The sequence below is a fragment of the Aestuariimicrobium ganziense genome, from assembly GCF_015352975.1.
GTDB classification, from domain to species: domain Bacteria; phylum Actinomycetota; class Actinomycetes; order Propionibacteriales; family Propionibacteriaceae; genus Aestuariimicrobium; species Aestuariimicrobium ganziense.
Genome location: NZ_JACYIZ010000001.1, coordinates 624,902 through 681,063, shown reverse-complemented (window position 1 = coordinate 681,063; position 56,162 = coordinate 624,902). Strand labels below are relative to the sequence as shown.

Sequence of the window (56,162 nt, the reverse complement as noted above, 5' to 3'; positions counted from 1 at the left end):
AACGTGATGATCTCGGTGCGCACCGATGACAACCTCGCGCTGATGGTCACCCTGGTCACCAACCCCAACCAGATCGACGAGCAGGTCAGCAAGGACTACAACGCGCTGGTCGAGTCCGGGCTCGAGAGCCAGTTGCGCAGCTGACCTCAGCTGAGCACGGCCGCCAGGTATGTCATCCAGTCCTGGCGGCTGAGGAAGTGCGTGCCAGGGCGCAGGTGGTACTGCACACGGCCGCCGCCGATGTTGCCCAGAGTGGGTGTCGAGGACGAGGTGTCGCCCAGCCCGACCGCCCCGTGGCGCTCCCAAGCCGGTGAGGCGGCGACGCAGGCGAGGTATTCACTGAGCGGGTCTGCCCAGTCGTCCTCGATCGCGCTGCCGACGCACAGTCTGCGCGGAGCGATCGCAGCCAGCAGCCAGTGCTGGTCGAGCGGCAACGTGGACGGATCGTTCGCGCGGTCTGCGTAGCCGGGGAGGAACCAGTGGCCGAACCGTCCGGTGATGTCGCTGACCTGTTCGCCGGTGTTGCCGCGGGTCAGCGCGGCGCCGCTGCATCCGGAGTCGTTCGAGATGGCGCCAGCGAAACGTTCGTCCTGCGCGGCGGCCCAGAGTGCGGTCTTGCCGAGCCGGGAGTGCCCGGCCACCCAGACCTGTGCGGGGTCGAGGTCGTCCCGCCTGGAGAGGTGGTCGAGCACCCGACTGGCCGCCCACGCCCACAGCGCGATCTTGCCCATGGACGAGCGGGCGTGGGGAAAGTGTCCGGCCAAGCCATCGCTGAAGTCGTCGTCATCGCTGGTCACGGCCTGGTAGTCGACCACGCACACGGTCAGCCCGGCATCGACGAGTTCCTCGATCGGGCAGTAGTCATGGGGCAGGGCGCCGAAGTTCACCAGCAGCACGGCCGGGCCGGCCGGTTGGTCGGGCACCGTCAGGGTCACCGGCAGCGTGAAGGGGGTGGTTGGCGTCGGGAGTGACAGCCTGAGCTGGTGGTGGGTGGCCTTGCCGGCGTAGGCACGCTGCTGCGGCTCCGACGTGACCAGCGTCACCTCCCTGGTCACCTGGGGGACGCGTCCGTAGAGGTGGGCGGCCAGGGCGTCGACCATCTCGTCGCGACTGGCGGGCAGGGGCGGCAGGTGCCTGGCGTCGAGGCGCGGTCCGGGATTCACGGGGTCACCGCCGATCGGGCCCAGCCCTGGGCCTCGGCCAACCAGGTCGAGCGCACCTCGGGTGACCCGGACGGCACCAGGCTGAGGATCACCGCAGCCACCCGCGCCCGCAGGGCGACCGGGTCGACCCTCGACTCGAAGTCCTGGGTCGCAGCCGCCAGGTGCTCGGGCACCATCGGGTACGACTCGGGGGCGAGGCTGGGCAGCACCGCCAGGTGCCCGAGCAGGCACGCCAGATCGTCCTCGCGGCGACCGGGACCCACCGAGTCCAGGTCGATCAGGTGGCTGGGGGTGCCGTCGGGGTCGCAGTAGAGGTTGGCCTCGTAGAAGTCGCCGTGGGTGGGCACCACTGGTCCGACCGGGGCGGCATCCAGCAACGGCTGCAGGTCGCGGGCCAGCGCGTGCACCTCGTCGGCTCGTTCGGGTAGGGCGGTGGCTGCGGCATGGGTGTGGAAGTCGAGCCGATCAGACCAGGCGTCGCGCCGCGGCCAGGACATCGCCTCGGCAGGCAGGCGGTCGAGCAGGTCGACCAACTGAGCCGGGGTCGGCACCACCCCGAGACCCTCGCTGGCGGCGGCGACCAGCGCCTGCGCGTAGGAGCGTCCACGGGCCGCTGGGATGATCAGCACGTTCTCGCCCGGACGACCCAGCAGTTCCGGTGCCAGGCCCGAGCCACCCAGCACGGTGTGCCTGGTGGCCAGCGCATCGGCACGCTTGCGGGGGAGCACCTTGAGGTAGAAGACCCGGTCGCCCTGGACGGCCCGCAGCACGGCCCGCCGCAGGGGACGGTAGGCGAGCACCTCGAGGCTGGACGGGGCGTCGCTGCCGGTGATCTCGGTCAGCCAGGCGGCCACCGTCTCGGGCTGGCAGGCATCGGCCAGGCCGGGCAGCCGGGGATCGTCGGGGTGGCGCCACACGCGCAGGGTGAGATCACCCTGGCTGAGTTCGGCGACCTGTCCGGTGACGTCTGCGGTGGTGGCGACCAGGTACTCCTCGACGGGCTGGTCGCCCACGGTGTAGCTGATGACGTAGCCGACGCTGACCTCGGCTCCCGGGCGGTGGTGCACCGCGTCGACCTCGCAGCGGAAGTCGGTCAGCCGGGCGTCCGGGTCGCCGGTGAGCGCGTACTGCAGCAGGTCGGTCATCGAGTCAGAGTTCAGCAGTTGGTACTCACCCTCGAGCGTCTCCATGGCTTCCATCCTGCCTGAGTTCGGGTGCCGCAAGGGGTTTTGGACATGGCTTCGGCGCCGTCCTCGGGGGGAGGGACGGCGCCGAAGCGGTCAGAGGGGGCGATCAGATCGGTGGTCAGTCGCCGGAGTCGGCCGAGGGGGCCGAGTTGGCGCTGTCGGGGGAGTCAGCGCTCACCGGCGAGGGCGGGCTGTACGGCGAGGCCGGGCTCACCGGCGACTTGGGGCTGATCGGAGACTTGGGGCTGATCGGAGACGGGGGGCTGATCGGAGACGGGGGGCTGATCGGAGACGGGGGGCTGATCGGAGACGGGGGGCTGATCGGAGACGGGGGGCTGATCGGAGACGTGGGGCTGATCGGCGCGGGCGCGCTCTGGGGGGAGTTGACCTGCGTGACGCCCGGCTTCTTGGTGGTCTTCGTGGCGGTGGGGGCCTGTGGGGAGTTCGCCGAGGGGGCGACCGAGGTCTTGGTGCTCGAGGGCGAGGCCGGGCTGTTGGCCGAGACGACCTTCACCGGTGAGGTGGTCGAGGTGCTGGGCGAGGCCGGGCTGGCGGCGGACAGGGCAGCCTCGGTGACCTGCACGGGGGCGGTCTGGCCGGGCTGGTTCGGGGCGGGGGATTCAGCCAACGCCGCCACCGTGCCACCGAGCAGTGCGACACCGAGGGCGCCGGAGATGGCCCAGGCGGCGGTCGAGGTGCGGAGGTTCATGATCGAGCCTTTCGTGGTTGGCGTTCTTTCGACATCACTGACTGTGCCAACCGGGGATGAGGAGGCCGGTGAGATGACGATGAGACCTCTCTCATCGTGCTGAGACCGCCCTCACGAGGCCGGACGGCGGCGCCGGTCCGGGGTCGTCCCCCCGGCGGGGAGGGGGTCGTCCTCCGTGGCACATGGAACTGTCAGTGGGGTGATCTAGGGTTGGCGCATGCGTCCTCTGGCAGACCTGCAGCGCCGCGTCGCACCGTTCAAGGTGCACGCCGACTTCGAGCCCTCCGGCGATCAGCCGAAGGCCATCGACGACCTCGAACAACGGGTCCGCGCGGGCGAGGAGCACATGGTGCTGCTGGGTGCGACCGGCACCGGCAAGACCGCCACGGTGGCGTGGCTGGCCGAGCGGGTGCAGCGTCCGATGCTGGTCATGCAGCCCAACAAGACGCTGGCCGCCCAGTTCGCCAACGAGCTGCGCCAGTTCTTCCCCGACAACGCCGTCGAGTACTTCGTCTCGTACTACGACTACTACCAACCCGAGGCCTACGTTCCGCAGACCGACACCTACATCGAGAAGGACTCCTCGCTCAACGAGGAGGTCGAGCGGCTGCGCCACCAGGCCACCCACTCGTTGTTCACCCGGCGCGACGTGATCGTGGTCGCGACAGTCTCAGCGATCTACGGTCTGGGCACGCCCGAGGAGTACTTCAACCGGAGGATCGTCCTGCAAGTTGGTCAGGAACTCGACCGTGACCAATTGCTGCGGCGCTTGGTCGACATCCAGTACGCCCGCAACGACCTGGCCGGCACCCGCGGCACCTTCCGGGTGCGGGGTGACACCCTCGAGGTCTTCCCGATGTGGGAGGAGATGGCTTGGCGGGTCGAGTTCTTCGGTGACGAGATCGAGGGCCTGTCGACGCTGAACCCGTTGACCGGTGAGGTGGTCTCGACCGACGACGAGTTGGCGATCTTCCCCGCCACCCACTACACCGCCGGTGCCGAGCGGATGGAGGCGGCGATCAGTGGGATCGAGGCCGAACTCGAGGTGCGGCTGGCCGAGTTGGAGGCGTCCAACAAGCTGCTCGAGGCGCAGCGGTTGCGGATGCGTACCGGTTACGACATCGAGATGATGCGCCAGATCGGCACCTGCTCGGGCATCGAGAACTACTCGCGCCACCTCGATGGACGAGGCCCGGGCAGCGCCCCGAACTGCCTGCTCGACTACTTTCCCGAGGACTTCCTGCTGGTGGTGGACGAGTCGCACGTCACCGTTCCGCAGATCGGCGGCATGTTCGAGGGCGACATGTCACGCAAGCGCACCTTGGTCGAGCACGGGTTCCGGTTGCCCAGCGCGATGGACAACCGGCCCCTGAAGTTCGAGGAGTTCGTCGACCGGATCGGGCAGACGGTGTATCTGTCCGCCACGCCCGGCAACTACGAGATGGCCCGCAGTGACGGCGTGGTGCAGCAGATCATTCGTCCGACCGGACTGGTCGACCCCGAGGTGGTGGTGAAGCCGACCAAGGGCCAGATCGACGACCTGATGGGTGAGGTGCGCGCACGTGTGGAGCGTCACGAGCGCGTGCTGGTCACCACGCTGACCAAGAAGATGGCCGAAGACCTCACCGACTACCTGATGGAGCACGGGGTGCGCACCCGTTACCTGCACTCCGAGGTCGACACCCTGCGCCGGGTGGAGTTGCTGCGCGAGTTGCGGATGGGTGAGTACGACGTGCTGGTCGGCATCAACCTGCTGCGCGAGGGACTCGACCTTCCCGAGGTCTCGCTGGTGGCGATCCTGGACGCTGACAAGGAGGGCTTCCTGCGCTCGGACCGTTCGCTGATCCAGACGATCGGACGAGCCGCCCGCAACGTCGCCGGACAGGTGCACATGTACGCCGACAAGGTGACGCCGTCGATGGCAGCGGCCATCGACGAGACCAACCGACGTCGTGCCATCCAGGTGGCCTACAACACCGAGCACGGCATCGACCCCCAGCCTCTGCGCAAGAGGATCGCCGACATCACCGAGATGCTGGCCCGTGAGGACGCCGACACTGACGCCCTCGTGGCCAAGGCGAATCCCAGGGGTCGACGCGGCTCGCCGGTGCCCGACGTGGGCGAGCGACGCTCGCTGGACACCTCGTCGATGGCCGCCAGCGAGCTGGCCGACCTGGTCACCGAGTTGACTGACCAGATGCACCAGGCCGCCAAGGATCTGCAGTTCGAGTTGGCCGCGCGACTGCGCGACGAGATCTCCGACCTCAAGCAGGAACTGCGCCAGATGATCGAGGCGAACCGATGAAACAGCTGTCAGCACGGTTCGCGCTGGCGTGGCCTGCGTGAGAAGATGTCCGGCGGAGGGGAGTACTCCCCAATGCTGCTGAGGTCGACATCACGGTCACTCCCATGAGTGCCCGGCCCTGCGGACCCGTGCTCAGCGTGGGTGGAAGAGACCTCCGGCTGACGTAGACCTCGAAAGGTGCTGGATGGACATCCATGCCTATGTCTGGTTGATCACTGTCGTCGTGCTGATCGGCATTCTTGCCGTCGACGTGTTCGTGATCGGCCGCCGCCCCCACGTGCCCTCGATGAAGGAGTGCGGCATCGCCGTCACGATCTTCGTGCTGATGGCCATCCTCTTCGGCATCGGGGTGACCTACTTCTCCGGAGCCAAGTACGGCAAACAGTTCTTCGCCGGCTGGTTGACCGAGTACAGCCTCTCGATCGACAACCTGTTCATCTTCCTGATCATCATGGAGAAGATGAGGGTGCCCAGGCACCTGCAGCAGTTCGCCCTGCTGGTCGGCATCATTCTCGCCCTGGTCTTCAGAGGCGTCTTCATCGCCATGGGCGCTGCGATGATCGCGGCTGCCGCGTGGGTGTTCTTCATCTTCGGCGCCTTCCTGATCTACACCGCGATCGACCTGCTGCGGGACTACCTGCAGAAAGACCACGAGGACGAGGCGACCGACAACTTCTTCATCCGGTTCGTGCGCCGTCGGCTCCCTTCGACCGGTGACTGGCACGGCACCCGGATGACCATCACCGAGGGCGGACGCCGCCTGATCACCCCGATGTTCATGGTGATCGTGGCGCTCGGCTCGACCGACATCCTGTTCGCGCTCGACTCGATCCCGGCGATCTACGGCCTGACCAGCGAGCCGTTCCTGGTGTTCACCGCCAACGTGTTCGCACTGATGGGCCTTCGCCAGCTCTACTTCCTGCTGGGTGGCGCGCTGCGCAAGCTGGTCTACCTGTCGTTGGGCCTGTCGGTCATCCTGGCCTTCATCGGCGTGAAGCTGGTGCTGCACGCCATGCACCACTACCACCTCGACCAGGAGTGGTTCGGCCGCAGCCTCGAGGTCTCGATCGAGGTTTCGCTCGCGGTCATCGTGGGCACCCTGGTGCTCACCACCGTCGCCAGCCTGATCAAGTCCTCGCGCACCAAGCCCGAGGAGGATCCCCACCCGATGGGGCACGTCCCGGCCGACGAGGTCGACCAGGTCACCGACCACTGAGCTGCTCGACAACGTGGAACAGCGGGTGCTCCCTCCCGGGGGCACCTGCTGTTCGCGTTCGTTGGTTGATCAGGCCGAGGGACGAGGCCGACTCTGGACCACGACCTCGTCCCGCTCAGCTCACCAGGCGTAGGCCTCCGGGGCCTGTCCACCCGGGCCGGGCCAGATCTCGTCCAGCTCGTCGAGCGCGGTCTTGTTGAGCTTGATCGACAGCGCCCGCAGGCCGCCCTCGAGCTGCTCCATGGTGCGCGGGCCGATGATCGGGCCGGTCACGCCCTCTTGGTGCAGCAGCCAGGCCAGCGCCACGTCGCCGGGGTCTTCGCCACGGTCGGCGCAGAACTTCTCCCACTTCTGCAGCTGGGGGCGCTTCTGTTCGATCTGCTTCTGCATGCCCTCGTCGGCACGGCGACCTTCCTGGGCCTTCTTGAGCACGCCACCGAGCAGGCCACCACCCAGCGGCGACCAGGGGATCACGCCCAGCCCGTAGTGACGGCAGGCGGGCAGCACCTCGAGCTCGAGGGTGCGAGCACCCAGGTGGTACAGCGACTGCTCGCTGACCAGACCCAGGGTGTGGCGGGCCTTGGCCGCCTCGCAGGCAGCGGCGATGTTCCAGCCGGCGAAGTTGGACGAGCCGACGTAGAGCACCTTGCCCTGGGCGACCAGCGTGTCCATCGCCTGCCACAGCTCCTCCCAGGGGGTGAGCCGGTCGATGTGGTGCATCTGGTACAGGTCGATACGGTCGGTCTTGAGCCGGCGCAGCGAGTCCTCGACGTTCTTGCGGATGCTGTAGGCCGAGACCTTGCCGTGGTTGGGCCACGGGGTCATGTCGCCGTAGACCTTGGTGGCGATGACGACCTTGTCGCGCTGGCCCGACTTCTCGAACCAGTCACCGACGATCTCCTCGGTCCAGCCGCGGCGGTCGGCGCCACCGTAGACATTGGCCGTGTCGAAGAAGTTGATGCCCTCGTCGATGGCCCGATCCATGATCGTGAAGCTGTCGTCGGGAGTGGTGCGCGGGCCGAAGTTCATCGTGCCCAGACAGAGTCGGGAAACCTTGAGGCCGGTGCGGCCGAGTTGGGTGTAGTGCATGGTCATGCACTCGACCCTACGCGCGGGGCACCGGCCTCGTCGGGGGTTGGCGCCGAACCCCCACCAGGGGGTGTTCGGCGTCGACCATCAGGTCTGTGAACGGATCAGTTGGGCGCTCCCAGGCAGTAGGTGCGCTTGGGGTCAGCCGGGAAACCGACCGCTCGTGCGCCGCCCTCGCAGACGCTGGTGTCATCCGAGCCGTCGACTCGCTTGGTCACCTTGAAGGCCGCGCCGCCGCCGTTGCAGTCGACGATGGCGTAGCCCTGCGCGGGGGCAGCGGCCTGCTTGTAGCACTTGCCCTCGACCAGGTTCTCCATCAGACAGTAGACCGTGGTCTCACGGCTGCCACCGAAGCGGCCACGCGAGCTGAAGGTGTACGTGGCGTACTCAGAACTGCACTTCTCGCCGCCATCGAGCTTCTGCACGATCTGGTACGAGGGAGTGTTGGCGTCGCCGCAGTCGACCTTCTTGTTGTCGTAGTCGGACGACGACTTCTTCTCCAGGGTGATGCACTGGCCGACCTTGAGGCCGCCGCCACCGCCGATGCCCAATTGGTTGAGCAGGAGCGGGCCACCAAGCAGGACCGCGAGGGCGATGAGCACCGGCACGAGCCGCTTCAGTGGGCTCTTCTTGGCCGGCTCGGCAGTCTGCGGAGGCTGCCACGGCTGGCCGGGGCCCGGCTGGCCGGGACCCTGGGGCGGCACCGGACCGCCCGGCGGGAAGTTCTGCCCGGGCTGGAAGCCACCCTGGGGCTGGCCGGGCTGGGGGCCGCCTTGCGGAAACTGTGCGCCCTGCGGGTTGCTGGGGCCCTGCGGGTTCTGGGGTCCACCCTGCGGCTGCTGCCCGGGCTGGGGAACACCCTCGGGGTTCTGTCCACCCTGTGGGTTCTGTCCACCCTGTGGGTTCTGGGGATTCTGGGGGTACTGGTCAGTCACGTTCTCTCCCTGCGCTGTCAAGGTGCCTCAGCCTAGCGGTGGCGAAGATCACTTCCCTGACGCTCACACGCCCACAGGGCCAGCATCGTCGATGAGTCCGTCGCCACAGCTGTGTGTGCCCAGGTTCAGGCTGGGCGGCCATCGAGGCTCCCGGCCAACGACGGCCAGAACCGGCACGCCCAGTCGAACCAGCTGCCGTCGCCCTCGGGTGGTGGCGGCACGGCTTCCTCGGCAAGCTCCTCGGCGTCCGGCTCCTCGAAGCCGGCCAGCCACGCGTCGCGCTCGGACTCGTCCATCGGGAAGTTGTGGTCAGGGTCTCGGGCCAAGCGCTCCCTGATTCGCGCCCACTGCAGGTCGCGCTCCGCCGGCAGGTGGACGACCTGCGACTGCGCGCCCACCGACTGCGCGAGCCAGCGCAGTGCACTGCGTTCGTCCCGCGACCACAGCCCGAAGTCGAGGACGACGCTGACCCCCTTGCCCAGCAGGTCGAGGGCCAGCGCCACCAGCCGTCCCTCCAGCATCCAGCGCATGCCGTCAGGTCGCGACTGGTGGCGGTCGCCGTTGCCGAAGATGCTGATCGCCCACTCATCAGGGGTGAGTCGGACCGCGGCGTGTTCGGCCGCCAGTTCGCGTGCTCGGTGGGTCTTGCCCGAGCCGGGGAGCCCGACCATCAGGTACATGGTGGGCATCGGACGATGCTGCGTCGTTGTGCGGGCGTCGTCCATGGGCCCATCGTGCCCGAACGCCCCGGCGGCGTGTTTCACTCGGGGCATGCGTGTGGTGCCAGTGGACGAGCGAGACAGTTCGTGGGAGTCGGCGGAACCCCGGTTCCGCGTCTACCTGCACGGCAGCTCCGATGAGAGTACGGCCGGGTGGACGTCGACCCACGACGTCGAGGGTGGCGACGTGCTGCAGGTGATCGACTGGTCGCAGCGTCAGGCCAGCGGGGGAGTCACCTATGCCGTCGCCCTGGTGGTGGACGACGCCGACATGGGGCGGACCAATCCCGGCCACGGGCGAGGACTCGTCTGGCTGGTGGGCCGCGACGGCAATGACATGCCACGTGATCCTGAACTGGCCGATGCCCAGCGCCGGATGCTCGCGCGCCGTGCCGAGCCGGTGGGGATCCCACTGACCGACCGCGTCCCGGACGACCTGCCCTCTCACGAGTGGGCACGGCGCTGGCGCGCTGATCTGCCGGACGGGAACTAGTCACCCAGCAGGCCCAGTGGGATGACACCGACGCCAGCGGGACGCCGGTAGGCGTGAGGGCCAGTGGTCAGGACGATCGAGTCGAGCAGCCGGTCGCCGATGACGCCCGCGAGCCAGTGCAGGTGCTTGGTGTCGCGGTCGTCGACGGTCCCCGCCAGCTTCACCTCGACTGCCAGGTCACGGGTGAATCAGACAAGTAGCAGGGGCTGAATCAGTCAACCAGCAGCCTGGTCACCAGCCGCGCGAGCGCCACTCGGCCAACTGCGGACGTTCCGCGCCCAGCGTCGTGGAGTCCCCGTGCCCCGGATGCACCACCGTGTCGTCGGGCAGTGCATCGAACAGCAGTGAGGTGACGTCGCCCAGCAGCCGGGTGAAGTCCTCGGGGCTGCCGGTCTTACCCACCCCGCCGGGGAACAGTGAGTGCCTTGTGGCACTGTCACGCCGGCCGAAAATCGGTTGTCAAGAACTACTCCCTGAGGAACTCTTGGCCCCATGACACAAGAGTTGCTGCGGCGTGTCTCTGGAGATCTGAAGCGTCTTGACATGAACTGGGCCTTGGTAGGTGATCTTGCCGTCTGTCTGAGGGCAGTTCCTCGACCTACTGCTGATGTGGCCGCCGGGTCATGGCAGCCGTCGAAGGAGGGCTGGCGACCATCCCCGCACTCGTGGTCACCGACGATGGGGACAAGGCAGAACTATATCTAGGTAGCTGCGTTTCCTCTTGTCGGGACGGCCCCCTAGGATGACCAGCAGCCCAGCCGAAAGAGCGTTCGTGCTGCAGCGTGCCGACCGGCAGCACCAAACCGAATCGACGGCGAGTGGTCGCTCCATCGTTCAACGGGACGCGCGCTCTGTTGCACCGCGCAAGTTGCAGCGACTCTGGTTGACTCGTAGTAGTGATGGGCTCGACAACTAGCTAGACGAGGATGACATGACAACGGCGAACAGAATCTGGTGCGGGTGTTGCCTCGCTGCGCTGGTCATCTGCTGGGCGTATGGAATTGCCGTGATTGCCGGTGCAATGGCTGTCACGATCGTCGGAACACCGCTGGACGTACTGCGAGGCCGAGGTCATTGGAGCAGGGCGGCGACCATTTACGCAGTTCCGCTGGCTCTCCTGACGATGATCCCGGTCGTGTGGGCTGTACGGCGGGGATCACCGTCGAGAGTTGCCCCGTCGAACCCGTGACTACGGCGCAGTGGATCGAGCCAGACGAACTGTGACCGGTAGGACCCACAAAGCTGCGAAGAGGATGCCGGTGAAAGCGAGGCTGACAGCGAGAGCCGTCGGCGCCATCAGGTCGAAACCGATCTGTGCGTAGGCGCGGTAGAAGTCATCAGGGTTTCCTCCCGACGAAATGAGGGCCTGCATGATGGCACTCTCACCCGATGGTGTCCGCCAAGGGTAGGCCTCGAGAACCAGCCACCAGGCGGCTAGCGATGCACTGAGCACCAGGCGCGCTGCAGCCACGATGAGCTGGCGGGGAGAAGATGATGGGCCTGGATACCAAATGGCGCACGAGCACGTCCGCGTTGCTCTAGCGTCTCTATATGAAGTCACGTAAACCCTCTCTCGTTGCGGGTGGACTGATGGTGGCGCTTCTGCCAAGCCACGCTCACGCAGAACTTCCGACACCTCCCCCTCAAGGATCCACCTTCGAGCCCGTAACTCTGAAGGAGGGTCAGCACTCGATGAGTGTCGCGCAGGCCCTCGATCTCGCCTACAGCAAGCCCACACTCGCCGGTGTGGCGCTGGCTTGGGATGATGCGATCATCATGGCACCCGAGAGCCCCACAGCTCGCCTCTCAGCAACAGCCACTCTCAAGGAGGAGATGATCCGCGTCGGCGGTGACGTGGAACCGGTTGTCCTCTGGTTCATGGGTGACCCCGAGGACCCCGACCTAGAGACAATTGCAGATTACCAAAAGCGGACTGGCAAGCTGATCGACGACGTCCCCCTGCCATCAGGGAAGCACACTCTACAGCAGCGGCACGAGGCTGAGAAGCGCGCACGGGCGGAGAAGTTGGCACGGGCTAGCGCAGTCTCGCCTGCGAGCATCAGCCAGACCTGGATGCCAAACGATGTAGTCATCACTGGGCGGTTCGAGGGCGACAAGTTCAAGGTCACGCACGAACTGTGGTGGACCGGTAGCCACAAGCCTGGCGTGAACGACGACTGGGGGTTCGAGTCGAATCTCATTGTTCGTAACGACGGAGTCGACGGGGTGAGGCAGCTAGCAGGTGTCAGCGACTGCTCAGGTGGTAACGAGCACAACGACTTCCCCGGGAGGTACAACGGTGACAGGACCCTCTCGGTTCCCTTCACCAGCGCTGACGAGATCCCAATCGGAACGTTCGAGACCAACACGTCCACTAGTAAATGGGCTGCCATGCAACTTTACGTCGACTGGTGGCAGTACGCTGATCCCTGCGCCCAAAAGAACTACGACTTCGGAATCGGCAAACCAACCGTGATGGAGACCAACGGCTACGGGTACGGGATTGCATACACGCTGACCATGAACAAGGGCACGGCGCCAGCCGGCCCACTGTACGCCTACGGCCAGGCAGTCCATGATGACTGCCCCTCGTACGCCACGACGCTCTGCATGGACCTCGACAAGAACGCAACCTTCCCGCCGGGCACCAAGACGGCGGCCATCTACGGCACGGCGCGTCACGCCTTCATGCCGGGTCAGCTCATTCACAACGACTCGACCATGTCCTACATCAACGGTTCCGCGAGGGGAACCAAGCATGGTGACTCAACGGGCGATGGAGCGGCCGACCTGCTCTACGTTTGGGGAGACTCAGGCACCATCACCGCATACCGCGGGAGCTCTTCCGGCTCTCTGTCATCGCTCGGGAACCGTCAGCGCCCAATCCCTGGAGGCCACCGTGTGAAGTCGTTCGCGAAGGTCCCCGACCTCGACGGGGACAGCTACGCGGACTACTTCTACATCGATGAAAACACGGGTGCCCTCATCCTGATGATTGGTGGTCCTCAAGGCACCATCTTCGACAACGCGCTGACTAACGCCCAGCTCCAAATTGGGCCCCACCAGATTGGGCAGGGCTGGGCGGGGATGAAACTACTGGTGGGCAAGAACTCGCTCTACGCCATCAGAACCGATGGCAAGCTCTCCTACTACCCCTTCAGTGGAACCAACTCAACCACTGACGGAGGACTCCGGGTCACATTCGGGACTCCGACCGTGCTTGGCCAGGGATGGGGGACCGTCCGAACTGCGGCCCGGGTTGACTGGAATCGAGACGGAGTGTGGGACATCCTCGCAGTCGGCGCGGACGGGACCATGCGGCTCTACACCTGCAACGCCACAGGGGGAATCGCGTCCACAACCCAGGTTGGTCACGGCTGGAGCGATTTCCAAGTATCCGTCGGCGGTGATCTGACCGGCGATGGACACCCTGACCTCATCGCGCGCACCAGTAGCGGCACGGTATACGTCTACCCTCTCACCGGATCAGGCTTCGGATCAAGGCGAATAGTCGGTACTGGATTCAGCGGCAGCAGCGCCGAGTTCCTCACCTAGGAGCATCCCGGTCAAATCCGGATACCCCGCCGCCACGTAGCTGGCGGCGGGGTATCCGTGGTCGATGGCCGCGGGAGTTTGGGGGCTCTTCCCAATCGAGGGTGGGTGGGTGACGGCGCGGGCTGAGCGTTGAGGAGCCTTGTCGCCGCGAGGATGTGGGTGTCGAATCCGATCCAGCAACAACAAGGCCCATGTCTGACGCTACCTCAACGACGCCCGCCTGCCCGCCGGTCACCAGCCCGGATCTGACCACCTTCGCTCGGGTTGACGCCCTCGGGCTGCGGGTCGACGCCCAGCAGATCTGGCCGGACAAGGCGATCCTGTTCTGCTCGCTGGCCACGGTCGATGACCGATGTCCCCGCTGCGGCGCTGGGGGCCGGGTGCACGACCAGGTGCTACGCCGGTTCACCCACCTGCCCGTGGGGCCGACGGCCGACGTGGCTGTCGGTCCGGGTGCCCCGGTTCCGCTGCGATGGGTGTGGGCGGGTGTGGCGGCATTCGCTGAAGACGGTGGCCCGACCGCGGTCGAAGCTGACCAGGGCCGCGGACTGGTGGGCCCTGTGCCAAGTCGTGCTCGATCACACCCCGATCAGCGGTGTCGCCGCCGTGCTGGGCATCAGCTGGGACACCGCCCACATGGCCGTGACCGACGTCGGGACCCAGCTCCTCATCGACCACCCGGGACGGCTCGACGGCGTCGAGGTCGTCGGCGTCGACGAGCACGCCTGGCGACACACCCGCAAGGGCGACAAGTACGTGACCGTGATCATCGACCTCACCCCGATCCGGGACGACACCGGCCCCGCCCGGCTGCTGGGCCTGGTCGAGGGTCGCTCGAAGAAGGCGTTCAAGACCTGGCTGGAGGCTCAGACCGACCAGTTCCGGGCCCGGGTCGCCATCGTGGCGATGGACGGCTTCACCGGCTTCAAGACCGCCGCCGCCGAAGCCGTCCCCGACGCCACCGCCGTGATGGACCCCTTCCACGTGGTCGCGTTGGCCGGCGGCAAGCTGAACGCCACCCGACAACGCGTCCAACGTGAACTCACCGGCGGCCGCGGCCGAGCCGAAGATCCGCTCTACAAGGCCCGACGTACCCTGCGCACCGGCCGGGCGCTACTCACCGACAAGCAGAAGGCCCGCCTGTCAGCACTGTGGGCCATCGATGAAGCAGTCCCCCTCGAGGTCGCCTGGCTGACCTACCAAGACATCATCGACGCCTACCGACACCCCGACGCCGACGTCGGGAAGAAGCTGCTCACCTCGGTGATCGACCGGATCAAGACCGCTGTCCCAGCCGGGCTGGCCGAACTCGCCCAACTCGGCAGGACACTCGAAAAGCGACGAGACGACATCCTCGCCTGGTTCGACCACCCCGGCTCCAGCAACGGACCCACCGAAGCCATCTGTGAGTGTCTACCTGGCTGGTCCGGGACCGGCTGGTCAGGATGGTTCCGGTCGCGCTGAACAGCGTGTGACTCTCGAAGCAATTGGCCCGCTTCGGCGGTGCTCTTCCGTTGAATTGTCCACGCTGGGAAGCGCGGCCGGCACCGTCCGGCCCACCTCGGTGACCTGATCAGGAGACTGTCCGACCCCATCTAGATTCACGGGGTCGTGGCCCATCACAGATATGCCCCGACGTGACCTCTACCCGGGCCGGTGCCGGCCGCTTGGCGACCGAGACATCACATCCCCGTCACGAGGAAGGAACGTCGATCACCATGTCGATCGTCGCGCACACCCGCCCATTCGTCATCGGCGTAGACGCCCACGCCCGAACCCATGCACTCGCCGTGCTGGCCTGCCCGACCGGAGAGGTCCTCGATGAGGCACAGTTCCCAGCGACGACTGCCGGCCTTGCCCGTGCCGTCGCCTGGGTCGCACGCCGCACCGGCGCGGACCTCGACGCGCTCTGGGTCATCGAGGGCGTCGGCACCTACGGCGCCCGCCTGGCGCGTGCAGCTGCCGATGCTGGGTACGCCGTGGCCGAGGCACCACGGATGAACGCTCGCGCCAACCGCGGCGTGGGCAAGTCCGACCCCCTGGACGCTCGCCGGATCGCTCAAGCAGCCCTCCCGCTCGACCACACCCAGCTGCGTCTGCCGCGCACCGACGAGGGAGCCCGGGCCGCCCTGCGGATCCTGATCGCCTCCCGCGACCACATCACCAACGAGCGCACCGCCGCGATCAACGCCCTGATCGCGCTGCTGCGGGTCGTCGACCTGGGGATCGATGCCCGAGGCACCCTCAACACCGGCCGGATCAGCGAGATCGCCGCGTGGCGCGCCCGCGCCGAGGAGCTCTCCATCGGCGTCGCCCGCGCCGAGGCCGTCCGCCTCGCCAAGCGTGTCCGCACAGCCGACAGGGAGCTGGGCGACCTCACCCGCCAGATGACCGCCCTGTTGAACGAGAGCCCCGCCGCGGGCCTGCTGGACCAGCCGGGCATCGGACCCGTCACCGCCGCGATCGCCTACGCTGCGTGGTCGCACCCCGGCCGGATCCGCTCCGAAGCCGCCTTCGCCAGCCTGGCCGGCGTCAACCCCATCCCGGCCTCATCCGGCAACACCGTTCGACACCGCATCAACCGCGGCGGCGACCGACGCCTCAACCGCGCCCTGCACATGGCCGTCGTCACCCGCATGCGCATGGACCCCGAGACCCGCGCCTACGTCGACAAGCGCACCGCGCAGGGGCGCACCCCGCGCGAGATCCGCCGCTCGCTCAAGCGCTACCTCGCCCGTCAGATCTACAGGCAACTCATCGCCACGATCACACCTGCGGCGGCTGCTTGACATACATAGGAGATTCAACGGCCGGCTCGAACACCTCCGCGGCATCGCGCTCGGCTTCCGCAACCTCGTCAACTACCGGATCAGATCACTCCTCGAAGCCGGCGGATTCAGACCCCTCATCCACTCTCTTTCGTGAAGAGCCAACAAACGCCCGCCCCGTCACCTGCACAAGGTGGCGGGGCGGTGCACTGTTGTCTCAGAGGTTCCTCTCCCTGTCGGCGTCTTGGGGAGGGTCGTTGCCCAGAGCTTGGAGCACCAGGCTGGCTAGCTCCTCGGCAAAGCCGGGATCGGCTGGTATCTGGTTGAGCACGGGGAACTCGTGCATGAAGAACGAGTCGTGATCGTCTGGCGCCTCAGACCAAGCCAGCGCAACGCCCACATACCCAATGATCGCCATTGCTTCGTAGCCTGTGATCCGCCCTCTGGTGGGTGAGAAATACACATGATCGTCAGGTCGGAACAGCCCCGAATTTGGCCCGAACTGCCGGAACAGCTTGTGCCCACCGTAGTGAGACTCGCTCTTCACGAGATACAGCCCAACGTCCGGCATAGAGGGCTCGCCATCGAGGAACGCGACCATGCTCTGTGGAGGTCGGACGCCGTGGTCTGCCATTTGGCAACCCATGTTCTTGACGTGGTAGCGAGCGAGCTTGAGTGCCTCTGTCCTCCACTCTGGGCCATATATGGCACCGAGATCAACACCGTCCGCCTCCCACCACCCGTCCATCCCGTCGACGAGCGCTGCGCTGAATACCTCGTAGGCTCGGTCGAAGGGCTGGCTCCTCGCGTTGTTGCAGTTCTGGCATAGGACCGCGCCGAATCGCACCGAGCGCGACTTGCTGTTGGGTCCCCTGAGCGTCTCGACGCGGCCACCATCACCTCCCCAAACGGGGGCGCGAGAGCCCTCCCAAAGACGCTCCAGATCGGTGCGCTTGTGGCGATGTTCCAAGGAGTCAGCAACCTTGCCGCACCACCAGCAAGTCCCATGGAGGTCCTCCAGCAGGGCGGCTAGCTCAGGGTTGGTACCGCGTCCAGCCCGGAGGTCACCAGCCACGAGCCCGCCACTCCGGTAGATGTGGACGTTCTGCGCCTAGGGTGGTGCTGTCCCCGTGGCCGGGGTGAACCACCGTGTCGTCAGGGAACGCGCCGAAGATCTTCGCTTCTAGGTCGCTCATCAGCGAGTCGAAGTCCTTAGGGTTATTTACCTGTCCAGGCCCTCCGGGGAAGAGGGAGTCATCTGTGACCATCAGTCCGGCTTCAGCACGCTCGCGAAGAAACCGCCTTCTTCAGTGGGCACTATCGAGGCGAGATCAGGCTCCACGTCCAACTCAAAGCGCGCAGCCAAGTCGCCCACAAGTTGACCGACCTTCGCCCGCAACTCGCCCAAGGCGACCGAGAACGGCTCGTGCCCCATGTGATAACGGCGTCCATGGTCATCGCGGGTCTCCATGAAAGTGCGGAAGTACGACCGCAGCAACTTCAGCTGTTGCGCGAGGCCAGTGCTGATGTCGGGGTTCGTGATCATCTCACTTAGTTTGTCGCGCACGGCACCCGCCGAGACGATGCAATCGCTGGGCGTCTCCCAGTAGAAGTCCACGAAGAGGAGCCGCCTATCCTCCAAGAGGCTGATGACACGGCGGGCGATCACCTCATCGTCGTCTTTGCGTTCCCACTGGAGCGAACCAAATGGTGTTCCCAGCCCGGTCCATCGATATCTCATGTCACCACCTCCTCGCCCACCACTCTGGGAGATGGATCCGCTCAACTCCAAGAGTCGTAGCGTCACCGTGGCCCGGGTGGACGACCGTATCGTCCGGAAGCGTGAAGACCTTCTCCTCCAGATCGCTCATCAGCGAGTCGAAGTCCTCGGGATTATTTACCCTTCCAGGCCCCCCAGGGAACAGCGAATCGCCGGTGAACACGTGCGCGGGGCCCTCGTCCGGCTGCCAGAGCAGCGCGATCGCTCCCGGTGTGTGGCCGACCAGCCCGACCACCTCGAGGTGGTCATCGCCCAGCGCCACCCGGTCGCCGGTCCACAGGCCACGTTGCTCGACGCCAGTGGCCTCGCTGATGGCCTCGGCATCGGGTGCCCCGCTGAAGCAGCGCACCTCCAGCGCGGCACTCACCTCGGCCAGGGCCCCGATGTGGTCGTGATGACGGTGGGTGGTGACGATGCAGCGCACGTCGACCCCCGCGACCAGTTCGAGCAGCCGATCGGCCTCGGCGGCCGCGTCGACCAGCACGGCAGGTCCGCTGGCCGGCACCAGCAGGTAGGCGTTGTTGTCCATCCGGCCCACCGACAACTTGGTGGCGCGCACACCGCCGCCGAGGTCGAAGACCAGTCCCGGCCCTCCGTTCTCGACGTGGTGACCAGCGGGTACCTCAGTGGGCGTGTCGAACTCGACCATCGTTGGCTCCTCCCAGCCGTACCGAACCTCAACCCCACAGGGGCATGACCAGATCGTCGGTTCCCTCCAGGCCGTCGCCGGAACCTCGTCCGGTCAACCACCCGAGCAGCGGACGATCGTCGCCCTCGACCACTACGACCTCGCCGTAGCTGCCGAGGCGCGCCACCAGGCCGGACGACGACCGCAGCTCCAGCAGGGGGATGTCCTCGCGGTCTCCCAGCCGGAACGCCGACCACTCCAGCAGCCGGCGCGCGGTCTCGTGCGCCACGTCGTCCACGGTGAAACCCACACCGAGGTCGACATGGTGCAGCACCACCTCGTCGAGTCGGGCCAACGGCAGCAGGCGCGCTGGCAGCCGGAAGCCCGCTCGCAGCTCCACCGGCATCGCCTGGTCGATCGTCTCCAACGCGTCCAGGGCCTCGTTGAGCAGCCCGGACGACACGTCCAGGTCGATCTGCAGGGCCAGGCCGTTGCGCTCCGAGCCGCGCTCGATGTCGCGCTCCTTGTCCGGCTCGGAGGCGTACATCCGCTGCGGCATGCCCAGCATCATCGTCTCGAACGCCAATCGCAGGCCGTCGGCGTTTCGAGCCAGGTGCGTTGCCACGTGCGCACGAGTCCAGCCCGGCAGCAGGCTGGCCTCCTGCCAGTCGGCGTCACTGATCCTGATCGTGTCGCCCAGCAGGCGCTGGGTCGCCTCGAGCTTGAGGGCACGAACCTCGCTGACCTCACCACCCAGGGTCATCGGGTCGAGCGAAGCGGGAGCCATGGGTTCAACCTAGCCCGCCGACACCTCTCCACTCCAGAGGGTGAGGGCCACCGGTGGCCCCACGAGGCCGATCGGGGAAATGTCACAGGCAGGTCCTACAGTGGCCGGTGTGAATGATCGCCTGCTCGTGCGTGGTGCCCGCGAACACAACCTGAAGAACGTCTCCCTCGACCTGCCGAGGGACGCGCTGATCGTGTTCACGGGCCTGTCAGGGTCGGGCAAGTCGTCGCTGGCCTTCGACACCATCTTCGCCGAGGGGCAGCGCCGCTACGTCGAGAGCCTGTCGGCCTATGCCCGCCAGTTCCTGGGCCAGATGGACAAGCCCGACGTCGACTTCATCGAAGGTCTGTCGCCGGCGGTATCGATCGACCAGAAGTCCACCTCGCGCAACCCTCGATCGACCGTCGGCACGATCACCGAGGTGCACGACTACCTGCGTCTGCTCTACGCCCGCATCGGTCATCCACACTGCCCGGTCTGTGGCGAGCCGATCAGCCGGCAGACCCCGCAGCAGATCGTCGACCGGCTGCTCAACCTCGACGAGGGGACGAGGCTGCAGGTGCTGGCGCCCGTCGTGCGCGGCCGCAAGGGTGAGCACGTGGATCTGTTCCGGCAGTTGTCCACTCAGGGCTTCAGCAGGGTGCGGGTCGACGGCGAGGTGCACCAACTCTCCTCCCCGCCCACGCTCGACAAGCAGAAGAAGCACGACATCGATGTCGTGGTCGACCGGGTGGTGATCAAGTCGACCGCCAAGCAGCGGCTCACAGACTCGGTCGAGACCGCGCTCGGGCTGGCCAACGGCGTGGTCGGCGTCGATCATGTCGACCTGCCCGCCGACGACCCCAACCGTGAGCGGCGTTACTCCGAGAAGCTCGGCTGCCCCAACGAGCACGACATCTCGATCGAGGAACTGGAACCCCGCCAGTTCTCGTTCAACGGTCCGTGGGGTGCCTGCCCCGCCTGTGCTGGTCTGGGCACCAGCATGGAGGTCGACCCCGAACTGGTCGTGCCCAATGACCGGGTGAGCCTGGCCGACGGCGCGATCCAGCCGTGGGCATCGCCCCATGTCGCGGGCCACTTCGTCCACGTCTACGAGTCGATGGGCGAGGAGCACGGCTTCAGCCCGCACACCCCGTGGCGCGACCTCACCGACACCCAGCGCAACCTGCTGTTGCGGGGCAAGGGCGACCCGGTGGTCGTCCGCTACCGCAATCGGTTCGGACGCGTCCGTTCGTTCACGCAGAAGTTCGAGGGTGTGCTGCCCTACGTCAAGCGCCGCCACGGCGAGGCCGAGAGCGACTCGGCGCGTGAGCGCTGGGGCGAGTACATGCGGGAGATCCCATGCTCGACGTGCAACGGCGACCGTCTGAAGCCCACGTCGCTGGCGGTCACCATCGCCGGACGCAACATCGCCCAGGTCTCGCACCTGTCGATCGGTGAGGCCGCCGAGTTCCTCGGTGGGCTCGAACTGACCCCGCGCGAGGCGCAGATCGCCGAGCGTGTGGTCAAGGAGATCAACGAGCGGCTGCGCTTCCTGGTCGACGTCGGCCTGGACTACCTCTCCCTGGCCCGCAGCGCCGGGTCACTGTCGGGCGGCGAGGCCCAGCGGATCCGGTTGGCCACCCAGATCGGGTCGGGCCTGGTTGGCGTGCTGTACGTCCTGGACGAGCCGAGCATCGGCCTGCACCAGCGCGACAACCGCCGCCTGATCGAGACCCTGCAGCGGCTGCGCGACCTGGGCAACACCCTGATCGTGGTCGAGCACGACGAAGACACCATCCGCGTCGCCGACTGGGCGGTCGACATCGGTCCGGGTGCCGGTGAGCACGGTGGCCACGTGGTGGTCTCCGGTCCGGTCAAGGACCTGCTGGCCAGCAAGGACTCCCTGACCGGTGCGTACCTGTCGGGTCGTCGCGAGATCCCGCTGCCCGCCCGCCGTCGTCCCCACACCGGACGCGACCTGGTGGTTGAGGGCGCCCGCGAGAACAACCTGCGCGACATCACCGTCAACGTGCCGCTGGGCCAGTTGGTCGCCGTGACCGGCGTCTCCGGGTCGGGCAAGTCGTCGCTGGTCAACGGCATCCTCTACAAGGCGCTCGCCCGCCGGCTCTACGGGGCCAAGGCCGTGCCCGGACGTCACCGTGGACTGCAGGGCGCCGACCAGATCGACAAGGTGATCCACGTCGACCAGTCGCCGATCGGACGCACCCCGCGCTCGAACCCGGCCACCTACACCGGGGTGTTCGACAAGATCCGGGCCTTGTTCGCGCAGACCCCCGAGGCCAAGATCCGCGGCTACCAGCAGGGTCGGTTCTCGTTCAACATCAAGGGCGGACGCTGCGAGCACTGCCAGGGCGACGGCACCATCAAGATCGAGATGAACTTCCTGCCCGACGTCTACGTGCCCTGCGAGGTCTGCCACGGAGCCCGCTACAACCGCGAGACCCTCGAGGTGCACTACAAGGGCAAGACCATCTCGGAAGTGCTCGACATGCCCATCGAGGAGGCTGCGGAGTTCTTCGCGCCGATCCAGTCGATCGCCCGCCACCTGGTCACGCTCAACGAGGTGGGTCTGGGTTACGTGCGGCTCGGTCAGCCGGCGACCACCCTCTCCGGCGGTGAGGCGCAGCGGGTCAAGCTGGCCAGCGAACTGCAGAAGCGCTCCACCGGCAAGACGTTCTACGTGCTGGACGAACCGACCACCGGCCTGCACTTCGAGGACATCCGCAAGCTGCTGGGCGTGCTCGGGCGACTCGTCGACGCCGGCAACTCGGTACTGGTGATCGAGCACAACCTCGACGTCATCAAGACCGCTGACTGGCTGATCGACATGGGGCCCGAGGGTGGCTCGCGCGGCGGCGTCGTCGTCGCCGAGGGCACCCCCGAGCAGGTCGCCGGGAACCCTGATTCGCACACCGGGGTGTTCCTGCGCGAGGTGCTGCACGGCCGCGAGGTGCCGGTGGGGGAGGACCCCGACCTGTTCAGTGAGGACGAGCCCGACGAGCCCAAGGCCGCGCCGCGCAATGGGCGAGGACGAGCCAGCGCCACCGCGAGGCAGACGAAGGCGACCACGACCAGGGCGACAACGACAACGACCAAGAGCACGGCCGCCAAGGCCACGGCGGCGAAGTCAACCGCTGCCAAGACCAGGGCGGCGAAGACCGCAGGGTCAAGTCCCGCGACGGCCGCGAAGCCTTCATCCGCCAAGTAGTCGACTCCGAGCGGCGGCGGGATCAGGCGATCGGGCGACCTTCAGGAGCTCGCCACGCCCACTGGCGCCTCGCCGGAACGCACTGCCCAGGCCAGGGGTAGGCAGGCCAGGGCCAACACGGACATCGCGAAGGCGGCTCGGCGCAGCCCAAGAGCCGGATCGCCGCGCAGCGCTGCCTCGGAGAAGATCGTGCCCAGTGCTGCGATGCCGAGGGACGCCGTCACCCGCTGGGTGATCGTGAAGGCCGTGTTGACGTCAGCGACCTCGGAGGCTGCGACCCGCCGACTGATGGCCTGCAGCAGGGGGGTGGTGACCAGGCCCGTGGCTGCAGCGCGTCCCGTCATCACCACGGCATCGCCAATGGTGCCAGCGGCGCGCCGGACAGGCCTTGGACGGCGCGGAACCAGATCAGCTGCGTCAGGTCGTTGCTCGCTGCGCACGCGGCCGAGGCCAGCGTGAAGGCCAACAGCGATGCTGCGTACAACCGCCTCAGGCCGACGCACTTCGTCAGGTACGGGGTCATGCAGAGCCCCAGGCCCAGTGCCAGTAGGTAGCCGCTGATGATCCACTGGACTGCGCTCACCGGCTCGCCGGTGCCGTGGGCGATGTCTGCGGCGGCGACGTTGACCACGCTCGAGTCGAGCATTGACATCATCGGTCCGGCCAGCAGGCCGAAGGATGCCCATCTCGGCAGGGGGGCGGGGTGCGATGACTCACCAGCACTCCATTCATAAGAATACAGTCACAAGAATGCATTCTGGGGAATGTAGAGTCGAGGGCATGCGCACGGCAGACATGTTCCGGCTTGGAGGCATCCTCAGGGACGCTGCCAAGGCGGCCAGCGTCCAGGGCACCGACGCCCATGCCACTCCTGCCGAGATCACCGTCGCCAGTGACGTGGCCATGTTCCCCGACAGCACCATCGGCGAGATCGTTGCCCGCACTGGTCTCAGCCAAGGGGCGGTGTCGCGCATCGTGGCGAGGGTCGTGGCAGCGGGGTACCTCGAGGTGGCCAAGGACCCGGCCGATGCCCGGCGCACCCGGGTTCGCGTGGCCACGCGCGCCGTCGACAACCAGGTCGCCTCCGCGGGAAACCGGGATGCGTCGCACGCGCTCGCCGACCTTGGACGGCTCGACGATGCTCAGCAGCAGCGGGCCAGTGAACTGTTGGCCGAACTGTGGAGCTTGCTCGGTCCGGCCGACCACGGCCAGCGCTGATCAGCCGGTGACGACCACCTGGTCGCCCTCGACGCTGACCTGCTTGGCGGTCAGGCCCTGGGTGGCTGGCCCTTCCTGCACCGATCCGTCGACGGCCGAGAACCGCGAGCCGTGGCACTCGCAGGTGATCACGTTCGACTCGACTCGGGTGACGTCGCAGCCCTGGTGAGGGCACACGCTCGTCCACGCCTTGAACTCGCCGTCCTCGGGCTGCACCACCACGACCCTGGCGCTGGTGTCGATCCGGCCGCCTCCGACCGGCACGTCGGACTTGGCCACAGTCAGCCCACCCTGCCCACTCGCCGAGGTGTCGCCGCTGGGAAGGGACTGCCCCGGTTCGTCCCGGCTGCAGCCGGCGAGGCCGCAGCAGGCGACTGCAGCCGCCCCGGCGTTGGTGAGGAACTGGCGTCGGTCAGTGGGTGTCATCAGGCGCCTCCTGGGTCGTGGGCGGGGTGTCGGGTGGGGGGCTGGTCGCCGGGATGGCCGGCGGGACCGGGTGGTGCGTGCGGCTGGGAAGGTGATCCACCGTGGTCAGGTGATCGACCCGGTTGACCCAGTCCACCCAGACGCGGCGGCGCCCGTGCTCGAGTTCGAGAAGCGTGACCGAAGTGTTGTCGAGCCGGTACCAGACGCTCAGGTCGTCCGCCCCGGGGTTGTCCAGCGCCAGCGCGGCCTCGACGGAGGCCGGCTGCAGCAGTGCCGACAACAGCATCGACCCGATCGCCCCGTGGATGACCAGGGCGACGCAGTCGTCCTCGAGGGTCCACAACCAGTCGGCCACCCGGGCCGCCCGCCGCAGGCTGTCGGCGGCCGCCTCGGTGGGCCCGGTCCACCAGCCGGCCTCGGTGGCCTGCTCGGGCAGAACCACCCGGGTGCTCAACGCCTGCAACTCCCCACGAGGCGAACCCGGGTGCGGAGTCTGGTCGTGGTACTCACCGCTGTAGCAGCCACCGTTCTCGTGCAACTCGACCCGCGCCTCCACCGGCAGGTCGAGCCCCTCGGCCCACGGGTGCGCGGTGAGGATCGTCCGCCGCATCAGTGAGCAGAAGATCCTGCTCGGTCGAGGCCCCTGCTCGACCATCCAGTCGGCCAGTGCTTGCGCCTGTGCATGACCCAGCTCGGTCAGGCCCGGGTCGGTGGTGCGGGCGTAGGTGCCGATCTGCTCCCAGGCAGCGTTGTTGGTCGACTGGCCATGGCGGACGATCAGCAGCTTCATGGGTCCACCCTAGTGAGAGCCGGGAATCGGCGCCGGGGGCCACGGGGTCGTGTGCCGGGAAGCACGTGGGGCTCTTCACCCCCCGGTCCGCCGATTTCGGGCAGGGAGTTCGCGATGGAAGGCCGAAGACCACATCTGCGCGACTTCGGTGCCCGGATTCGGCGCACCGACCCGCCAGCTGTCTGAATCCCGTCTCGTCTCAGGTGGGATCCTCGGGGCTCACCCATGGCGTCGTGTGAGCAGGCGCCCGGCCCCGGCGGCAACCCCCGTGCGTCGATGTGCTGTCGGTGCCTCGTCCTAGACTCGACGCCATGGCTGACCCCTCCAGTTATCGCCCCGCCCCCGGGACGATTCCGACTGACCCCGGGGTCTATCGCTTCATCGACGCTCACGGCACGGTGATCTACGTCGGCAAGGCCCGCAACCTGCGCCAGCGGCTCAACTCCTACTTCGCCGACCCGGCCGGGCTGCACCACCGCACCTTCACCATGGTGCGCACCGCCGCCCGGGTGGAGTGGACCGTGGTCGCCAACGAACTCGAGTCGCTGCAGCTCGAGTACACCTGGATCCAGCAGTACGACCCGCGGTTCAACGTCAAGTACCGCGACGACAAGTCCTACCCCTGGCTGTGCATCACCTGGAGCGAGGAGTTCCCGCGGGTCTACGTCGGCCGGGGCAGCAAGCGCAAGGGCTACCGCTACTTCGGCCCCTTCGGCCAGGCCTGGGCGATCCGCGAGACGGTCGACTCGTTGCTGCGGGTCTTCCCGATGCGGTCGTGCTCCAGCGGCACGTTCAACTCCGCGCAGCGCAGCGGTCGTCCCTGCCTGCTCGGCTACATCGGCAAGTGCTCCGCCCCGTGCGTCGGCCGGATCACCCCCGACGACCACCGCCTGATCGTCAACGACTTCATCTCGTTCATGTCGGGCCAGACCGCCCCCCTGGTCCGGCGGCTCAAGCGCGAGATGCAGCAGGCGTCCGACAACCTCGAGTTCGAGGCGGCCGCCGTGCTGCGCGACTCACTCGAGGCCCTCGAACTGGCCACCGCCAAGAACGCCGTGGTGCTGGCCGACGGCACCGACGCCGACGTGATCTCGATGGCCGAGGACCCCCTCGAGGTGGCCATCCAGGTCTTCCACGTGCGCCAGGGACGCATCCGCGGCGAACGCGGGTGGGTGGCCGACCGCGCCGACGACTCCGGTACCGCCGAACTGATCGAGTCGTTCCTGCTGCAGCTCTACGCCGGCGTCGACGACAGCGAACCGAACTCCGGCATCCCGCGCGAGATTCTGGTGCCCACTCAACCCGCCTCGGGCAGCGCGATGGCCGAACTGCTCAGCGAGGTCCGCGGCAGCAAGGTGGCGATCAGGGTGCCACAACGCGGCGACAAGCTCACCCTGCTCGAGACCGTCAGCCGCAACGCCGCCGAGGTGCTCGCCCAGCACAAGATGAAGCGCGCCAGCGACCTCTCCACCCGCAACCGGGCCCTCGAAGAGGTGCAGAAGGCACTCGGGCTCGAAACCGCTCCACTGCGCATCGAGTGCTACGACATCTCCCACACCCAGGGGTCTGAGGTGGTCGGCTCGATGGTGGTCTTCGAGGACGGACTGCCCCGCAAGAGCGAGTACCGACGCTTCATCATCCGCACCGTCGAGGGATCGGACGACGTCGGCTCGATCCGCGAGGTGCTCACCCGACGGCTGCGTCGCCTGCTGGACGACCGCGCCAGCATCGCCGCCGAACCCAGCGGCGAGGCGCCGCTGCTGGTCGACCCGACCACAGGCGCCCCGCGCAAGTTCGCCTACGCGCCGCAACTGATCGTCGTCGACGGCGGCGCCCCGCAGGTGAACGCCGCCCAGGCAGTGCTCGACGAACTCGGCATCACCGACATCCCGGTCGTCGGCCTGGCCAAGCGCCTCGAGGAACTGTGGTTGCCCGACGACGACCAGCCACTGATCCTGCCGCGCACCAGCGAGGGCCTCTACCTGCTGCAGCGGCTGCGTGACGAGGCCCACCGGTTCGCCATCGGCCACCACCGCGGACGACGTAGCCAGGCCATGGTCGAGTCGGTGCTCGACGGTGTCCCCGGGCTGGGGGAGGTGCGCCGCAAGGCCCTGCTGGCCTACTTCGGCAGCCTGCGCAAGCTGCGGGCCGCCGAACAGTCCGAGATTGCGCAGGTGCCTGGCTTCGGCCCCACTCTGGCGCAGGCGGTCAAGCAGGCGCTCGACGCCGATCGTCCAGAACCGGCGGTCAACATGACCACCGGCGAGGTGCTCGACTGAGCGGCCCGCGCCAGCTCGCGCCAAAGCCAGCGATGCTGGCCATAATGGGACGGTGACTGACCCGACCCCTGCCGGTGCCCAACCTCGTGTGGTGATCATCACCGGCCTGTCAGGGGCCGGGCGACGCACCGCTGCCCACGCCATGGAGGACCTCGGCTGGTACGTGGTCGACAACCTGCCCCCGGCCATGGTGCTCGCCTTGGTGCGCACCGCGCGCGAGAACGGCATCAAGCGGGTCGCGGTCGTCCTCGACGTGCGCTCGCCGCAACTGGTGGACGAACTGTCGCCGCTGTTCGCCGAGCTCACCGACCACCAGGTGCCGCACGAGGTGCTGTTCCTCGAGGCCACCGACGAGACCATCGTCCGCCGGCAGGAGTCGTCGAGGCGCCCGCTGCCGCTGCAGGGTGACGGGCGACTGTTGGACGCGATCGGCCGCGAACGCCACATGCTGTCGTCGCTGCGCGCCCAGGCCGACCTGGTCATCGACACCTCACGCCTGACCGTGCACCAACTCGCCTCGCGGGTCGCCCACGCTTACAGCGGAGACCTGTCGGGCATGGTGCGGATCGCGGTGATGAGCTTCGGCTTCAAGAACGGCCTGCCGATCGACGCCGACCTGGTCTTCGACGTGCGCTTCCTGCCCAACCCGCACTGGGTGCCCGAACTGCGTCCCCAGACCGGCCTGTCGACGGCAGTCAGCAGCTATGTGTTGTCGCAGCCCGGCGCGCAGGACTTCCTCGACACCCTGGTCGACATGCTCACCGTGATGACGCCGGGCTACGTGCGCGAGGGCAAGCGCCAGCTCACCATCGCCATCGGCTGCACCGGCGGCAAGCACCGCTCGACGGCGATGAGCGTCGAACTCGGACGAAGGCTGCAGCAGTGCGGGTACCGCGCCAACGTCTCGCACCGCGACCTGGGGCTGGAATGACCGAGCCGCTGCGTCCCTTCCGCAAGCTGCCCAACGTGGTCGCGTTGGGCGGGGGACATGGCCTGGCCGCGTCGCTGTCGGCGCTGCGCCGGCTCACCGACCGGCTGACCGCGGTGGTCACCGTCGCCGACGACGGCGGCTCGTCCGGGCGGCTGCGTGACGAGTTCGACTGCCTGCCCCCGGGCGACCTGCGGATGGCGCTGGCGGCCCTGTGTGGTGACAACCACGACGGACGAGCCTGGGCCGACGTGCTGCAGTACCGCTTCGGTGGCGAGGGCGACCTGTCGGGCCACTCGATGGGCAACCTGCTGATCGCCGGCCTGTGGCAACAACTCGGCGACCCGGTGGCCGGCCTGGCGATGGTGGGGGAGTTGCTCGGCATCCGCGGACGCGTGCTGCCGATGTCGCTGAGCCCGCTGACCATCGAGGCCGACGTCGTCGGGCTCGATCCCCAGCGCCCCGACGAACTGGCCACCCTGGTCGGCCAGGCCACCGTGGCCAAGACCCGTGGCGGCGTCCAGCAGGTGCGGCTCGTGCCGGGACGACCCACCGCCTGCCTCGACGCCGTGGGCGCGGTGCGTGAGGCCGACCACGTCGTGCTGGGCCCCGGATCGTGGTTCACCTCGGTGATCCCGCACCTGTTGGTGCCCGAACTGGCCGAGGCGATCATCGAGTCCAGCGCGCAGCGCATCCTCGTCCTCAACATCGCCCCAGCCGACGAGACCGCAGGCTTCTCACCCGCCCGCCACCTCGAGGCGCTGGCCGACCACGCCCCACGGCTACGGCTCGATGTCGTCCTGGCCGATGAGCAGTTCGCCGACAGCGACCCCCACCTGAGCGCCTACGCCACCTCACTCGGTGCCCGACTGGTGGTGGCCGACGTGGCCATGCGTGACGGTTCGCCCCGCCACGACCCCCTGCGACTGGCCTCGGCCTTCGCCGACGTGATCGGGTTGTGACCCGTGAGAGGATGCACGCCATGGCGATGACAGCACAGGCCAAGTCGGAGTTGGCGACCGTGGTGGTCGACAAGCCCTGCTGCCGACGCTCCGAGGTGGCGTCGATGCTGCGCTTCGGCGGCGGCATCCACATCGTCGGTGGCCGGATCGTCATCGAGTGCGAACTCGACACCGGCATCGCCGCCCGCCGGCTGCGCACCGCCATCACCGAGGTGTTCGGCAACGAGTCCGAACTGCTGGTGATCAACTCCTCCGGCATCCGCCGAGGCACCCGCTACACCGTGCGCCTGGTGCGCGACGGCGAGGTGCTCGCCCGCCAGACCGGTCTGATCGACCAGCGCGGACGACCTGTGCGCGGCCTGCCCGCGACCCTGGTCGGGGCCGGCACCTGCTGCCAGGTGGCGATCTGGCGCGGAGCCTTCCTGGCCCGGGGCTCGCTCACCGAACCGGGCCGGTCGATGGCCCTGGAGGTCACCTGCCCCGGCTCGGAGGCGGCACTGGCCCTGGTCGGGTCGGCGCGCAGGCTGTCGGTGCAGGCCAAGATGCGTGAGGTGCGCGGCGTCGACCGCGTCGTGATCCGCGACGGCGACGCCATCTCGGCGATGCTCGCCCGGATGGGGGCCCACGACACCCTGCTCGCCTGGGAGGAACGCCGTCTGCGCCGCGAGGTGCGCGCCTCGGCCAACCGGCTGGCCAACTTCGACGACGCCAACCTGCGCCGTTCGGCTCTGGCTGCGGTGGCCGCCAGTGCGCGGGTCGAGCGGGCGCTGGAGATCCTCGGCGACCAGGTGCCCGAGCACCTGCTGGTGGCCGGCAAGCTGCGTCTGGAGCACCGCAACGCCAGCCTCGAGGAACTCGGCCAGGCCCACGAGCCGCCGCTGACCAAGGACGCCATCGCCGGCCGGATCCGACGCCTGCTCGCCACCGCCGACAAGGTGGCTGAGGAGCGCGGCATCCCCGGAACCGAGGCCAGCCTCACCCCCGATCTGCTCGAGGACGCCTGAGTTCGTCCTCGTCGGCGAGACACCAGGCAGGCGGCAGGCTCGGCCAAGTGGGTTTTCGTCGAGGTCGGTGTGCCGTGGCGCTGACCGTTCGTTAGGCTGGAAGACGTCACACAAGTTCGACACCTGTGCCGTGACGTGCTGCAGACAGTGGTGGCGTCGGCACACCGAGATCTTCGAAGGAGATCAGATTTCATGACCGTCAAGGTTGGCATCAACGGCTTCGGCCGCATCGGCCGCAACTTCTACCGTGCACTGGTCGCCTCCGGGGCCGACCTCGAGGTCGTCGCGGTCAATGACCTGACCGACAACAAGACCCTCGCCCACCTGCTGAAGTACGACTCGATCCTGGGCCGTTTCCCCGGCGAGATCAGCTACGACGATGACGCCATCACCGTCGACGGCAAGGAGATCAAGGCCTTCGCCGAGAAGGATCCCGCCGCGCTGCCGTGGAAGGACCTCGGCGTTGACATCGTCATCGAGTCGACCGGCTTCTTCACCGACGCCACCAAGGCCAAGGCGCACATCGACGCCGGCGCCAAGAAGGTGCTCATCTCGGCTCCGGCCAAGAACGAGGACATCACCATCGTCATGGGCGTCAACGACGACCAGTACGACGCAGCCGCGCACAACATCATCTCCAACGCGTCCTGCACCACGAACTGCCTGGCTCCGATGGCCAAGGCGCTCAACGACGGCATCGGCATCGTCAAGGGCCTGATGACCACCATCCACGCCTACACCCAGGACCAGAACCTGCAGGACGGCCCGCACAAGGACCTGCGTCGTTCGCGCGCCGCGGCCCTCAACATGGTGCCCACCACCACCGGTGCCGCCAAGGCTGTCTCGCTCGTGCTGCCTGAGCTCAAGGGCAAGCTCGACGGCTACGCCATGCGCGTGCCCACCCCGACCGGTTCCGCCACCGACCTCACCTTCGAGGCCGCGCGCGAGACCACCGTCGAGGAGATCAACGAGATCGTCAAGAAGGCTGCCGACGGCAAGGTGCTCGTCTACACCGAGGACGAGATCGTCAGCAAGGACATCGAGACCGACCCGGCCTCCTGCATCTTCGACGCCAAGCTCACCAAGGTGATCGGCAACCAGGTGAAGGTGCTCGGCTGGTACGACAACGAGTGGGGCTACTCCAACCGCCTGGTCGACCTGACCGTGCTGGTCGGCAGCAAGCTCTGAGCACGTTGACGACATGACCCGAGGGGGTGGGGCCTGCCCCGCCCCCTCGTGTCGTCCACTCTCGAACTCCAGAGCACGAACCCAGCAGAACCATGGCCTCGGCGCTGTGCCGACGCCGTCCAGACCACCAGTGAGGAAGTGACGTGAAGTCAGTCCAGGATCTCGGCGACCTGCGCGGCAAGCGCGTGGTCATCCGCTGCGATTTCAACGTGCCGCTCGACGGCGACACCATCACCGACGACGGCCGCATCAAGGCCGCCCTGCCCACCCTGAACGACCTGCGCGAGGCTGGTGCCCGCGTGGTCGTGCTGGCCCACCTCGGACGCCCCAAGGGTGAGGTCAACCCCAAGTACTCCTTGGCGCCGGTCGCCAAGCGCCTCGGCGAACTGCTCGGTGCCGAGGTCAAGCTCGCCACCGACGTGGTCGGCGAGTCGGCCCAGTCGATCGCGGCCGGCCTGGCCGACGGCGAGGTCGCCCTGGTCGAGAACGTGCGCTACGAGCCGGCCGAGGAGAGCAAGGACGAGGCTGCCCGCGTCGAGCTGGCGACCAAGTACGCCGCCCTCGGTGACGTGTTCGTCTCCGACGGCTTCGGTGTGGTGCACCGCAAGCAGGCGTCGGTCTACGACGTCGCCCGGCTGCTGCCCAACGCCGCCGGCCACCTGGTCAAGAAGGAGGTCGACGTCCTCGCCCGCCTGACCAAGGATCCCGAGCGTCCGTTCGTGGTCGTGCTCGGTGGCGCCAAGGTCGCCGACAAGCTGGCCGTGATCGACAACCTGCTCAAGGTTGCCGACACCCTGGTCATCGGTGGCGGCATGGCCTACACGTTCCTCAAGGCCCAGGGCCACGAGGTCGGCTCGTCCATCCTCGACGCCGACAACGTCGAGACCTGCAAGGGCTACCTCGAGCAGGCCAAGGCTGCCGGCAAGACCATCCTGCTGCCCACCGACGTGCGTGTGGCCGACGGCATGGACTTCGCCGCCCGCACTGTCGACGGCCCTGTCGAGGTGGTCGCGGTCGACGCGATCCCCGCAGGCAAGATGGGCCTCGACATCGGCCCCGAGAGCGAGAAGGCGTTCGCCGAGACGATCAAGGGTGCCAAGACCGTGTTCTGGAACGGCCCGATGGGCGTGTTCGAGATCAGCGAACTCGCGAACGGCACCAAGGCGGTCGCCCAGGCGCTCACCGAGGTCGACGGCCTGTCGGTCGTCGGCGGTGGTGACTCCGCCGCGGCGGTCCGTGAACTCGGCCACGCCGACGAGGCGTTCGGCCACATCTCCACCGGTGGCGGTGCCTCGCTGGAGTACCTGGAGGGCAAGGAACTGCCCGGACTGACCGTTCTGGAGGAGGACAAGTGACCCGCAAGCCGATCATGGCCGGCAACTGGAAGATGAACCTGAACCACGTCGAGGCGGTCGGGCTCGTCCAGAAGCTGGCGTGGACCCTGGCCGACAAGAAGTGGGACGCCGAGCAGTCCGAGTGCGTCGTGCTGCCCCCGTTCACCGACATCCGCACCGTGCAGACCCTCGTCGAGGGCGACCGGCTGCCGATCGTCTTCGGGGCCCAGGACGTCTCCGAGCACGACAAGGGTGCCTACACCGGTGAGGTGTCGGCCTCGATGCTGGCCAAGCTCAACGTCAGCTACGTGGTCGTCGGCCACTCCGAGCGCCGGCAGTACCACGCCGAGACCGACGCGGTCGTCAACGCCAAGGCCAAGAAGGTGCTCGAGAACGGGATGACCCCGATCATCTGCGTCGGTGAGGCCCTCGACATCCGCAAGGCCGGCAACCAGGTCGAGTACACCCTCGACCAGGTCAAGGGTTCGCTCGACAGCATCAGCGGCGACGAGGTCGCCTCGCTGGTGATCGCCTACGAGCCGGTCTGGGCCATCGGCACCGGCGAGGTCGCCACCCCCGAGGACGCCCAGGAGGTCTGCGGCGCGATCCGTGGCTGCGTGGCCGAGCTGTACGGCCAGGCGGTCGCCGACGCCGTCCGCATCCAGTACGGCGGCTCGGTCAAGGCCAACAACATCGTCGACATCATGGCCCAGCCCGATGTCGACGGTGCCCTGGTCGGTGGCGCCAGCCTGGACGCCGACGAGTTCGCCGGCATCGTGCGGTTCTACGCCCTGCAGGGCTGACCGACACCCCGTCAGGCCCCGGGCCCTGCCACCTGCGCGGTGGCGGGGCCCGGTGTCATTTCCTGCCCGCGAGCCGGGGTCGGTCGCCTCGGGCGGTACCCGCGACGGCCCCTGTTCGTCCCGTCGGGGGCGAATAGGGAAACACCTGCCCCGTGGGTTAGTCTGGACGACGTGTTCGTGGCACCAATGATGAGCTGGCCGATCATGACGTTGTCGATCGTGCTGATCCTGACGAGCCTGCTCCTGTCGCTGTCGGTCCTGCTCCACAAGGGGCGTGGCGGCGGCATGTCCGACCTCTTCGGTGGTGGCATGTCGACCTCGATGGGCGGCACCTCGGTGGCCGAACGCAACCTCGACCGATTGACCATCATCATCGGTCTGATCTGGCTGGCCACCATCATCGGTCTGCTGGTGCTCTACCGCCTCGGCGTCTAGGGGTCGAGAAGGCACCAGCCAAAGGGGTACTGCACCCCAACCTGTCGCGTCGGAACCTCGGCGCGCCAACACACAGCAACAAGGAGTGGACCGTGGTCGGTGGCAGCGCCATCAGGGGAAGTCGTGTCGGCGCAGGGCCGATGGGTGAGGCCGAGCGTGGCGACGCCGCCCCGCGGCTGAGGGTCTCGTACTTCTGCTCGAACCAGCACGAGACCCGTCCCGCCTTCGCCGCCGATGCGCAGGTGCCCGAGACCTGGGACTGCCCGCGCTGCGGCCTGCCGGCGAACATGGACGCCGAGAACCCGCCGCCCCCGCCGCGGATCCTGCCCTACAAGACACACCTGGCCTACGTGAAGGAGCGTCGCAGCGACGCCGAGGCCGCTGCGATCCTGGCCGAGGCCCTGCAGGGCCTGCGTGAGCGCCGGGCCCGCGGCGAGGTCATCTACTGATCGAGGCCGCTGTGGCCAGCCAGGCATCGACCCGGCAGTCACCCTCACAGCAGGCAGTTGAACCGCGGCAGCAGGCTCGCCGCTGCCGCGTCCAGGAACCAGAGCGTCTCGACGGTGCCCTTGACCCGTGCTGCGGGAAGGAACCAGTCGCCGCCCAGCGCCCGTGCCACGCTCTCGGCCTTCGCCTCACCGGTGACCAGCAGCCAGACCGAGCGTGACCGGTTGATCGCGTTGAGCGTCAGCGAGATGCGGTCAGACGGCGGCTTGGGTGCATCGCTCACCCCGATCACGGTGGCCGTGGTGGGGTCCATGCTCGGGTGCTCGGGGAAGATCGAGGCGACGTGTCCGTCCTCACCCATGCCGAGCAGGCAGACGTCGAACAAGGTGTCACCCAACTCGCGGGCGTAGGAGAAGGCTGCCTCGTCGGCATCGGCGTGGGCATCGCTGCCCGGCATCGGGTGGGTCTGGGCACGGGACAGGTGCAGCGTCCGGGCCAGGATCGACAGGCTCTGGATGGCGTTGCGGTCAGGGTCGGTCAGTCCGACGTAGTGGTCGTCGCCCCACCACAGGTGCAGTTGGCTGGGGTCGAGCTCGGAGCCCTCGACCTGCCCGGCGAAGCTCTGGTAGATCGAGTTCGCCACACGCCCGCCGGTCAGGCAGAGGTTGGCCTCACCCCGCGAGCGCTGCACCTCGACCAAGCGCGCCAGCAGTTGGCGTGCCGCCCCCTCGGCCAGTTCCTCGGGGGAGTGGAAGCGCAGCACCCTGGCTGACATCAGCCGTCCTTGGTCTTGGACGAGGTCCGGCGGGGCGTGCTGCGAGGCTTGGCCTTGGGGTCCTGGCTGGCACGTGCCTTCGCGGCCGGCTTCTTCGCAGACGTGGCGCGCTTGCGCCGCACCCCCTTCGCTGCCCGCTCGAGCAGGGTCGCGGTGGCTGCCTCGAAGATGTCGTCGGCATCCATCCGACGCAGTTCCTCACTGATCAGCGCCGGCAGTTCGCGTCGCTTCAGCGCCACCAGTCGGCGGGGCTGCCCCGGCACCTCGTAGCTGGCGAGCTTTCCGTCCGAGCGCAGCACGGCGATGTCACCGGCGGGGGTGTGCAACCTGATGCCGGTGATGCCGGGGCCAGCACTGTTCTGCACGACCACCTCGACGTCGAGCCGACTCTGCAGCCAGGAGGCCATCAGTTCGGCCGCGGCGTTGCCCCGTGCCGCCTCGACGCTGGCCCCGACCACCCGGGCCGGGTACTGGTCCAGGGCGGCGGCCAGCAGTGCACGCCACGGCGTGATCCTGGTCCACGACAGGTCGGTGTCACCGGGGGCGTGGTGCTTGGCCCGCACCCGCATCGCCTCCAGGGCGTTGGGCACCCCGCCGGCATCGGTGATCCGCCGGTGGGCGAGCAGACCGATCGGGTCGGCGCCCGGCTCGACGGGTGACTCGTTGGGCCACCAGGCCACCACCGGGGTGTCAGGCAGCACCAACGGACGCACCACCGAGTCGGCGTGGTCGGCAACCTCACCCGACAGCCACAGCGTGACCACGTCGCCGGGCACGGACTCCGAGATCCGCACCTCGGCGTCCAACTTCGACCGCTTGCCGGCCTTGCGGACGATCAGCAGGATCCGGGAGGGGTGCTCGCGGCCCGCCTGCAGCGCGGCCTCGAGCGCCTCGTCGTAGTGCCGGGCAGTGCAGATCACCAGCAGCGTGTAGACCAGGCCGGTGGCCATGCCCTGATTGCGGCGGGCTGAGCGGATCGTCCGGGCGATCTCGGCCGAGGTGGTGTTGGTGAGTGCGATCATCGTGTGCTCTCCTCAGGCCGATTCACGGACGTCGCCAGACGAAGCCGTCGCGGGCCAACATCTCGACACCGCACTTGGGGCCCCAGGTGCCCGAGGCGTACTGCTCGGGTTGGGTGCCGGACTCCTCCCAGTGGTTCAGCACCGGGTCGAGGATCTGCCACGACAACTCGACCTCCTCGTGCTGGGGGAACAGGGGTGGGTCACCCAGCAACACGTCGAGGATCAGCCGCTCGTAGGCCTCGGGGGACGACTCGGTGAACGAGCCGCCGTAGTTGAAGTTCATGCTGACCTCGCGGATCTCCATCTGGGTGCTGGGCACCTTGGCGCCGAAGCGCATGGTGATGCCCTCGTCCGGCTGGATGCGCATGACCAGCGCGTTGGTGCCCATGCCCTCGGTGTCGGCGTGGGTGAACGGCAGGTGCAGGGCCCGCTTGAAGTTGAGCGCGATCTCGGTCACCCGGCGCGGCATCCGTTTGGCGGTGCGCAGGTAGAACGGGACGCCCGCCCAGCGACGGTTGTCGACGTCGACCCTGATCGCGGCATAGGTCTCGGTGGTCGACGACGGCGAGATGCCCTCCTCGTCCAGGTAGCCCCTGACCTGCTCGCCACCCTGCCAGCCGGCGGCGTACTGACCGCGGGCGGTGTGGACGTCGATGTCGGCCGGCGGCTTGGCCGCGGCCAACACCTTCTGCTTCTCGGTGCGCAGTTGCGCCGCGTCGAAGCTGGTCGGCTCCTCCATGGCGGTGAGTGCCATCAACTGCAGCAGGTGGTTCTGGATGACGTCACGCGCGGCACCGATGCCGTCGTAGTAGCCGGCCCGGCCCTCGATGCCGATGTCCTCGGCCATCGTGATCTGCACGTCGCTGACGTAGTGGTTGTTCCAGACCGGCTCGTAGAGGGCGTTGGCGAAGCGGAAGGCGATCAGGTTCTGCACCGTCTCCTTGCCCAGGTAGTGGTCGATCCGGAACACCGACTCGGGCGCGAACACCGTCGAGACGATCTGGTTGAGCTCGCGGGCGGACTCCAGGTCGTGGCCGAACGGCTTCTCGATCACCACCCGGCTCCACTGGCGCCCGTTCGACTCGGCCATGCCGTGGCGGCGCAACTGACCCACGACGTCGTCGAAGAAGCCAGGCGGGATCGACAGGTAGAAGGCGTGGTTGCCGCCGGTGCCGCGCGACTCGTCCAACTCCTGGATGGTGCGCTTCAGGGTGCGGAAGGCGTTGTCGTCGTTGAACTCGCCGGGCACGAACCGGATGCCCTCGAGCAACTGCTGCCAGACCTCTTCGCGGAAGGGAGTGCGGGCGTTCTCCTTGACCGAGTCGTGCACCTGCTTGGCGAAGTCCTGGTCGGCCCAGTCGCGACGGGCGAACCCGACCAGACCGAAGCCGGGGGGCAGCAGCCCCCGGTTGGCCAAGTCGTAGATCGCCGGCATCAGCTTCTTGCGCGACAGGTCTCCGGTGACGCCGAAGATCACCAGGACGCACGGTCCCGCGATCCGTGGCAGGCGGCGGTCCTGGGGATCGCGCAGCGGGTTGGTGGTCGTGGTCTCGGTCACACGTGCTCCAAGGAGATGTCGTTGAGGGCCAGGTGCGCGAAGCGGACTGGCCTGGGTCGATTCTGCATGGACTTCAGGACAACTTCTCCAGTTCTCGCGTGACGGTCTGCAGCAGTTCGGCCCAGGACGCCTCGAACTTCGCCACCGCCTCGTCCTCGAGGCTGGCGAAGACGTCGTCGAGGTCGATGCCGACCTCGCGCAGTTGGCCGGTCACCCCGACCGCGTCGTCGACATTGGCCTCGATCGTGTCACCGCGCACCTCGCCGTGGTCGGCGAAGGCGAGCAGGGTCTTCTCGGGCATGGTGTTGACCACCCCGCTGCTGACCAACTCGGTGACGTAGCGGGTGTCGGGGTAGGCGGGGTCCTTGACCCCGGTCGAGGCCCACAGCGCTCGCTGTGGGTGGGCACCCTGGGCGGCCAGCGCCCGGAACCGTTCGCTGGTGAAGACCTCGTGGGCGGCCTGCCGGGCCAGTCGGGTGTTGGCGATCGCCGCTTGGCCCTTGAGCGCCAGAGCCTGTTCGGTGCCGATTGCATCGAGCCGCTTGTCGACCTCGGTGTCGATGCGCGACACGAACACCGAGGCGACCGAGTGGATGGTCGACAGGTCCCGTCCGGCCGCCAGGGCATCCTCCAGCCCGGACAGGTAGGCGTCAGCGACGGCCCGGTAGCGCTCCACCGAGAAGATCAGCGTGACGTTGACGCTGATCCCGGCGGCGATGGTGCGTCGGATCGCCTCGAGGCCGGGCAGGGTGGCCGGGATCTTGACCAGCACGTTGGGACGATCGACCAGCTCGGCCAGCGATGCGGCCTCGGTGACGGTCTCGTCGGTCTTCATGGCCAGACCGGGGTCGACCTCGATCGAGACCCGACCGTCGAAGCCGTCGGTGGCCTCGTACACCGGCGCGAACAGCTCGCAGGCGTCACGGACGTCGGTGCTGGTCAACTGGTGGGCGACGGTGACCGGGTCCTGCCCGGCCAGGCCGGCAAGCTGTTCGGTGTAGGCCTCGCCGTCGGCCAGCGCGGCGGCGAAGATCGTTGGGTTGGTGGTCACGCCGACCACGTTGAGGGTCTGGATCAGCTCGGCCAGGTTGCCGGAGTCGAGCCGCTCACGCGACAGGTCGTCCAGCCAGATCGAGACGCCGGCTGCGCTCAGCGCAGCCGTGCGCGGGTTGGGGGTGGGGGTGTCGGTCATGCGTGGGTCCTCTCATCGGTCACGGGCAGAACGCGACGTCATCGCCACTGTAGCCAGCAGCCCGCCACGCCGAGGGGTGATCGACCCAGCGCCTACCCGGCTGGGTCGAGATTCCCGGCGGCGAGCCGTAGACTCGCGCAATCGTGACCACCACACCTGTTCCCACCACCGACAGCTCCCGCGACGACCTGTCACGCCTGCCCGATTCGGACGCCCCGTCGGCGAGCTTCGGCGACCGGGTTCGCGCCTACGTGGCGCTGACCAAGCCCCGGATCATCGAGTTGCTGCTGGTGACCACCCTGCCGGCGATGTTCCTGGCCGCCGGCGGGCTCCCGCCGTGGTGGCTGATGCTGGTCACCCTGCTGGGTGGCACCCTCGCCGCCGGGTCGGCCAATGTCTTCAACTGCGTGATCGACCGCGACATCGACGAGACGATGCGCCGCACCCGGCGTCGTCCGATGCCGCGCCACCAGGTGCCCACGGCCAATGCCTGGGCGTTCGGTGCGGTGCTGGGCGTCGCCTCGACCCTCGTGCTCGGCTTCGGAGCGAACTGGCTGTCGGCGGTGCTCGCCCTCGCGGCGAACGCCTTCTACGTGTTCGTCTACACGCTGTGGCTCAAGCGGCGCACCTCGCAGAACATCGTCTGGGGTGGCATCGCCGGCTGCTTCCCGCCGTTGATCGGCTGGACCTCGGTGACCGGACAGGTTGGGTGGGCCCCGCTGGTGATGTTCGCCATCGTCTTCTTCTGGACGCCACCTCACACCTGGGCGCTGGCCTTCCGCTACCGCGACGACTACGCCGCCGCCGGGGTGCCGATGCTGCCGGTGGTCATGGGCAACGTGGGCGTCGCCTGGCGGATCCTGGCCTACACCGTGGCGACCGTGGCCACCTCACTGGTGCTGTGGCCGGTGGGTGGTACCGGCTGGCTCTACCCGCTCGTCGCCGCCGTGGTCGGCGCCGTGATCATCGTCGAGGCCGTCGCGCTGCTGCGCCGGGCACGTGCCGGGGCCGACGCGGTCGCCCTCAAGCCCATGCGGCTGTTCCACTTCTCGAACAGCTACCTGGCGCTGCTGTTCTGTGCCATCGCGATCGACCCGCTGCTGTCCTGAACACCGCTCGGGTCGTCCACGACGGGTGAGGCGTAGCCGGCGGGCAGGGCGCGCACTCCGAACAGCACGGCGGCCGCGGCGGCGGTGGCCAGCGCAGCGCCCAGCAGGTGGATCAGTACCAGCACGATCGGCAGCCCGGTGAAGTACTGGACGTAGCCGATCGCTCCCTGCACCAGCGAGATCACCAGCAGCACCAGCGGCCAGCGGGCAGCCACCCGGTGCCCGCGGCGCACCAGCAGCGCGAGGGTGAGCACGGTGAACACCACCGCCACGTAGACCGAGGCGGCGTGCACCCGGGCAACGAACTCGATGTCGAAGCCGGTTCGGGCGGCGCCTCCGTCGCCCGAGTGCGGCCCCGAACCGGTGACCACGGTGCCCAGCCAGCAGACCAGCACCATCGCGACGAAGGTGGCCGTGGCCAGGTGCCGGGGGGCTCCGGTGACGTCCTCGGTTCGTGCGGGCCAGACCATCATCACCAACTTCGTGAGGATGACCACCAGGGCCAGTGACAGCAGCAGGTGCAGGGCCACCACGAACGGGTTGAGGTCGGTGAGCACCGTGATCCCGCCGATGACGCCCTGGAACGGTACGCCCAGGGCGGCCACCAGTGCGAGCGTGCGGGCATGCCTGCTGCCGTGGCGCACGGCTGCCCAGAACACCATCACGGCAAGGAAGATCAGCAGGAAGGTGATCGTCCGGTTGCCGAACTCGATGAACTCGTGGTGCCCGAGTTCGCCACGGGGCACGTAGGAGGCGTCGGTGCACTTGGGCCAGGTCGGGCAGCCGAGCCCTGACCCGGTGAGACGGACGACCGCGCCGGTGACGATGATGGCGATGTTGGCGACCCACGAGGCCAGCGCCCAGCGGGGAAGGCTCCTGGGGCTGCCGACCAGGGCGTCGCCGATCCGCTGCCCGGTGGTGGGCCTGGGGGTCATCGGGCTGGGGGTCATGACGTCCATCGGAAGGCCTTTCTGGCGAGCAACACGCCACCCAGCGCCCAGATGAGGGCGACCGGCAGCGACAACAGGGTGACATGGTGGGCCGAGGTGGCGCGAAGTGCCTCGCCGAGGGCGGCACTCGGGGTGAAGGCGACGATCGTCCCCCACGGTTCGGGGTGTCGCTCCACCCCGATCAGCAGCGCACCGCCGGCAGCCACCACCAGGTGCAGCAGGTTGGCCAGGGCCAAGGTCAGCTCGGCCCGCAGCGTGCCGGCCAGTGCGAGGGCGAGTGCGACGAAGGCCACCGTGCAGGCAACCGCGGTGACCAGCACCACCGCCCACTGCGAGGCGCCCGCCACCGGCCGCCACCCGAGCACCAGGGCGAGGGCGACCAGCAGCACCAGTTGCCCGGCCATCACCAGCAGCACCGAGATCGCCTTGCCCATCACCAGGCCAGAGCGACGCAGTGGGGTGGCCGCGAGCCTCTCGAGCACGCCGTAGCGGCGCTCGAAGCCGGTGGCGATCGCGGTGGAGGTGAAGGCGGACGAGAAGATCGCCAGCCCCAGCACCGACGGAGCGACCTGGTCGAACTCGAATCCGTACCGCGCTCCCAGGAACCGGCCGCCGAGCAGCACCGCCACCGGGATGACCAGGGCGAGCAGCAACTGCTCACCGTTGCGCAGCAGCAGCATGGCCTCGGTGCGGGCATGGGCCCACACCGCTTGGCTGCGTGGCGCCGCGCCCGGTCGGGGAGTGAGGTCGATCATGTGTCCCCCGAGGTGTGGGCCAGGAACAGTTCCTCGAGGCTGTGCTCGTCGGTCAACTCCGCGACCGACCCGCTGAGCACCACACGACCCCGGTCGACGATGTGCACCGTGTCGGCGAGTGCCTGGGCCTCGTCCATGGCGTGGGTGGTCAACAGCACCGCCAGGCCCGCCTCGCGCAGCCGCTCGACCAGTCGCCAGGTGCGCCGACGGGCGTGCGGGTCCATGCCCGAGGTCGGCTCGTCGAGCACGACCATCTCGGGTCGTCCGACCAGGGCGCCGGCCAGGTTGACCGCCTGCTGCTGGCCACCCGACAGCCGACGGTAGGGGGTCCTGGCGTAGGTGGTGACCTGCAACTCGTCCATGAGTGCGGCGACGTCGAGCGGGTGGGAGTACAGCTTGGACAGGTGGCTGAGCAGCTCGGCGGCAGTGATCCCGCTCCAGGCGCCGGTCGACTGGGGCATCAGGCCGACCCTGGGGAGCACGTCCGGGTGCCCCGGCGGCAGCCCGAACAGGCTGATCCGGCCCCGGTCCAGATCGAGCAGGCCGGTGCATGCCCGGATCAGGGTGGTCTTGCCAGCTCCGTTGGGTCCGAGCAGGGCCGTCACCTGGCCGCGCTCGGCGCGCAGGTCGAGCCCGTCGAGGGCGACGGTCGTCCCGAAGCTGACCGCGGCGTCCTCGACCAGGAGGGCAGGGTGGTCAGGCACGTCGGCCAGTCTAGGGAGTCGTGCCCGAGGTGGCCTGCCGGGGTCGTTCAGTCGAGGGCAGGCAGGTTCTCGGGGTCGACCACACCCAACTGGATCGCCCGCACCAGCACCTGCGTGCGCGAGCGCGCCTCGAGCTTGCCGGCCACGTTCGCCATGTGTTGCTTGACCGTTCCCTCGGCGACGTTGAGCCGCGCCCCGATCTCGGCATTGCTCAGCCCGTGGGCCAGCCACTGCAGCACCTCGACCTCGCGGGGCGTGATGCCGTGGACGCGACCCTGACCCGCCGGAGCCCCGTGCAGTGAAGCCACCAGTCGCTGCCGGACGGCGGGGGACAGTGGCATCTCACCGGCCAGGGCCTGGTGCATGCCCTCGACCAGGCCATGGGCACCCACGTCCTTGAGCAGGTACCCGGCGGCACCCCCGCGCAGCGCCCGGACGACGTGGTCGTGAGTGGCGAAGGTGGTGAACGCCACCACCACGGCGTCCGGCCAGCGACGGCAGATGCGTTCGATCGCCTCGATGCCCGAGGTTGCGGGCATCTGCAGGTCCATCAGCACCAAGTCGGGCAACACCGATCCGTACACCTCGACGGCCTGGGCGCCGTCGGACGCCTCGCCCACCAACTCGAGGTCGGCGCGAGCCTCCAGGAAGCGCGACAGGGCTGCGCGGACCTGTGGGCTGTCGTCGGCCACCATGACCCGGATCGACGCTGACATGGTGAGCAGCCTAGTAGGAGTGGTTCGCACGGCCCTAGGCTGCGCTCATGGGGGTCGTCAGCAGATGAGGGAGGCGTGGGCCGCGCTCCCTCGTGATCTGGGGCGGATCACCAGGTGGATGCTGACACTGGTCGGTGTCGCGCTGCTGCTCGACTCCACCACCCGAATGGTGGTTGACCTCGTCCGTGGAGTCACCGACTCGTGGCTCGCTCACGTGGTGCGGGTGACCTCGATCCTGGTCATGGTCGGCGCGGTCTGGCGGCCCATGCTCGCCCTGGCCATGTGGCTGCTGATGGCACCGTTCTCGGGCTACCAGAGCATGTCGGTCTTGGCCTGGCTGGTGCTGGCCGCACGCATCACGGCCACCGGCAGGATCTGGCAGGTCGTCGTGGTGGTGGTGAGCGGATTCGTCTACGAGGTCTGGTTCAGGGTCACCGAGTACGACTACAGCGTGACCAGTGCCGCGATCACCACGACGGTGATGATCGCCATGGTGGTGGTGTTCGGCGCGACGGCTCGCTACTTCATCAGGCAGCGACTGGCCAACACCGAGCTGGCCGTCGCGCTTGAGGTCGAGTCCGCCAGGCTGCGCGAGGCCGAGCACCACCAGCTCGCCCGTGAACTGCACGACGGACTGGCCCACGAACTGTCGATCATCACGCTGCAGGCGATGGCCGCCCAGAGCGGCGCACCGGGCGCCCAACGCCAGGCTCTGGCCGAGGTGGTGGCCGCGTCCGCGAACGCCATGGCCGAACTGCGCGGCCTGGTCACCCTGCTGCGCGACGACGGGGCGAGCCCCTGGCTCGACACCTCGGCCCCGACCGAGCTGGCGCAGCGGATGGCCTCGACCCTGGCGGGTCGTGACCTCGACCTGCAGGTCGCCGTCGACCCGATCGCCGACACCACCACCGGTCACGTACGCCAGACCCTGTTGCGGGTGCTCAAGGAGACCGCCACCAACGTGTTGCGCCACGCGCCGGCGGGGTCGACCGCGACCATGACGGTGGACGACGACGGGCACCAGGTGCGCGTCGTCGTCGAGAACCAGACCACTCCCGGGGGCAGCCGGAGCCCGCTGTCGACCGGATGGGGCCTGCTCGGGCTGCGCGAACGGATCCTGCTGATTGGCGGCGATTTCGGTGCCGGTGAGGTCGACGGACGCTGGCGGGTCGAGGTCACCATCCCGCTCGAGACGCCGAGCGCGCCGTTGGCCCAGGATGCCCCCGACGAGGGCAGGAACCTCTGATGGCCCACGGACGAAGCGCCGACTACCCACGGTGGCTCGTGCCCCAGCCCCTGGTTGCCGTGCTGTGCCTGATACCAGTGGTCGCTGCGGTGTACACCCTGCTGGACGACGGCGCGTTCGTGCTCAGCCACCACATGATGATGCCGCTGCTGCTGGTGGCGATCGTTCTGGCGGCCCGCTGGCCCCGATACGCCCTGATGCTGGTGGTGCCGCTGCTGCTGTCACCGCTGTGGGGCGACCAGAGCGGGTCGAACTACCTCGCCCTGCTGGTGCTGATCCCGGTCGCCATGACCGCGGGCAACCAGTTGGTCACCGTGTTCGCGTTCGTGATCTATTTGGGGTGGACGATCATCCGGGCGGCGGTGACGTCGTTGCGTGACGACCTCGCGGTGTCGGCCAGCGCCTCGTTCGCGGCCGTGGGCATGGCGCTGGGGCTGGCCGGACGCCACCTCGCGTCGTCCTGGCACCGCAGCGAGCGCGAGGTGGTCGACCTCGCTGCCCGGACGGCCAGGGCCAGGGCCGAGCAGCGCACCGAACTCGCCCGTGAGATGCACGACGGCGTGGCCCACCAGATCAAGATGATCGCCCACGCCGCCCAGACCGGGCTCGATGGCGCCGACGACGACCTCCCGGCGGTGCTGAGCATCGTCGAGGGCCGGTCTCGCTCAGCCCTCAACGAGTTGCGGGTGCTGCTGGGGGTGCTGCGCGACGGGGACGCCGCTCGCGTCCGGGAACTCGTCACCGAGGAACTCAGCGAGCGCCACCTGCCCTCGGTGGTCGCGTCGAACTCTGCCGGCGTGCTGCGCGAGGCTGGGCATCCGCTGACCATCAGCGTCGACCCGGGGGTGGACGAGCTGCCGCCCGACCTTCGCCAGACGGTGTGTCGGCTGCTGCAGGAGGGGGTGGCCAATGTGCTCACCCATGGCGTTCCGGGTGCCGCGTGTGAACTGTCGGTGGCGGTCGATGCCGAGAGGGTCCATGTGTTGGTCACCAACGAACACCCGGGCCCGGTGGCGCCTCGACGTGACGGGTGGGGTCTGACCGGGTTGCGAGAGTGCGTGCAGCTCAGTGGCGGGAGCCTGCGTGCCGGTCTGGTGGACCAGAGCTGGCAACTGGTCGCTGACATGCCGCTGCGTGTGGATGGGGAGGCGGCCAGCGACGCGCGGGCCGAACGCAGCCAGTGATCGCAATCGCCGCGGGTTCGCCCGGTCGGCGCCCGGACTTGATCGTCGGGCCGATATTGGCAAGACTGGCGTAGTGAAAAACCCTCGAGTGACGCCACCAGCCACCCCGGCTGTGCCCGTGCTCGACGAGGCCACCACCCGCGACCGGGTCGCGCACTCGATCCTCGAGCACGGCCCTTCGACGGCCGCCGAACTGGCCCAGCGCCTTGGGCTGACCACCGCCGCCGTGCGGCGCCACCTCACGGCGCTGGTCGAGCGCGGCGAGATCAGTTCCCGTGAGCAGCGGGTCTACGGCCAGCGCGGGCGAGGTCGTCCCTCGAAGGTCTTCTACCTGACCGACCAGGGCCACGGAGAGTTCTACCAGGCCTACGACGACCTCGCGATCGCGGCGATGACCCAACTCGCCAATACCGCGGGTTCCACCGCGGTGCACAGCCTGGCCGAGCAGCGCGTGGAGACCCTCGAGGCGGCCTACCGCGAGCTGGCTGAGCAGTACCCGGACCGTCCGGCGGTCGAACTGCTGGCCGAGGCCCTCAGTGCCGACGGTTACGCAGCCTCGATCCGCCCGGCGATGGCCGGCGACCAGCTCTGCCAGCACCACTGCCCGGTCGCTGCGGTGGCCGCGGAGTTCCCGCAACTGTGCGAGGCCGAGACCCAGCTGTTCAGCCGCCTGCTCGACTCGCACGTGCAGCGGCTGGCCACCATTGCCCACGGCGACGGTGTCTGCACCACCCACGTGCCCAGGATGATTGTTGCGGGGGAGAACCCCCTGCACCCCCCAGCGGCCGACCCCAAGACCCCCCTCCCCAGTTCCCCCACCGAAAGGTCACAACCATGACCCAGCTCGAGCAGCCTCGTCCGGCCGCGCCAGGCCTTGGCGCCACCCAGGACGAACACCTCGAGGCCCTGTCGAAGTACCAGTGGGGTTGGCACGACGCCGACGCTGCCGGCGCCAGCGCGCAGCGTGGCCTGAACGAGGCCGTGGTCACCAACATCTCGGGGCTGAAGGACGAGCCCCAGTGGATGCTCGACCTGCGCCTGCGTGGCCTCAAGCTGTTCGGTCGCAAGCCCATGCCCACGTGGGGTGCCGACCTGTCCGACATCGACTTCGACAACATCAAGTACTTCGTGCGCTCCTCCGAACGCCAGGCCAAGAGCTGGGAGGACCTGCCCGAGGACATCAAGAACACCTACGACCGCCTGGGCATCCCCGAGGCCGAGAAGCAGCGTCTGGTCGCCGGAGTCGCCGCGCAGTACGAGTCCGAGGTGGTCTACCACTCCATCCGTGAGGACCTCGAGGCCAAGGGCGTCATCTTCGTCGACACCGACACCGGCCTGAAGGAGCACGAGGAGCTCTTCAAGGAGTACTTCGGCACTGTCATCCCGGTCGGCGACAACAAGTTCGCCGCGCTCAACACCGCCGTCTGGTCGGGTGGTTCGTTCATCTACGTGCCCAAGGGCGTGCAGGTCGACATCCCGCTGCAGGCCTACTTCCGGATCAACACCGAGAACATGGGCCAGTTCGAGCGCACGCTGATCATCGCCGACGAGGGCTCCTACGTGCACTACGTCGAGGGCTGCACCGCACCGATCTACAGCTCCGACTCGCTGCACTCGGCCGTGGTCGAGATCATCGTCAAGAAGAACGCCCGGGTGCGCTACACGACCATCCAGAACTGGTCGAACAACGTGTACAACCTGGTCACCAAGCGGGCCACCTGCGCCGAGGGCGCCACCATGGAATGGATCGACGGCAACATCGGCTCGAAGATCACCATGAAGTACCCGGCCGTCTACCTGATGGGTGAGCACGCCAAGGGCGAGACCCTGTCGATCGCCTTTGCCGGCGAGGGCCAGCACCAGGACGCTGGATCGAAGATGGTGCACTGCGCCCCGCACACGTCGAGCTCGATCATCTCCAAGTCGGTCGCCCGCAACGGCGGACGCTCGTCCTACCGCGGTCTGGTCGAGGTGCAGGAGGGTGCCCACCACTCCGCGTCCTCGGTCAAGTGCGACGCCCTGCTGGTCGACCAGATCAGCCGGTCGGACACCTATCCCTACGTCGACGTGCGTGAGGACGACGTGTCGATGGCCCACGAGGCCACGGTCTCGAAGGTGTCGGACGACCAGCTGTTCTACCTGATGAGCCGCGGCATGGAGGAGGACGAGGCGATGGCGATGATCGTGCGCGGTTTCGTCGAGCCGATCGCCCGCGAGCTGCCGATGGAGTATGCCCTCGAGCTCAACCGCCTGATCGAACTGCAGATGGAAGGCGCGGTGGGCTGACGGGGTCGACGACCCCCACCCACCCAGCACGCCTCGACACCAGAAAGAAGAACATCCCTTGTCAGTAGATACTGCAGTCGGCACTGCGGCGCCCGCCGATGCCGTTCCCAACGTCGCCACTGCCCTCGAGCGCCTCGAGTCGCACCTGCACCCGACCCCGTCGTGGAACTTGGACGACCACCCGCAGCCGACCGGCCGCGAGGAGATCTGGCGGTTCACCCCGATCAAGCGCTTCGCGGCGCTGCTCGGTGACCCCGCCGACCTGGGCACCCTCGACTGGCAGGCCGACCTGCCCGAGGGCGTGACGGTCACCGACCTCGACGACGAGCAGGCCAAGGGTCTGGCCGTCGAGGCCCCGGTCGACCGGGTCGCCGCCCAGGCCGCTCTGCACACCGTCCACCGCACCCACATCCAGGTGCCGGCCGAGGCCGAGCTCGATCGTCCGGTGGTCTTCACCGCCAACGGCCAGGGCGGCCAGGCCCGCGACCACTACGTACTGTCGGTCGGCGCCCACGCCAAGGCCACCGTGGTGATCCGGTTCACCGGCACCGCCAGCTACGGCGAGAAGTTCGACGTGCTCGTCGGCGACGGCGCCCAGCTGAACCTGGTCACCGTGCAGGACTGGGCCGAGGGCGCGGTGCACGGCGGACAGCGCTCGATCCGGGTCGGTCGCGACGCCCAGGTCAAGGCGATCACCGCTTCGATCGGTGGCGACATCCGCCTGCAGGAGGATGCCCGCTTCGACGGGCCGGGCGGCTCGCTGGAGCAGTTCGGGCTCTACCTGGTCGATGCCGGCCAGCACATCGAGCACCGGCTGTTCGTCGACCACAACGCACCGCACACCTCGTCCAACGTCGACTACCGCGGCGCCCTGCAGGGCAAGGGGGCGCACTCGGTGTGGATCGGTGACGTGCTGATCCGCAAGGTGGCCGAGGGCATCGAGACCTACGAGGCCAACAAGAACCTGGTGCTCACCGACGGCTGCCAGGCCGACTCGGTGCCCAACCTCGAGATCGAGACCGGCGAGATCGCCGGGGCAGGTCACTCGTCGACCACCGGCCGTTTCGACGACGAGCAGCTGTTCTACCTGCGCAGCCGCGGCGTGCCGGAGTCCGAGGCCCGGCGCTTGGTCGTCCACGGCTTCTTCAACGACATCATCCGCAGGATCGGCGTCACCGACGTCGAGGACCACCTGCGGGCGATCGTCGAGCACGAACTCGAGATCCTGGGAGCACAGCAGTGACCTTCCAGGCCGTGGCCACCATCGACGAGATCGTCGACGACCTCCCGCTGGGGGTCGAGGCCACCGCACCCGACGGCACCGAGTGGCAGATCGTCCTGGTGCGCTTCGATGGTGAGCTGTACGCGCTGCACGACGAGTGCAGCCACGGCCACGTCCGGCTCTCCGAGGGAGACCTGACCGCCGAGGGCATCGAGTGCCACCTGCACGGGTCGCTGTTCGACCCGCGCACCGGCGCCGCGCTGAACCTGCCCGCCACCCAGCCGGTGGCGACCTACCCGGTCAAGGTCGACGGCACGAACGTGCTGGTCGACGTCGACCACCCCCTGAACAACGTCACGTACGAGAACTGAGAGATTGCAGATGTCGAAGCTGGAGATTGTCGACCTTCACGTGTCGGTCGAGACCGAGTCGGGCGCCAAGGAGATCCTCAAGGGCGTCAACCTCACCGTGAACTCGGGTGAGGTGCACGCCATCATGGGGCCCAACGGTTCGGGCAAGTCCACCCTGGCCTACTCGATCGCCGGGCACCCCAAGTACGAGATCACCTCGGGCTCGGTCAAGCTCGACGGGGTCGAGCTCACCGAGCTGACCGTCGACGAGCGTGCCCGCGCCGGGCTGTTCCTGGCCATGCAGTACCCGGTCGAGGTGCCGGGGGTGTCGGTGTCGAACTTCCTGCGCACCGCCAAGACTGCCCTCGACGGTCAGGCGCCCAAGCTGCGCACCTGGGTCAAGGACGTCAACGGCGCCCTGGCCGGCATGAAGCTCGACTCCAGCTTCGCCGGCCGCTCGGTCAACGAGGGCTTCTCCGGTGGTGAGAAGAAGCGCCACGAGATCGCCCAGCTCGAGCTGCTCAACCCGCGCTTCGCCGTGCTGGACGAGACCGACTCCGGCCTCGACATCGACGCGCTGCGCGTGGTCGCCGACGGCGTCAACCGCTACACCGGCCAGGGCGACCGCGGCCTGCTGCTGATCACCCACTACACCCGCATCCTGCGCTACATCGAGCCCGACTTCGTGCACGTCTTCGTCGACGGCAAGATCGCCGAGGAGGGTGGCCGCGAGCTGGCCGACCGCCTCGAGGCCGAGGGCTACGACCGTTACGTCAGCGCCGCCGGCGCGGGTGCCTGAGGACGATCCACCTCGCATGAGTCGCTACGACGTCGAGGCCATCCGGGCTGACTTCCCGATCCTGCAGCGCAGGGTCGGGCAGTACCCGTTGGCGTACCTCGACTCGGCCAACACCTCGCAGAAGCCGCAGCAGGTGGTCGACGCGATCGCCCAGCACTACTTGCAGCACAACGCCAACGTGGCCCGTGCCATGCACGTGCTGGGTGCTGAGGCCACCGAGTCGTTCGAGGGGGCCCGGTCGCGGGTGGCCCGGTTCATCGGCGCGGCCAGCCCCGACGAGGTGGTGTTCACCAAGAACGCCTCCGAGGCGCTCAACCTCGCCGCCAACACCCTCGGCAGCAGGCTTCGTCCCGGCGACGAGGTGGTGGTCTCGGTGATGGAGCACCACTCCAACATCGTGCCGTGGCAGCTGGTCTGCGAGCGCACCGGCGCCACTCTGCGCTGGTTCGACGTCACCGACGACGGGCAGCTCGACCTCGAGGCGGCCGAGTCGTCCGGACTGGTCAACGAGCGCACCAAGGTGGTCAGCCTGGCCTGGGTGAGCAACGTGCTGGGCACGGTCAACCCGATCCGCACGGTCGCCGACTGGGCCCACGTGGTCGGCGCGGTGATGGTCGTGGACGGCGCCCAGGGCGTGCCGCAACGCCCCACCGACGTCACCGCCCTGGGGGCCGACATGCTGGCCTTCACCGGGCACAAGGTGTGCGGCCCGACCGGCATCGGGGTGCTGTGGGGACGACTCGACCTGCTCAGCGACCTGCCGCCCTTCCTGGGTGGTGGCGAGATGATCGAGGTCGTCCGGATGGAGGGTTCGACCTGGGCCCCGCCACCGCACCGCTTCGAGGCCGGCACCCCGCCGATCGCCCAGGCCGTCGGCCTGGCCGCCGCGCTGGACTACCTCGACGGCATCGGCATGGACGCGATCGCGGCCCACGAGACCGACATCACCCAGTACGCACTTGAGCAGTTGGCACGGGTCGAGGGCGTGCGGGTGCTCGGGCCAGGCGCCGACGCCGACCGTGGCGGGGCCATCGCCTTCACCCTCGAGGGCGTGCACCCCCACGACATCATGCAGCTGCTCGACTCGCGCGGGGTCGCGGTGCGCGGTGGCCACCACTGTGCCCGTCCGCTGCACGACCGGTTCGGCGTGCAGAGCTCGACCCGGGCCAGCGGCTACCTCTACACCACCCGGGCGGAGGTCGACGCCCTGGCCGAGGCACTCGACCACACCCGCCAGTTCTTCGCCAGGGGGCGCGGCAGCGCTCGTCGGAGTCGCCGTCGGCACAGCGACGCCGCCGTGGGAGGTGGGGCATGAACGTCGAAGACCTCTACCAGGAGATCATTCTCGACCACTACCGCGAGCGGCACCACAGCGGCCTGCGCGAGCCGTTCGGGGCCGAGGTGCACCACGTCAACCCCAGCTGCGGTGACGAGATCACCCTGCGGGTGGCACTGGCGGGCGACGAGATCGCCGACATCAGCTACGACGCGGTCGGCTGCTCGATCTCGCAGGCCTCGACCTCGGTGATGGCCGACCTGCTGATCGGGCGCGACATCGACGACGCCATGGCGCTCTACGACGAGTTCCTCGAGATGATGAACTCCCGTGGCCAGGCCACCCCCGACGAGGACCGCTTCGAGGACGCGATCGCCTTCGTCGGCGTCTCGCAGTTCCCGGCTCGGGTCAAGTGCGCACTGCTGGGCTGGGCCGCCACCCGCGATGCCGTCGCCCGCGCCCAGACCGCTGAGACGCAGTCCTCTGAGACGCAGACCGTTGACACCCAGACCGGCGAGACACGGGCCGCCACCACCGACCTTCCCACCCCGCCCCAGGAGGCATCATGACCGAACAGCGTCCCTCAGACCTGGTCAAGGACGACTTGCCTGACGTCGACGTCACCGCCGGCTCGACCGGCGCTCGTCCCAGCGAGGATGACGTGCTCGAGGCCATGCGCGACGTCATCGACCCCGAACTGATGGTCAACGTCGTCGACCTCGGCCTGGTCTACGGAGTGCACATCGACGAGGGCAACAACGCTACCATCGACATGACCCTGACCAGCCCGACCTGTCCGCTGACCGACCGGATCGAGTACGACACCCAGCTGGTGCTCGACGGTCTGGTGACCTCGGCCACCATCAACTGGGTGTGGCTGCCGCCGTGGGGTCTGGACAAGATCACCGAGGACGGACGCGAGCAGCTGCGCTCCATCGGCTACAACGTGTGACCCGCTGATCGACCAGAATTGGCCGCGTGACCCGCCCCCGCACACATCGTCCTGACGTGCCCTTGGACGCCCGAGGGTTGATGAGCTACGTCCAGGAGCAGTACCAGAGGGCCATGCGTGAGGCGAAGGCCCAGCGTGAGGCGCTCGCAGCCACCGCCGTGGTCGCCTCCGACGAGTTCATCGAACTCGAGGTCAATCCCGACGGCACCGTGGCTCGCTGCCTGTTCACCGAGTCGGCGCGCGACATCGCACCCGGGCGGCTCGCCGCCTCGTTCATGCGGGTGCAGCGCACTGCCCAGCTGCAGTCCCGCGAGGCGATGGTGGCCACCCTGCAGCGCACCCGCCCCGATATCGCCGCCGCCGTGCAGGAACACGAGCCGCAGACCGCCGGCGAGGACGAGTCGCGCTCACAGGTCACCACCCGCCCGGTGGCCGCCGCCGGCACCGACAGGGCGGACGACCAGACCCCAGAGGAGTTCCCGCCGCCCCCGAAGACCGGTGTGGAGGCCCGCTGGGCTCAGATCCGTGCCGAGGCCCGCAACCCGATCGCCGCGATCAACGCCGCCGCCCGCGACCCGGAACTGACCGCAGCCCGCCCCAAGGGTGACCCGAAGCTGTGGAACCAGCAGGCGCGCGAACGGATCACCGCCATCGTCGAGCGAGGCCGTGCCCTGATGCCACAGCTGCAGACCCTCACCGGCCATGCCGCGTCCGACCTGGTCGAGGTCACGGTCAACCTGGGCGGTGCCCCGACCGGGATCGAGTTCCGTCGCCAGTTGGGTGACCGCGACCTGGGTGAGGTGGCCGACGAGGTCGTCCAGGTGCTGGGTCAGGCCCACGCCGACGTCAAGGGCCAGGCCGATCGCCTGCTCGAGGGCGTCGATCCCGGAAGCTCGTGGACCACCGACGCCCCCACCGGGAAGGACAGCTGATGAGCGACTGCTCGTTCGAGGTCAGCGACGCCGAGCTCACCGACCAGCTGACCAGGCTGGAGTCCGCGAAGACCACCATCAACGACGGCATCAGCCTCGTGCAGAATCCGCCGCCGGCGGTGGCCATCACCGAATGGGCTGCCTCCATGATCAGTGGCGTCTTCGGTGGCGCCGCGGTCGGTGCCGAGGCCAGCACCCGCAAGGCCATGGAGATGGTCGAGCAGGTACGTCTGCAGTTGGTCGAGGTGCAGAAGTGCTACGCCGAGCAGGAGACCATCTACATCGAGGGAATCCAGACCATCACCAGCGATCTCGAGGCGGTCTGACATGCCCTTCTTCGCGGTGGTCGAGACCGGGTTTGCGTGGGCCGACGGTCAGTTCCGGCTCGACGACGTGCTGTCGCCGATCGGCATCGGCTTGGACTATCTCGCCGTGGTAGCCGACCCCCTCGGGGCGCTCATCGGGCAGGCTCTGGACTTCCTGCTGGGGCTGCTGATCGACTACGCGGCCTCGTTGTGCCCTCCGCTGGACGCGCTGTGGGGTGCCCCCGACCAGATCGTCGGCTACTCCGAGAAGGTCCACCAGAGCAGCGCCAAGCTGGCCGACGCCGCCAACCTCCTGGCCGACGCCGCCGCTGCCCTGACGATCTGGGCCGGACAGGGCGCCCAGGCCTACCTCGACGTGCTCAAGGGCGCCTACACCTCGGTGAGCGCCCAGTCGGCCCTGAACGCCAACATGGCTGACCTGTGGAACGCGGTGGGCTGCGTCGCCGCCATGGTCAAGGAGTTCCTCTGGGGCCTGATCATCGACCGCCTCGCCGCCTGGATCAAGGAGGGTCTGGTCGCGTTGGCCGCCTCGGTCCCCAGCCTCGGCACGTCGATCGGCATCTACACCGGGTGGGTCGCAGCCTCCTACGCGTGGACTTTCGGCAAGGTGATGAACTTCCTGTCCGAAGCAGCCGATGAGATCGACGACATCGCGGAGATGCTCAAGATCAACAACAAGTGGCTCGACAGCTTGGAGGACGTGTTCGGGTCTGCCGCGTCCAGCCCGATCGTCCCCAACATCCCCAACTGGGTCGCTCCGATTCCCGAAGGAGCCGGGAACGCCGGCGGCACCTTCGGCGACCCCAGCGACTCGATCAACCCGTTCCCCTCGTGAGCCGCCGCGTTCTGGTCGCGACGATCCTGGTCGTCCTGCTGGGCCTGGCCATCGGCTTCGCCGTGCTGAGGCAGGGGTGGGGGCTCGACCTCACCAGCCGCGCCGAGCGCACCGGCACGGCCATGGTCACCTCGTGCGAGGGTGCCCTGGCCCACCAGCGCTGCACCGGCACCGTCCGCTGGGACGACGGCAGCACCGAACAGGTCGACCAGATCTGGGCCAAGCAGTCGCTCAACGGCGAGGTCGCGGTGGAACAGCACCGCAGGCTGGGCGCTCGTCCCGGCCGACGCACCGTGGTCACCGAGGCCGGCTACCCCACGAGGGGAGATGGGCTGGCCGTCGGGGCCGGTGTGGTGGTGCTCGCCCTGGTCGGAGCGGCCGCGCTGGGGCTGCGCGCGGCCAAGCGTCGCTGACTCGTCTCGCGACGTTCCGCATCGTCCCCGCGCGTTCCGCCGGCAGCGGGACCATCAAGCTGGCCGCGGAAGTGGATTCGGCCGTCTCGAATCGCTGGCCACCCAGCCCGGCGCGAACGCCGACGGCTCCTTCGCGACCCCGGCGACTTGGGGCACCCTGCTCGCGCCACCTAGACTCGTGCGACGTGCTGCAGGCCAAGGACGTGGAGGTGAGGGCCGGGGCCAGGCTGTTGCTGACGCCGGTCTCGTTCCAGGTGCTGCCCGGCGACAAGGTCGGGCTGGTTGGCCGCAACGGTGCCGGCAAGACCACCCTCACCAAGATCCTCGCTGGTGAGGCATTGCCGGCCGCCGGGCGGGTGGTGCGTACCGGCCACCTCGGCTACCTGCCGCAGGACCCCCGCGACGGTGACCTCGAGGTCCTGGCGCTCAACCGGATCCTGTCGGCGCGCGGCCTCGACCAGGTGTTGCTGCGGCTTCGTCGCTACGAGCAGGAGATGTCAGAGGCGACCGGCGCCCGCCGCGAGGCCGCGATGAACTCCTACGCCCGGGCCGAGGCCGAGCACGTCGCCGCCGGTGGTTACGCCGCCGAGGCCGAGGCGGCCCGGATCGCAGCCAACCTCGGCCTGCCCGAGCGCGTTCTCACTCAACCTCTTGCGCACCTCTCGGGAGGTCAGCGGCGCCGGGTCGAGCTCGCCCGCATCCTGTTCTCGGGCGCCGACACCCTGCTGCTGGACGAACCCACCAACCACCTCGATGCCGACTCGGTGGCGTGGCTGCGCACCTTCCTGCAGGGCTACGCCGGGGGAGTGGTGATGATCTCGCACGACACCGGGCTGCTCGACGCCGTCGTCACCAAGGTGTTCCACCTCGACGCCAACCGCACCGAACTCGACCAGTACGCAATGAACTGGAAGCTCTACCTGCAGCAGCGCGAGACCGACGAGAAGCGCCGCAAGCGCGAACGGGCCAACGCCGAGAAGAAGGCCGAGGCGCTGAACGCCCAGGCCGAGAAGATGCGCGCGAAGGCGACCAAGGCCACCGCTGCCCAGAACATGATGAAGCGGGCCGAACGGCTGCTCGCGGGGGTCGAGGCCGAGCGCCAGGCCGACCGGGTGGCCCACATCACCTTCCCGACGCCCACCCCTTGCGGTCGCACACCGTTGACAGCCGAGGGGCTCTCGAAGAGCTACGGGTCGCTCGA

Annotated in this window: 58 protein-coding genes and 1 pseudogene (2 of these 59 running past the window's edge); 35 read left to right on the top strand and 24 right to left on the bottom strand. The window is 68.3% G+C overall.

Translation table 11 applies throughout. The annotated features are described in order from the left end of the window. Positions 1-144, top strand: the 3' end of a protein-coding gene (locus IE660_RS03370; RefSeq protein WP_203566865.1) for a hypothetical protein. 891 nt of this gene lie to the left of the window's left edge; the window shows 144 of its 1,035 coding nt (coding positions 892-1,035); its start codon lies beyond the left edge, outside the window; its stop codon occupies positions 142-144. A 2-nt stretch (positions 145-146) separates the two neighbouring features. Here IE660_RS03370 and IE660_RS03365 read toward each other — a convergent pair whose 3' ends face one another. Then, a complete protein-coding gene (locus tag IE660_RS03365; protein WP_203566864.1) occupies positions 147-1,163 on the bottom strand; it encodes a glucuronyl esterase domain-containing protein in 1,017 nt (338 codons plus the stop codon). Continuing rightward, a complete protein-coding gene (locus tag IE660_RS03360) occupies positions 1,160-2,353 on the bottom strand; it encodes a phosphotransferase (protein ID WP_203566863.1) in 1,194 nt (397 codons plus the stop codon). Before IE660_RS03360 ends, IE660_RS03365 begins: the two co-directional genes overlap by 4 nt. Positions 2,354-2,499: 146 nt before the next feature. Here IE660_RS03360 and IE660_RS03355 point away from each other — a divergent pair, with 146 nt between their 5' ends. From IE660_RS03355 to IE660_RS03345, 3 genes are all read left to right on the top strand, one after another. Further along, positions 2,500-3,162, top strand: coding sequence for a hypothetical protein (locus tag IE660_RS03355; RefSeq protein WP_203566862.1), 663 nt, complete (start codon positions 2,500-2,502; stop codon positions 3,160-3,162). Positions 3,163-3,276: 114 nt separating this feature from the next. Continuing rightward, positions 3,277-5,364, top strand: a complete 2,088-nt coding sequence (gene uvrB / locus IE660_RS03350; protein WP_203566861.1) for an excinuclease ABC subunit UvrB — start codon at positions 3,277-3,279, stop codon at positions 5,362-5,364. Positions 5,365-5,548: 184 nt separating this feature from the next. Further along, a complete protein-coding gene (locus IE660_RS03345) occupies positions 5,549-6,580 on the top strand; it encodes a TerC family protein (protein WP_203566860.1) in 1,032 nt (343 codons plus the stop codon). 120 nt (positions 6,581-6,700) lie between these two features. On the opposite strand, the gene IE660_RS03340 is transcribed toward IE660_RS03345, so the two are convergent. The 3 genes from IE660_RS03340 to IE660_RS03330 form a co-directional block, all read right to left on the bottom strand. After that, entirely contained in the window at positions 6,701-7,675 is a 975-nt protein-coding gene (locus tag IE660_RS03340) for an aldo/keto reductase (protein ID WP_235996726.1), read from the bottom strand. Between the two features lie 98 nt (positions 7,676-7,773). Further along, entirely contained in the window at positions 7,774-8,604 is an 831-nt protein-coding gene (locus IE660_RS03335) for an LppU/SCO3897 family protein (protein ID WP_203566859.1), read from the bottom strand. Positions 8,605-8,729: 125 nt separating this feature from the next. Then, a complete protein-coding gene (locus tag IE660_RS03330) occupies positions 8,730-9,329 on the bottom strand; it encodes an AAA family ATPase (protein ID WP_203566858.1) in 600 nt (199 codons plus the stop codon). A gap of 46 nt (positions 9,330-9,375) precedes the next feature. Here IE660_RS03330 and IE660_RS03325 point away from each other — a divergent pair, with 46 nt between their 5' ends. Beyond that, a complete protein-coding gene (locus tag IE660_RS03325; RefSeq protein ID WP_203566857.1) occupies positions 9,376-9,816 on the top strand; it encodes a hypothetical protein in 441 nt (146 codons plus the stop codon). Here the strand turns inward: IE660_RS03325 and IE660_RS03320 are convergent. Together IE660_RS03320 and IE660_RS03315 are read right to left on the bottom strand one after the other, a co-directional pair. Next, positions 9,813-9,980, bottom strand: a complete 168-nt coding sequence (locus IE660_RS03320) for a hypothetical protein (RefSeq protein WP_203566856.1) — start codon at positions 9,978-9,980, stop codon at positions 9,813-9,815. The two genes, IE660_RS03325 and IE660_RS03320, sit on opposite strands and share 4 nt — an antisense overlap. 67 nt (positions 9,981-10,047) lie before the next feature. After that, positions 10,048-10,218, bottom strand: coding sequence for a hypothetical protein (locus IE660_RS03315; protein WP_407928978.1), 171 nt, complete (start codon positions 10,216-10,218; stop codon positions 10,048-10,050). A 1,290-nt stretch (positions 10,219-11,508) separates the two neighbouring features. Here IE660_RS03315 and IE660_RS03310 point away from each other — a divergent pair. The 3 genes from IE660_RS03310 (at position 11,509) to IE660_RS03300 (ending at position 16,160) form a co-directional block, all read left to right on the top strand. Continuing rightward, positions 11,509-13,371, top strand: a complete 1,863-nt coding sequence (locus IE660_RS03310) for an FG-GAP repeat domain-containing protein (protein ID WP_203566855.1) — start codon at positions 11,509-11,511, stop codon at positions 13,369-13,371. Positions 13,372-13,716: 345 nt separating this feature from the next. Beyond that, positions 13,717-14,835, top strand: coding sequence for an ISL3 family transposase (locus IE660_RS03305; RefSeq protein ID WP_203566854.1), 1,119 nt, complete (start codon positions 13,717-13,719; stop codon positions 14,833-14,835). Positions 14,836-15,089: 254 nt separating this feature from the next. Beyond that, positions 15,090-16,160, top strand: coding sequence for an IS110 family RNA-guided transposase (locus tag IE660_RS03300; protein WP_203566853.1), 1,071 nt, complete (start codon positions 15,090-15,092; stop codon positions 16,158-16,160). 196 nt (positions 16,161-16,356) lie between these two features. Here the strand turns inward: IE660_RS03300 and IE660_RS03295 are convergent, their stop codons facing one another. The 5 genes and pseudogenes from IE660_RS03295 to IE660_RS03280 form a co-directional block, all read right to left on the bottom strand. Then, positions 16,357-17,214 (bottom strand): hypothetical protein, encoded by an 858-nt coding sequence (locus IE660_RS03295; protein WP_203566852.1) that lies wholly within the window; start codon positions 17,212-17,214, stop codon positions 16,357-16,359. Further along, a pseudogene (locus IE660_RS16515) lies at positions 17,204-17,407 on the bottom strand (MBL fold metallo-hydrolase); the annotation flags it as partial. The pseudogene IE660_RS16515 and the gene IE660_RS03295, both read right to left, overlap by 11 nt. After that, positions 17,407-17,880 carry a DUF6650 family protein gene (locus IE660_RS03290; RefSeq protein WP_203566851.1) on the bottom strand — a complete coding sequence of 158 codons (474 nt, stop codon included), beginning with the start codon at positions 17,878-17,880 and terminating at the stop codon, positions 17,407-17,409. The gene IE660_RS03290 and the pseudogene IE660_RS16515, both read right to left, overlap by 1 nt. 1 nt (position 17,881) lies before the next feature. Then, positions 17,882-18,568, bottom strand: a complete 687-nt coding sequence (locus IE660_RS03285) for an MBL fold metallo-hydrolase (RefSeq protein WP_203566850.1) — start codon at positions 18,566-18,568, stop codon at positions 17,882-17,884. Between the two features lie 28 nt (positions 18,569-18,596). Beyond that, entirely contained in the window at positions 18,597-19,334 is a 738-nt protein-coding gene (locus IE660_RS03280) for a maleylpyruvate isomerase family mycothiol-dependent enzyme (protein WP_203566849.1), read from the bottom strand. A gap of 79 nt (positions 19,335-19,413) precedes the next feature. On the opposite strand from IE660_RS03280, the gene uvrA reads away from it, so the two are divergent. Then, entirely contained in the window at positions 19,414-22,545 is a 3,132-nt protein-coding gene (gene uvrA, locus IE660_RS03275) for an excinuclease ABC subunit UvrA (RefSeq protein ID WP_207730869.1), read from the top strand. A 41-nt stretch (positions 22,546-22,586) separates the two neighbouring features. Here the strand turns inward: uvrA and IE660_RS03270 are convergent, their stop codons facing one another. Then, positions 22,587-22,889 carry a hypothetical protein gene (locus IE660_RS03270; RefSeq protein WP_203566847.1) on the bottom strand — a complete coding sequence of 101 codons (303 nt, stop codon included), beginning with the start codon at positions 22,887-22,889 and terminating at the stop codon, positions 22,587-22,589. Then, entirely contained in the window at positions 22,889-23,197 is a 309-nt protein-coding gene (locus tag IE660_RS03265) for an MFS transporter (RefSeq protein ID WP_328701818.1), read from the bottom strand. The genes IE660_RS03270 and IE660_RS03265 overlap by 1 nt, the downstream gene beginning before the upstream one ends. Positions 23,198-23,325: 128 nt before the next feature. Here IE660_RS03265 and IE660_RS03260 point away from each other — a divergent pair, with 128 nt between their 5' ends. Beyond that, positions 23,326-23,763 carry a MarR family transcriptional regulator gene (locus IE660_RS03260; RefSeq protein ID WP_203566845.1) on the top strand — a complete coding sequence of 146 codons (438 nt, stop codon included), beginning with the start codon at positions 23,326-23,328 and terminating at the stop codon, positions 23,761-23,763. Here the strand turns inward: IE660_RS03260 and IE660_RS03255 are convergent, their stop codons facing one another. Both IE660_RS03255 and IE660_RS03250 read right to left on the bottom strand, forming a co-directional pair. Then, a complete protein-coding gene (locus IE660_RS03255) occupies positions 23,764-24,189 on the bottom strand; it encodes a Rieske (2Fe-2S) protein (protein ID WP_203566844.1) in 426 nt (141 codons plus the stop codon). Then, positions 24,176-24,979: a histidine phosphatase family protein gene (locus IE660_RS03250; RefSeq protein WP_203566843.1), complete on the bottom strand. Its 804-nt coding sequence runs from the start codon at positions 24,977-24,979 to the stop codon at positions 24,176-24,178. The genes IE660_RS03255 and IE660_RS03250 overlap by 14 nt, the downstream gene beginning before the upstream one ends. Positions 24,980-25,290: 311 nt before the next feature. Between IE660_RS03250 and uvrC the strand changes: the two genes are divergently transcribed. From uvrC to IE660_RS03205, 9 genes are all read left to right on the top strand, one after another. Next, positions 25,291-27,258, top strand: a complete 1,968-nt coding sequence (gene uvrC / locus IE660_RS03245) for an excinuclease ABC subunit UvrC (RefSeq protein ID WP_203566842.1) — start codon at positions 25,291-25,293, stop codon at positions 27,256-27,258. Between the two features lie 52 nt (positions 27,259-27,310). Further along, positions 27,311-28,189 (top strand): RNase adapter RapZ, encoded by an 879-nt coding sequence (gene rapZ, locus IE660_RS03240; RefSeq protein ID WP_328701817.1) that lies wholly within the window; start codon positions 27,311-27,313, stop codon positions 28,187-28,189. After that, positions 28,186-29,148, top strand: a complete 963-nt coding sequence (locus IE660_RS03235; RefSeq protein ID WP_203566841.1) for a gluconeogenesis factor YvcK family protein — start codon at positions 28,186-28,188, stop codon at positions 29,146-29,148. The genes rapZ and IE660_RS03235 overlap by 4 nt, the downstream gene beginning before the upstream one ends. A 20-nt stretch (positions 29,149-29,168) precedes the next feature. Beyond that, complete coding sequence (gene whiA, locus IE660_RS03230) at positions 29,169-30,152, top strand: DNA-binding protein WhiA (protein WP_203566840.1); 984 nt, start codon at positions 29,169-29,171, stop codon at positions 30,150-30,152. 192 nt (positions 30,153-30,344) lie between these two features. Then, complete coding sequence (gap, locus tag IE660_RS03225) at positions 30,345-31,340, top strand: type I glyceraldehyde-3-phosphate dehydrogenase (protein WP_203566839.1); 996 nt, start codon at positions 30,345-30,347, stop codon at positions 31,338-31,340. Positions 31,341-31,483: 143 nt separating this feature from the next. Next, the gene (locus tag IE660_RS03220; RefSeq protein ID WP_203566838.1) at positions 31,484-32,695 is read left to right on the top strand and encodes a phosphoglycerate kinase; all 1,212 of its coding nucleotides are present in this window, start codon (positions 31,484-31,486) and stop codon (positions 32,693-32,695) included. After that, positions 32,692-33,477, top strand: a complete 786-nt coding sequence (gene tpiA, locus IE660_RS03215; protein WP_328701816.1) for a triose-phosphate isomerase — start codon at positions 32,692-32,694, stop codon at positions 33,475-33,477. Before IE660_RS03220 ends, tpiA begins: the two co-directional genes overlap by 4 nt. A gap of 189 nt (positions 33,478-33,666) precedes the next feature. Continuing rightward, positions 33,667-33,912, top strand: coding sequence for a preprotein translocase subunit SecG (gene secG / locus IE660_RS03210; protein ID WP_203566994.1), 246 nt, complete (start codon positions 33,667-33,669; stop codon positions 33,910-33,912). A gap of 92 nt (positions 33,913-34,004) precedes the next feature. Next, positions 34,005-34,361 (top strand): RNA polymerase-binding protein RbpA, encoded by a 357-nt coding sequence (locus tag IE660_RS03205; protein ID WP_203566837.1) that lies wholly within the window; start codon positions 34,005-34,007, stop codon positions 34,359-34,361. 44 nt (positions 34,362-34,405) lie between these two features. On the opposite strand, the gene pgl is transcribed toward IE660_RS03205, so the two are convergent. From pgl to tal, 4 genes are all read right to left on the bottom strand, one after another. Further along, the gene (gene pgl, locus IE660_RS03200; protein WP_203566993.1) at positions 34,406-35,137 is read right to left on the bottom strand and encodes a 6-phosphogluconolactonase; all 732 of its coding nucleotides are present in this window, start codon (positions 35,135-35,137) and stop codon (positions 34,406-34,408) included. Further along, a complete protein-coding gene (locus IE660_RS03195) occupies positions 35,134-36,156 on the bottom strand; it encodes a glucose-6-phosphate dehydrogenase assembly protein OpcA (protein WP_203566836.1) in 1,023 nt (340 codons plus the stop codon). Before IE660_RS03195 ends, pgl begins: the two co-directional genes overlap by 4 nt. A gap of 22 nt (positions 36,157-36,178) precedes the next feature. Further along, complete coding sequence (zwf, locus tag IE660_RS03190; protein WP_407928985.1) at positions 36,179-37,654, bottom strand: glucose-6-phosphate dehydrogenase; 1,476 nt, start codon at positions 37,652-37,654, stop codon at positions 36,179-36,181. Positions 37,655-37,787: 133 nt separating this feature from the next. Beyond that, positions 37,788-38,906 carry a transaldolase gene (gene tal, locus IE660_RS03185; protein WP_203566834.1) on the bottom strand — a complete coding sequence of 373 codons (1,119 nt, stop codon included), beginning with the start codon at positions 38,904-38,906 and terminating at the stop codon, positions 37,788-37,790. 188 nt (positions 38,907-39,094) lie between these two features. On the opposite strand from tal, the gene IE660_RS03180 reads away from it, so the two are divergent. Beyond that, positions 39,095-40,015, top strand: coding sequence for a heme o synthase (locus tag IE660_RS03180; protein ID WP_207730940.1), 921 nt, complete (start codon positions 39,095-39,097; stop codon positions 40,013-40,015). Here the strand turns inward: IE660_RS03180 and IE660_RS03175 are convergent. From IE660_RS03175 to IE660_RS03160, 4 genes are read right to left on the bottom strand one after another with little or no spacing between them, the layout of a single operon-like run. After that, positions 39,964-40,974, bottom strand: coding sequence for a COX15/CtaA family protein (locus IE660_RS03175; RefSeq protein WP_235996724.1), 1,011 nt, complete (start codon positions 40,972-40,974; stop codon positions 39,964-39,966). The genes IE660_RS03180 and IE660_RS03175 overlap by 52 nt on opposite strands. After that, entirely contained in the window at positions 40,962-41,720 is a 759-nt protein-coding gene (locus IE660_RS03170; RefSeq protein ID WP_203566833.1) for an ABC transporter permease, read from the bottom strand. Before IE660_RS03170 ends, IE660_RS03175 begins: the two co-directional genes overlap by 13 nt. Next, positions 41,717-42,424, bottom strand: coding sequence for an ABC transporter ATP-binding protein (locus IE660_RS03165; protein WP_203566832.1), 708 nt, complete (start codon positions 42,422-42,424; stop codon positions 41,717-41,719). The genes IE660_RS03170 and IE660_RS03165 overlap by 4 nt, the downstream gene beginning before the upstream one ends. Before the next feature lie 47 nt (positions 42,425-42,471). After that, positions 42,472-43,140: a response regulator gene (locus IE660_RS03160; RefSeq protein WP_203566831.1), complete on the bottom strand. Its 669-nt coding sequence runs from the start codon at positions 43,138-43,140 to the stop codon at positions 42,472-42,474. 118 nt (positions 43,141-43,258) lie between these two features. Here IE660_RS03160 and IE660_RS03155 point away from each other — a divergent pair, with 118 nt between their 5' ends. The 15 genes from IE660_RS03155 to IE660_RS03085 form a co-directional block, all read left to right on the top strand. After that, entirely contained in the window at positions 43,259-44,386 is a 1,128-nt protein-coding gene (locus IE660_RS03155; protein ID WP_203566830.1) for a sensor histidine kinase, read from the top strand. Continuing rightward, positions 44,386-45,570, top strand: a complete 1,185-nt coding sequence (locus IE660_RS03150) for a sensor histidine kinase (protein ID WP_203566829.1) — start codon at positions 44,386-44,388, stop codon at positions 45,568-45,570. Before IE660_RS03155 ends, IE660_RS03150 begins: the two co-directional genes overlap by 1 nt. 73 nt (positions 45,571-45,643) lie before the next feature. Beyond that, the gene (locus tag IE660_RS03145) at positions 45,644-46,408 is read left to right on the top strand and encodes a helix-turn-helix transcriptional regulator (RefSeq protein WP_407928977.1); all 765 of its coding nucleotides are present in this window, start codon (positions 45,644-45,646) and stop codon (positions 46,406-46,408) included. After that, positions 46,405-47,856, top strand: coding sequence for a Fe-S cluster assembly protein SufB (sufB, locus tag IE660_RS03140; RefSeq protein WP_203566827.1), 1,452 nt, complete (start codon positions 46,405-46,407; stop codon positions 47,854-47,856). The genes IE660_RS03145 and sufB overlap by 4 nt, the downstream gene beginning before the upstream one ends. 58 nt (positions 47,857-47,914) lie before the next feature. Next, entirely contained in the window at positions 47,915-49,099 is a 1,185-nt protein-coding gene (locus tag IE660_RS03135) for a SufB/SufD family protein (RefSeq protein ID WP_203566826.1), read from the top strand. After that, a complete protein-coding gene (locus tag IE660_RS03130) occupies positions 49,096-49,449 on the top strand; it encodes a Rieske (2Fe-2S) protein (protein ID WP_203566825.1) in 354 nt (117 codons plus the stop codon). The genes IE660_RS03135 and IE660_RS03130 overlap by 4 nt, the downstream gene beginning before the upstream one ends. Before the next feature lie 10 nt (positions 49,450-49,459). Beyond that, positions 49,460-50,227, top strand: coding sequence for a Fe-S cluster assembly ATPase SufC (gene sufC / locus IE660_RS03125; protein ID WP_203566824.1), 768 nt, complete (start codon positions 49,460-49,462; stop codon positions 50,225-50,227). 16 nt (positions 50,228-50,243) lie between these two features. Then, positions 50,244-51,542, top strand: a complete 1,299-nt coding sequence (locus IE660_RS03120; RefSeq protein WP_203566823.1) for a cysteine desulfurase — start codon at positions 50,244-50,246, stop codon at positions 51,540-51,542. Continuing rightward, entirely contained in the window at positions 51,539-52,072 is a 534-nt protein-coding gene (sufU, locus tag IE660_RS03115) for a Fe-S cluster assembly sulfur transfer protein SufU (RefSeq protein ID WP_203566822.1), read from the top strand. The genes IE660_RS03120 and sufU overlap by 4 nt, the downstream gene beginning before the upstream one ends. Continuing rightward, positions 52,069-52,455 carry a metal-sulfur cluster assembly factor gene (locus tag IE660_RS03110; protein WP_203566821.1) on the top strand — a complete coding sequence of 129 codons (387 nt, stop codon included), beginning with the start codon at positions 52,069-52,071 and terminating at the stop codon, positions 52,453-52,455. Before sufU ends, IE660_RS03110 begins: the two co-directional genes overlap by 4 nt. A 26-nt stretch (positions 52,456-52,481) precedes the next feature. Further along, positions 52,482-53,387: a hypothetical protein gene (locus IE660_RS03105; RefSeq protein WP_203566820.1), complete on the top strand. Its 906-nt coding sequence runs from the start codon at positions 52,482-52,484 to the stop codon at positions 53,385-53,387. Further along, a complete protein-coding gene (locus IE660_RS03100) occupies positions 53,387-53,713 on the top strand; it encodes a hypothetical protein (protein WP_203566819.1) in 327 nt (108 codons plus the stop codon). Before IE660_RS03105 ends, IE660_RS03100 begins: the two co-directional genes overlap by 1 nt. Before the next feature lies 1 nt (position 53,714). Beyond that, the gene (locus IE660_RS15625) at positions 53,715-54,548 is read left to right on the top strand and encodes a hypothetical protein (RefSeq protein WP_203566818.1); all 834 of its coding nucleotides are present in this window, start codon (positions 53,715-53,717) and stop codon (positions 54,546-54,548) included. Beyond that, positions 54,545-54,961 carry a hypothetical protein gene (locus IE660_RS15620; protein ID WP_203566817.1) on the top strand — a complete coding sequence of 139 codons (417 nt, stop codon included), beginning with the start codon at positions 54,545-54,547 and terminating at the stop codon, positions 54,959-54,961. The genes IE660_RS15625 and IE660_RS15620 overlap by 4 nt, the downstream gene beginning before the upstream one ends. 185 nt (positions 54,962-55,146) lie before the next feature. After that, positions 55,147-56,162, top strand: the 5' portion of a protein-coding gene (locus tag IE660_RS03085) for an ABC-F family ATP-binding cassette domain-containing protein (RefSeq protein ID WP_203566816.1). The gene runs 583 nt beyond the window's last position; only the first 1,016 of its 1,599 coding nucleotides appear in the window; it begins with the start codon at positions 55,147-55,149; its stop codon lies off the right edge, out of view.

Excerpts from the sequence above, each read along its gene's own strand:
- IE660_RS03330 (WP_203566858.1), bottom strand. The coding sequence starts at position 9,329 with ATGGACGACGCCCGCACAACGACGCAGCATCGTCCGATGCCCACCATG.
- IE660_RS03360 (WP_203566863.1), bottom strand. The coding sequence starts at position 2,353 with ATGGAGACGCTCGAGGGTGAGTACCAACTGCTGAACTCTGACTCGATG.
- IE660_RS03120 (WP_203566823.1), top strand. The coding sequence starts at position 50,244 with ATGAGTCGCTACGACGTCGAGGCCATCCGGGCTGACTTCCCGATCCTG.
- IE660_RS03100 (WP_203566819.1), top strand. The coding sequence starts at position 53,387 with ATGAGCGACTGCTCGTTCGAGGTCAGCGACGCCGAGCTCACCGACCAG.
- IE660_RS03170 (WP_203566833.1), bottom strand. The coding sequence starts at position 41,720 with ATGATCGACCTCACTCCCCGACCGGGCGCGGCGCCACGCAGCCAAGCG.
- IE660_RS03110 (WP_203566821.1), top strand. The coding sequence starts at position 52,069 with ATGACCGAACAGCGTCCCTCAGACCTGGTCAAGGACGACTTGCCTGAC.
- IE660_RS03325 (WP_203566857.1), top strand. The coding sequence starts at position 9,376 with ATGCGTGTGGTGCCAGTGGACGAGCGAGACAGTTCGTGGGAGTCGGCG.
- sufC (WP_203566824.1), top strand. The coding sequence starts at position 49,460 with ATGTCGAAGCTGGAGATTGTCGACCTTCACGTGTCGGTCGAGACCGAG.
- uvrC (WP_203566842.1), top strand. The coding sequence starts at position 25,291 with ATGGCTGACCCCTCCAGTTATCGCCCCGCCCCCGGGACGATTCCGACT.
- IE660_RS03250 (WP_203566843.1), bottom strand. The coding sequence starts at position 24,979 with ATGAAGCTGCTGATCGTCCGCCATGGCCAGTCGACCAACAACGCTGCC.
- IE660_RS03285 (WP_203566850.1), bottom strand. The coding sequence starts at position 18,568 with ATGGTCGAGTTCGACACGCCCACTGAGGTACCCGCTGGTCACCACGTC.
- uvrA (WP_207730869.1), top strand. The coding sequence starts at position 19,414 with ATGTCACAGGCAGGTCCTACAGTGGCCGGTGTGAATGATCGCCTGCTC.
- IE660_RS03280 (WP_203566849.1), bottom strand. The coding sequence starts at position 19,334 with ATGGCTCCCGCTTCGCTCGACCCGATGACCCTGGGTGGTGAGGTCAGC.
- IE660_RS03265 (WP_328701818.1), bottom strand. The coding sequence starts at position 23,197 with ATGTCAATGCTCGACTCGAGCGTGGTCAACGTCGCCGCCGCAGACATC.
- whiA (WP_203566840.1), top strand. The coding sequence starts at position 29,169 with ATGGCGATGACAGCACAGGCCAAGTCGGAGTTGGCGACCGTGGTGGTC.
- IE660_RS15625 (WP_203566818.1), top strand. The coding sequence starts at position 53,715 with ATGCCCTTCTTCGCGGTGGTCGAGACCGGGTTTGCGTGGGCCGACGGT.
- IE660_RS03300 (WP_203566853.1), top strand. The coding sequence starts at position 15,090 with ATGTCGATCGTCGCGCACACCCGCCCATTCGTCATCGGCGTAGACGCC.
- IE660_RS03150 (WP_203566829.1), top strand. The coding sequence starts at position 44,386 with ATGGCCCACGGACGAAGCGCCGACTACCCACGGTGGCTCGTGCCCCAG.
- tal (WP_203566834.1), bottom strand. The coding sequence starts at position 38,906 with ATGACCGACACCCCCACCCCCAACCCGCGCACGGCTGCGCTGAGCGCA.
- IE660_RS03255 (WP_203566844.1), bottom strand. The coding sequence starts at position 24,189 with ATGACACCCACTGACCGACGCCAGTTCCTCACCAACGCCGGGGCGGCT.
- uvrB (WP_203566861.1), top strand. The coding sequence starts at position 3,277 with ATGCGTCCTCTGGCAGACCTGCAGCGCCGCGTCGCACCGTTCAAGGTG.
- IE660_RS03310 (WP_203566855.1), top strand. The coding sequence starts at position 11,509 with ATGAGTGTCGCGCAGGCCCTCGATCTCGCCTACAGCAAGCCCACACTC.
- IE660_RS03160 (WP_203566831.1), bottom strand. The coding sequence starts at position 43,140 with ATGTCAGCGTCGATCCGGGTCATGGTGGCCGACGACAGCCCACAGGTC.
- IE660_RS03290 (WP_203566851.1), bottom strand. The coding sequence starts at position 17,880 with ATGAGATATCGATGGACCGGGCTGGGAACACCATTTGGTTCGCTCCAG.
- IE660_RS03345 (WP_203566860.1), top strand. The coding sequence starts at position 5,549 with ATGGACATCCATGCCTATGTCTGGTTGATCACTGTCGTCGTGCTGATC.
- IE660_RS03155 (WP_203566830.1), top strand. The coding sequence starts at position 43,259 with ATGCTGACACTGGTCGGTGTCGCGCTGCTGCTCGACTCCACCACCCGA.
- IE660_RS03195 (WP_203566836.1), bottom strand. The coding sequence starts at position 36,156 with ATGATCGCACTCACCAACACCACCTCGGCCGAGATCGCCCGGACGATC.
- IE660_RS03175 (WP_235996724.1), bottom strand. The coding sequence starts at position 40,974 with ATGGACGTCATGACCCCCAGCCCGATGACCCCCAGGCCCACCACCGGG.
- gap (WP_203566839.1), top strand. The coding sequence starts at position 30,345 with ATGACCGTCAAGGTTGGCATCAACGGCTTCGGCCGCATCGGCCGCAAC.
- sufB (WP_203566827.1), top strand. The coding sequence starts at position 46,405 with ATGACCCAGCTCGAGCAGCCTCGTCCGGCCGCGCCAGGCCTTGGCGCC.
- IE660_RS03305 (WP_203566854.1), top strand. The coding sequence starts at position 13,717 with ATGACCGATGTCCCCGCTGCGGCGCTGGGGGCCGGGTGCACGACCAGG.
- IE660_RS03270 (WP_203566847.1), bottom strand. The coding sequence starts at position 22,889 with ATGACGGGACGCGCTGCAGCCACGGGCCTGGTCACCACCCCCCTGCTG.
- IE660_RS03235 (WP_203566841.1), top strand. The coding sequence starts at position 28,186 with ATGACCGAGCCGCTGCGTCCCTTCCGCAAGCTGCCCAACGTGGTCGCG.
- sufU (WP_203566822.1), top strand. The coding sequence starts at position 51,539 with ATGAACGTCGAAGACCTCTACCAGGAGATCATTCTCGACCACTACCGC.
- IE660_RS03260 (WP_203566845.1), top strand. The coding sequence starts at position 23,326 with ATGCGCACGGCAGACATGTTCCGGCTTGGAGGCATCCTCAGGGACGCT.
- secG (WP_203566994.1), top strand. The coding sequence starts at position 33,667 with ATGAGCTGGCCGATCATGACGTTGTCGATCGTGCTGATCCTGACGAGC.
- IE660_RS03340 (WP_235996726.1), bottom strand. The coding sequence starts at position 7,675 with ATGACCATGCACTACACCCAACTCGGCCGCACCGGCCTCAAGGTTTCC.